55 protein-coding genes and 1 pseudogene (1 of these 56 running past the window's edge) are annotated in these 57,671 nt (G+C 31.5%); 34 read left to right on the top strand and 22 right to left on the bottom strand.

Translation table 11 applies throughout. The features are described 5' to 3' along the window. Positions 1-90: 90 nt before the first annotated feature. Positions 91-309: pseudogene (locus tag CVD18_RS02820) on the top strand (transposase); the annotation flags it as partial. Between the two features lie 68 nt (positions 310-377). Here CVD18_RS02820 and CVD18_RS02825 read toward each other — a convergent pair. Together CVD18_RS02825 and CVD18_RS02830 are read right to left on the bottom strand one after the other, a co-directional pair. After that, positions 378-1,268, bottom strand: a complete 891-nt coding sequence (locus tag CVD18_RS02825) for an ABC transporter ATP-binding protein (protein ID WP_103863928.1) — start codon at positions 1,266-1,268, stop codon at positions 378-380. Positions 1,269-1,323: 55 nt separating this feature from the next. Beyond that, the gene (locus CVD18_RS02830) at positions 1,324-3,720 is read right to left on the bottom strand and encodes a DUF5916 domain-containing protein (RefSeq protein WP_233194452.1); all 2,397 of its coding nucleotides are present in this window, start codon (positions 3,718-3,720) and stop codon (positions 1,324-1,326) included. 182 nt (positions 3,721-3,902) lie between these two features. Here CVD18_RS02830 and msrA point away from each other — a divergent pair, with 182 nt between their 5' ends. Genes msrA through CVD18_RS02845 form a run of 3 tightly spaced genes read left to right on the top strand, consistent with a single transcriptional unit; the run spans position 3,903 to position 5,422 of the window. Beyond that, a complete protein-coding gene (gene msrA / locus CVD18_RS02835; protein WP_103863929.1) occupies positions 3,903-4,460 on the top strand; it encodes a peptide-methionine (S)-S-oxide reductase MsrA in 558 nt (185 codons plus the stop codon). A gap of 5 nt (positions 4,461-4,465) precedes the next feature. Continuing rightward, positions 4,466-5,062, top strand: coding sequence for a GTP cyclohydrolase I FolE (gene folE / locus CVD18_RS02840; RefSeq protein ID WP_103863930.1), 597 nt, complete (start codon positions 4,466-4,468; stop codon positions 5,060-5,062). Between the two features lie 60 nt (positions 5,063-5,122). Beyond that, positions 5,123-5,422, top strand: a complete 300-nt coding sequence (locus tag CVD18_RS02845) for a hypothetical protein (protein WP_103863931.1) — start codon at positions 5,123-5,125, stop codon at positions 5,420-5,422. Here the strand turns inward: CVD18_RS02845 and CVD18_RS02850 are convergent. The 7 genes from CVD18_RS02850 to CVD18_RS02875 form a co-directional block, all read right to left on the bottom strand. Further along, the gene (locus CVD18_RS02850) at positions 5,419-5,832 is read right to left on the bottom strand and encodes a DUF6787 family protein (RefSeq protein WP_369858575.1); all 414 of its coding nucleotides are present in this window, start codon (positions 5,830-5,832) and stop codon (positions 5,419-5,421) included. The two genes, CVD18_RS02845 and CVD18_RS02850, sit on opposite strands and share 4 nt — an antisense overlap. Positions 5,833-5,961: 129 nt before the next feature. After that, on the bottom strand, positions 5,962-6,390 hold the full coding sequence (locus tag CVD18_RS02855) for a DUF6146 family protein (protein WP_103863933.1): 429 nt from the start codon (positions 6,388-6,390) through the stop codon (positions 5,962-5,964). Between the two features lie 226 nt (positions 6,391-6,616). Further along, positions 6,617-6,772, bottom strand: coding sequence for a hypothetical protein (locus tag CVD18_RS22480; protein ID WP_158250379.1), 156 nt, complete (start codon positions 6,770-6,772; stop codon positions 6,617-6,619). 553 nt (positions 6,773-7,325) lie between these two features. Further along, positions 7,326-7,964 carry a DUF937 domain-containing protein gene (locus CVD18_RS02860; RefSeq protein ID WP_103863934.1) on the bottom strand — a complete coding sequence of 213 codons (639 nt, stop codon included), beginning with the start codon at positions 7,962-7,964 and terminating at the stop codon, positions 7,326-7,328. 179 nt (positions 7,965-8,143) lie between these two features. Then, on the bottom strand, positions 8,144-9,094 hold the full coding sequence (locus CVD18_RS02865) for a D-2-hydroxyacid dehydrogenase (protein WP_103863935.1): 951 nt from the start codon (positions 9,092-9,094) through the stop codon (positions 8,144-8,146). A gap of 40 nt (positions 9,095-9,134) precedes the next feature. Further along, positions 9,135-10,199: a 3-phosphoserine/phosphohydroxythreonine transaminase gene (serC, locus tag CVD18_RS02870; protein WP_103863936.1), complete on the bottom strand. Its 1,065-nt coding sequence runs from the start codon at positions 10,197-10,199 to the stop codon at positions 9,135-9,137. 233 nt (positions 10,200-10,432) lie between these two features. Continuing rightward, on the bottom strand, positions 10,433-11,494 hold the full coding sequence (locus CVD18_RS02875; protein WP_103863937.1) for an acyl-CoA reductase: 1,062 nt from the start codon (positions 11,492-11,494) through the stop codon (positions 10,433-10,435). Positions 11,495-11,560: 66 nt separating this feature from the next. Here CVD18_RS02875 and CVD18_RS02880 point away from each other — a divergent pair, with 66 nt between their 5' ends. Continuing rightward, positions 11,561-11,908 carry a 4Fe-4S dicluster domain-containing protein gene (locus CVD18_RS02880; RefSeq protein ID WP_103863938.1) on the top strand — a complete coding sequence of 116 codons (348 nt, stop codon included), beginning with the start codon at positions 11,561-11,563 and terminating at the stop codon, positions 11,906-11,908. A 116-nt stretch (positions 11,909-12,024) separates the two neighbouring features. Next, positions 12,025-12,618, top strand: a complete 594-nt coding sequence (locus CVD18_RS02885; protein ID WP_103863939.1) for an outer membrane beta-barrel protein — start codon at positions 12,025-12,027, stop codon at positions 12,616-12,618. A 168-nt stretch (positions 12,619-12,786) separates the two neighbouring features. Here the strand turns inward: CVD18_RS02885 and CVD18_RS02890 are convergent, their stop codons facing one another. Then, positions 12,787-13,149 (bottom strand): hypothetical protein, encoded by a 363-nt coding sequence (locus tag CVD18_RS02890; protein WP_103863940.1) that lies wholly within the window; start codon positions 13,147-13,149, stop codon positions 12,787-12,789. 418 nt (positions 13,150-13,567) lie between these two features. After that, entirely contained in the window at positions 13,568-15,262 is a 1,695-nt protein-coding gene (locus tag CVD18_RS02895; protein WP_103863996.1) for an alpha-amylase family glycosyl hydrolase, read from the bottom strand. 207 nt (positions 15,263-15,469) lie between these two features. Between CVD18_RS02895 and menA the strand changes: the two genes are divergently transcribed. From menA to CVD18_RS02930, 7 genes are all read left to right on the top strand, one after another. After that, complete coding sequence (gene menA / locus CVD18_RS02900; protein WP_103863941.1) at positions 15,470-16,369, top strand: 1,4-dihydroxy-2-naphthoate octaprenyltransferase; 900 nt, start codon at positions 15,470-15,472, stop codon at positions 16,367-16,369. A gap of 99 nt (positions 16,370-16,468) precedes the next feature. Next, the gene (locus tag CVD18_RS02905) at positions 16,469-17,149 is read left to right on the top strand and encodes a metal-dependent hydrolase (protein ID WP_103863942.1); all 681 of its coding nucleotides are present in this window, start codon (positions 16,469-16,471) and stop codon (positions 17,147-17,149) included. Continuing rightward, positions 17,149-18,189: an o-succinylbenzoate synthase gene (locus CVD18_RS02910; RefSeq protein WP_103863943.1), complete on the top strand. Its 1,041-nt coding sequence runs from the start codon at positions 17,149-17,151 to the stop codon at positions 18,187-18,189. Before CVD18_RS02905 ends, CVD18_RS02910 begins: the two co-directional genes overlap by 1 nt. A 19-nt stretch (positions 18,190-18,208) precedes the next feature. Beyond that, entirely contained in the window at positions 18,209-19,132 is a 924-nt protein-coding gene (locus CVD18_RS02915) for a CPBP family intramembrane glutamic endopeptidase (RefSeq protein WP_103863944.1), read from the top strand. Positions 19,133-19,216: 84 nt separating this feature from the next. Beyond that, positions 19,217-20,302, top strand: a complete 1,086-nt coding sequence (locus CVD18_RS02920) for an AMP-binding protein (RefSeq protein ID WP_103863945.1) — start codon at positions 19,217-19,219, stop codon at positions 20,300-20,302. Positions 20,303-20,493: 191 nt separating this feature from the next. Continuing rightward, complete coding sequence (locus CVD18_RS02925) at positions 20,494-22,563, top strand: VWA domain-containing protein (protein WP_103863946.1); 2,070 nt, start codon at positions 20,494-20,496, stop codon at positions 22,561-22,563. A gap of 182 nt (positions 22,564-22,745) precedes the next feature. Next, the gene (locus CVD18_RS02930; RefSeq protein WP_103863947.1) at positions 22,746-24,173 is read left to right on the top strand and encodes a hypothetical protein; all 1,428 of its coding nucleotides are present in this window, start codon (positions 22,746-22,748) and stop codon (positions 24,171-24,173) included. A gap of 110 nt (positions 24,174-24,283) precedes the next feature. Here the strand turns inward: CVD18_RS02930 and CVD18_RS02935 are convergent, their stop codons facing one another. After that, entirely contained in the window at positions 24,284-25,912 is a 1,629-nt protein-coding gene (locus CVD18_RS02935) for an acyl-CoA carboxylase subunit beta (RefSeq protein WP_103863948.1), read from the bottom strand. A 504-nt stretch (positions 25,913-26,416) separates the two neighbouring features. On the opposite strand from CVD18_RS02935, the gene CVD18_RS02940 reads away from it, so the two are divergent. From CVD18_RS02940 to CVD18_RS02960, 5 genes are all read left to right on the top strand, one after another. After that, positions 26,417-26,878 (top strand): lipocalin family protein, encoded by a 462-nt coding sequence (locus tag CVD18_RS02940; protein WP_103863949.1) that lies wholly within the window; start codon positions 26,417-26,419, stop codon positions 26,876-26,878. A 308-nt stretch (positions 26,879-27,186) separates the two neighbouring features. Beyond that, positions 27,187-27,363 (top strand): CAL67264 family membrane protein, encoded by a 177-nt coding sequence (locus CVD18_RS02945; protein ID WP_199185033.1) that lies wholly within the window; start codon positions 27,187-27,189, stop codon positions 27,361-27,363. Positions 27,364-27,409: 46 nt separating this feature from the next. Further along, complete coding sequence (gene ettA / locus CVD18_RS02950) at positions 27,410-29,101, top strand: energy-dependent translational throttle protein EttA (protein ID WP_103863951.1); 1,692 nt, start codon at positions 27,410-27,412, stop codon at positions 29,099-29,101. Between the two features lie 66 nt (positions 29,102-29,167). Beyond that, the gene (locus tag CVD18_RS02955; protein WP_233194453.1) at positions 29,168-29,713 is read left to right on the top strand and encodes a hypothetical protein; all 546 of its coding nucleotides are present in this window, start codon (positions 29,168-29,170) and stop codon (positions 29,711-29,713) included. Between the two features lie 28 nt (positions 29,714-29,741). After that, positions 29,742-30,434 carry an HAD family hydrolase gene (locus CVD18_RS02960; RefSeq protein ID WP_103863953.1) on the top strand — a complete coding sequence of 231 codons (693 nt, stop codon included), beginning with the start codon at positions 29,742-29,744 and terminating at the stop codon, positions 30,432-30,434. Positions 30,435-30,463: 29 nt separating this feature from the next. On the opposite strand, the gene CVD18_RS02965 is transcribed toward CVD18_RS02960, so the two are convergent. The 4 genes from CVD18_RS02965 to CVD18_RS02980 all read right to left on the bottom strand — a co-directional run bounded on the left by CVD18_RS02965 (position 30,464) and on the right by CVD18_RS02980 (position 34,355). Next, positions 30,464-31,597 (bottom strand): histidine decarboxylase, encoded by a 1,134-nt coding sequence (locus CVD18_RS02965; RefSeq protein ID WP_103863954.1) that lies wholly within the window; start codon positions 31,595-31,597, stop codon positions 30,464-30,466. 243 nt (positions 31,598-31,840) lie between these two features. Next, positions 31,841-32,431: a pseudouridine synthase gene (locus CVD18_RS02970; protein ID WP_103863955.1), complete on the bottom strand. Its 591-nt coding sequence runs from the start codon at positions 32,429-32,431 to the stop codon at positions 31,841-31,843. A gap of 143 nt (positions 32,432-32,574) precedes the next feature. Beyond that, a complete protein-coding gene (locus CVD18_RS02975) occupies positions 32,575-33,381 on the bottom strand; it encodes an MBL fold metallo-hydrolase (RefSeq protein WP_103863956.1) in 807 nt (268 codons plus the stop codon). 218 nt (positions 33,382-33,599) lie between these two features. Continuing rightward, entirely contained in the window at positions 33,600-34,355 is a 756-nt protein-coding gene (locus CVD18_RS02980) for a sulfite exporter TauE/SafE family protein (protein ID WP_103863957.1), read from the bottom strand. 203 nt (positions 34,356-34,558) lie between these two features. On the opposite strand from CVD18_RS02980, the gene CVD18_RS02985 reads away from it, so the two are divergent. Continuing rightward, positions 34,559-36,289, top strand: coding sequence for a SulP family inorganic anion transporter (locus CVD18_RS02985; RefSeq protein ID WP_103863958.1), 1,731 nt, complete (start codon positions 34,559-34,561; stop codon positions 36,287-36,289). 49 nt (positions 36,290-36,338) lie between these two features. Here CVD18_RS02985 and CVD18_RS02990 read toward each other — a convergent pair whose 3' ends face one another. Then, entirely contained in the window at positions 36,339-37,304 is a 966-nt protein-coding gene (locus tag CVD18_RS02990) for a hypothetical protein (protein WP_103863959.1), read from the bottom strand. 366 nt (positions 37,305-37,670) lie between these two features. On the opposite strand from CVD18_RS02990, the gene CVD18_RS02995 reads away from it, so the two are divergent. The 3 genes from CVD18_RS02995 (at position 37,671) to CVD18_RS03005 (ending at position 40,220) form a co-directional block, all read left to right on the top strand. Further along, positions 37,671-38,000, top strand: coding sequence for a helix-turn-helix transcriptional regulator (locus tag CVD18_RS02995; RefSeq protein WP_103863960.1), 330 nt, complete (start codon positions 37,671-37,673; stop codon positions 37,998-38,000). Beyond that, a complete protein-coding gene (locus tag CVD18_RS03000; protein ID WP_103863961.1) occupies positions 37,994-39,277 on the top strand; it encodes a type II toxin-antitoxin system HipA family toxin in 1,284 nt (427 codons plus the stop codon). The genes CVD18_RS02995 and CVD18_RS03000 overlap by 7 nt, the downstream gene beginning before the upstream one ends. Positions 39,278-39,389: 112 nt before the next feature. After that, the gene (locus tag CVD18_RS03005) at positions 39,390-40,220 is read left to right on the top strand and encodes a DMT family transporter (protein WP_233194454.1); all 831 of its coding nucleotides are present in this window, start codon (positions 39,390-39,392) and stop codon (positions 40,218-40,220) included. A 153-nt stretch (positions 40,221-40,373) separates the two neighbouring features. Here CVD18_RS03005 and CVD18_RS03010 read toward each other — a convergent pair whose 3' ends face one another. Beyond that, a complete protein-coding gene (locus tag CVD18_RS03010) occupies positions 40,374-40,625 on the bottom strand; it encodes a hypothetical protein (protein ID WP_103863962.1) in 252 nt (83 codons plus the stop codon). Between the two features lie 515 nt (positions 40,626-41,140). Here CVD18_RS03010 and CVD18_RS03020 point away from each other — a divergent pair. Next, a complete protein-coding gene (locus tag CVD18_RS03020) occupies positions 41,141-41,539 on the top strand; it encodes a hypothetical protein (protein WP_103863964.1) in 399 nt (132 codons plus the stop codon). A gap of 71 nt (positions 41,540-41,610) precedes the next feature. On the opposite strand, the gene CVD18_RS03025 is transcribed toward CVD18_RS03020, so the two are convergent. The 4 genes from CVD18_RS03025 to CVD18_RS03040 form a co-directional block, all read right to left on the bottom strand. Next, positions 41,611-41,985 (bottom strand): DUF4258 domain-containing protein, encoded by a 375-nt coding sequence (locus CVD18_RS03025; protein ID WP_103863965.1) that lies wholly within the window; start codon positions 41,983-41,985, stop codon positions 41,611-41,613. A 93-nt stretch (positions 41,986-42,078) separates the two neighbouring features. Further along, a complete protein-coding gene (locus tag CVD18_RS03030; RefSeq protein WP_103863966.1) occupies positions 42,079-43,281 on the bottom strand; it encodes an alanine dehydrogenase in 1,203 nt (400 codons plus the stop codon). 92 nt (positions 43,282-43,373) lie between these two features. After that, complete coding sequence (gene tsaE, locus CVD18_RS03035) at positions 43,374-43,781, bottom strand: tRNA (adenosine(37)-N6)-threonylcarbamoyltransferase complex ATPase subunit type 1 TsaE (RefSeq protein ID WP_103863967.1); 408 nt, start codon at positions 43,779-43,781, stop codon at positions 43,374-43,376. A 45-nt stretch (positions 43,782-43,826) separates the two neighbouring features. After that, complete coding sequence (locus CVD18_RS03040; protein WP_103863968.1) at positions 43,827-45,377, bottom strand: PglZ domain-containing protein; 1,551 nt, start codon at positions 45,375-45,377, stop codon at positions 43,827-43,829. A gap of 130 nt (positions 45,378-45,507) precedes the next feature. On the opposite strand from CVD18_RS03040, the gene CVD18_RS03045 reads away from it, so the two are divergent. The 11 genes from CVD18_RS03045 to CVD18_RS03095 form a co-directional block, all read left to right on the top strand. Beyond that, positions 45,508-46,737, top strand: a complete 1,230-nt coding sequence (locus CVD18_RS03045; protein ID WP_103863969.1) for an HD domain-containing protein — start codon at positions 45,508-45,510, stop codon at positions 46,735-46,737. Positions 46,738-46,761: 24 nt separating this feature from the next. Then, the gene (gene lpxD / locus CVD18_RS03050; RefSeq protein WP_103863970.1) at positions 46,762-47,790 is read left to right on the top strand and encodes a UDP-3-O-(3-hydroxymyristoyl)glucosamine N-acyltransferase; all 1,029 of its coding nucleotides are present in this window, start codon (positions 46,762-46,764) and stop codon (positions 47,788-47,790) included. Next, a complete protein-coding gene (locus CVD18_RS03055; protein WP_103863971.1) occupies positions 47,783-49,186 on the top strand; it encodes a bifunctional UDP-3-O-[3-hydroxymyristoyl] N-acetylglucosamine deacetylase/3-hydroxyacyl-ACP dehydratase in 1,404 nt (467 codons plus the stop codon). The genes lpxD and CVD18_RS03055 overlap by 8 nt, the downstream gene beginning before the upstream one ends. Before the next feature lie 80 nt (positions 49,187-49,266). After that, positions 49,267-50,049 (top strand): acyl-ACP--UDP-N-acetylglucosamine O-acyltransferase, encoded by a 783-nt coding sequence (gene lpxA / locus CVD18_RS03060; protein WP_103863972.1) that lies wholly within the window; start codon positions 49,267-49,269, stop codon positions 50,047-50,049. Positions 50,050-50,090: 41 nt separating this feature from the next. After that, a complete protein-coding gene (gene efp / locus CVD18_RS03065; RefSeq protein ID WP_103863973.1) occupies positions 50,091-50,657 on the top strand; it encodes an elongation factor P in 567 nt (188 codons plus the stop codon). A 27-nt stretch (positions 50,658-50,684) separates the two neighbouring features. Then, complete coding sequence (locus tag CVD18_RS03070) at positions 50,685-51,623, top strand: UDP-3-O-(3-hydroxymyristoyl)glucosamine N-acyltransferase (protein ID WP_103863974.1); 939 nt, start codon at positions 50,685-50,687, stop codon at positions 51,621-51,623. Further along, a complete protein-coding gene (locus CVD18_RS03075; RefSeq protein WP_103863975.1) occupies positions 51,616-52,023 on the top strand; it encodes a nuclear transport factor 2 family protein in 408 nt (135 codons plus the stop codon). The genes CVD18_RS03070 and CVD18_RS03075 overlap by 8 nt, the downstream gene beginning before the upstream one ends. A 172-nt stretch (positions 52,024-52,195) precedes the next feature. Further along, positions 52,196-53,068, top strand: a complete 873-nt coding sequence (gene sucD / locus CVD18_RS03080; RefSeq protein ID WP_103863976.1) for a succinate--CoA ligase subunit alpha — start codon at positions 52,196-52,198, stop codon at positions 53,066-53,068. A 201-nt stretch (positions 53,069-53,269) separates the two neighbouring features. Then, the gene (locus CVD18_RS03085) at positions 53,270-56,248 is read left to right on the top strand and encodes a pitrilysin family protein (protein WP_103863977.1); all 2,979 of its coding nucleotides are present in this window, start codon (positions 53,270-53,272) and stop codon (positions 56,246-56,248) included. 139 nt (positions 56,249-56,387) lie between these two features. Then, the gene (gene fabG / locus CVD18_RS03090) at positions 56,388-57,134 is read left to right on the top strand and encodes a 3-oxoacyl-[acyl-carrier-protein] reductase (protein WP_103863978.1); all 747 of its coding nucleotides are present in this window, start codon (positions 56,388-56,390) and stop codon (positions 57,132-57,134) included. Between the two features lie 21 nt (positions 57,135-57,155). Then, positions 57,156-57,671, top strand: the beginning of a protein-coding gene (locus CVD18_RS03095) for a hypothetical protein (protein ID WP_103863979.1). 1,515 nt of this gene lie beyond the right edge of the window; 516 of the gene's 2,031 nt are visible here — the first part of the coding sequence; its start codon is at positions 57,156-57,158; its stop codon lies off the right edge, out of view.

Consider the following 57,671-nt stretch of genomic DNA (forward strand, 5'->3'; position numbering starts at 1 on the left):
AGAAAGTATGAGTAATGAACTTATAAAATCTATAGTAAGTAATCATCACTACTTAGACGCATTTATGCGAAGTTAATATCCGTAAATTGTATAAGTGATTTGGTTAAGAAATTAAAAGGAAGAAGTTCTCGCAAGCTTCAGCAAGAATTTCCTGAGCTAGAGAAGAAATATTGGGGTAGGCATTTTTGGGGTATAGGATATGGTTTTTGGAGTACAGGTAATATTACAGATGCAATGGTTAATGAGTATTTGGAACATCATGGCAGACCAGATGATGGTAATGCAACGAATTTTATAATTGAGAAATGACCATGGGGTAACTTTTAGTTACCAGCCCGAACCTATGGACTTTAAGTCCATAGTGGTTCAGTTTTAATTTATTTTTCTGACAATTTTGTTACAATTTTACCATCTACCATTACGAGTTTTCTATCTGCCATATCTGCAAGCTCACGATTATGAGTAACAATGACAAAAGTTTGCCCAAATTGATCTCTAAGTTTAAAAAATAACTGATGTAAATTTTCTGCAGCTTCACTATCTAAATTACCAGATGGTTCATCGGCAAAAATGACTTTTGGATTATTGATAAGTGCTCTAGCTACTGCAACTCGTTGCTGTTCTCCCCCAGAAAGTTCGTTGGGTTTATGATTATATCGATGAGATAACCCAAGAAAATCCAAAAGTTCTTTAGCTCGTTTTTCTGCTTTATCTTTTGGTGTTTTTTTTATAAATGCAGGAATGCATACATTCTCTAAGGCTGTAAACTCAGGTAATAATTGATGAAATTGAAATATGAACCCCAAATTTGTATTTCTAAAAGAAGAAAGGTTGACTCCTTTTTTCTTTTTTTTAAGAAAAAGTCGAGAAATACCAAAAATTAATAAAGGAACTATAATTAATGAAATTTTAATAGCATTTCTAAGATAGGTATCAACCATATCAGGAAAAAGGAATACACAAAAAATAACAAAGCCCAAATAAACTACTCTGAAGAAAGGTATAATAAGAGAAGAGCTTTTTAATTTATGAATTTTTGATTCTTCTTTTTGAAGCTCAAAAATATCTGATTCATTAATTGTTAATGATGAATCATTTTTGTCGTTATTAGGATTGTCTAATGTGCCAAGGATCTGTAAGAGTGTTGTTTTTCCCGCACCAGAAGCACCAACGATAGATACAATTTCTCCTTTTTTTATATGAAGATCTACACCTTTGAGGACGTGTAAATCTCCGTAGTTTTTATGAATATTTGTTGCTTTAATCATTTACTTTCTATACTTGATGCAGTGAAAGTAATCAATATCATCAGAATCCCCAAGATTATCCTTTAGAAGAACGTTTTAAATTATTCACATCCAAGAAATATACGATTCTTAATGAGAGTGTATGTTGTATTTGTTGCGTAAATAAATTGTCTAAACTTTGACCGTAATCTAGTGTGGACAACTTATCCTCATTAAAAATTTGATTGCGATAGAGTAGGGTAGCCTCACTACCAGGTGCAAACCTCCAATTGAAACTTAAATCAATATTCCAGATATTAAAATTTCTATTTGGATCGTCATCAGAAATATCATAATCAGTTTGAGATTTGGAACCATCTTCATTGAGAAGATAAAACACATTATCTGTATAATCTGCTGTACTCCAAAAGTTTCTGAATCGCAAGCTTATCGATTTATATGGATCAAAATTATAACTAGCATTTAAGGAATTTTCTAAAGAAACTACATCTCGTTTCCCTAGAAAAACATCGGTTCCATTATCATCAACATATCCAAAATTATCAGGGCGATAGAAGTATTCTGATCGCCATATAAGCAATAATTTATCAGAAAATCGATATCTGGGAGAAACCTCTATTCTATAGATTTTTTGAGGGTCATCAAACCATTGTCTTGTTCCAACACTAACATCATATGCAAATTTTTTTCTATAATCAGATGAAATAAACATTCTTCCACCAAGGCTGGGATTAAAAGTTACAAACCTTCCTTTTACTCTTGGTTCAAAATAATTTTTATTTTTTGAATTGTAAACAGTATTTCCTCCAAAAGCAAATCGATTTCTAGCCATAAAAAACCAATCAGCACCAAGGCTATTTTGTGTTTGAATGTTAGGACTATATAATCTACGGTGTCGTGTAAAAATATTAACTCTATAATTATTGAACCATCCTTTGGGTTCAAAAATTTGATATGAGGCATTTATTCTGAAATTATTAAAATTATTTCTAAAATTTACCCCAAGATCATTTATATCATAGGTTGTATTTGATAGATCATGCCCAAACCCATATCTAAATTTACCTTTGATGCGATCAAAATCTAGTTCAGAAGCAAAACCACCTATGTTATCTTTAGGTAAATTTACCTGACTCACCATTGATCTTCCTGTAAGTCGATAGGAATTAGATTTGTTGGTAAGATTCCAAACTAATCCAGTTACGTTTCCATTTCTAAAATCACTTCCTTCTCGAGTTACATTTGTATTTATCAATGATACAGAGGAGTTATTGTTAAATTGCTGATCTAGTACAAAAACGTTATAATTAGTTAGTGGTTCTACTGTTTCTTTTCGATGTGCTCCTGTAATAGTATCTGTAATCTGTATTTCTGTTTTTTCTGTAATAGCATTCAAGAATCCAATACCTAATTTACCACTAGTTCTTCCAGAAACTTTTAGTGCATTAAGCAAATTTATTTTAGAAGGAGCGTCTTCTGCCACCTCATGAGTAGCTAGATCATCATCTGATATTGATTTAGAAGGTTTCCCCCCGATTCTTCTTGAAAAGAATGCATTACCTTTATTAAATAATTCTGTACCTTCAGTAAAGAATTGTCTATTTTCTCTAAAAGTTTGTTCAAAAGGTCCAAGGTTAAGGCGAACTTCATCAAAAGCTGCTTGGCCAAAATCAGGGATAAGAGTAGCATCAAGCGTAAAACCATCACTCAATCCATACTTTACATCCATTCCTGCACTAAAATCAGCTTTATTTTTTTTATCAGTATGAGAAACAAGACCTTGTATAAAAGGAAAGAATGTAAGCCTTGTTGGGGGATCGATATTATGTACCCCTTTTACTAATCCATTATACTGTGTACGTTGCCCTTTGCTATTATCTATAAAATTCCAAGTATATGTTTGATTTCTACTCAAAGATCTTCTGAAAAAATTAATACTCCAATCTTGTATGTCTACTTCAGGAAATCGCAATGCATTATAAGGTATTTTGAATTCTGCGTACCATCCTTTATCATCAAAAGATACTTTAGCATCAAAAACAACATTATAACTAAAATCTTGATTAAATTGATCAGCTCTTGCATCACCTATAGTACCTGCACTAGTAATAAAAAACCTAGTTTCATTAACCCCATCATTATAGGTGTTAATTGCTATACTAAAAAAATCTGCCTGCACAAATATATCATCTCTTTGACTAAATTGACGTAGGATATTTTCAGGTTGTTTATCATGTAAATAAACACCAAAATAAACGGCTTTGTTGTCATAGGCCATTTTTACTTCGGTTTGTAAATCTTTAGGGATTTCACCTTCATTACCAGGTCTCCACATTTTAAATTCACCGTGAGCAGGTAATGTTTGCCATACAGTATCATCTAAGATACCATCAATTTTTGGAGGATTACTTATTCTTTTCGCAATAATTTCTTTTCTTTCTTGCGCAAAAGAGCATAGAGAAAGGAGTAGCAAAAATGTAACAAATTTTTTTTTGCGTAATTGTATAACCATAAACATGTAATAAAAAACTTACTTTTTTGTATTATTTGTAAAACTATGCTTGTAATGTAAGATGTCGTGCTAATAAAAAGTTAAAATAGGGAAAATACCTTATTCTTATGGGTATTTTTGTTAAAAAATGTTAATGTGTTGTTATGAAGGATACTAAGTTAGAGGTGGCTGTACTGGCTGGAGGGTGTTTCTGGTGTACAGAAGCTGTTTTTCAAAGAATAGAAGGAGTTGAAGTGGTCACTTCTGGATTTACTGGAGGAACTATTAAAAATCCAGCTTATAGAGAAGTTACTACAGAAAGAACTGGTCATGCAGAGGCCGTTAAAATAGAGTTTGATACTACTTGTATTAGTTATAAAGAATTATTAGAAATATTTTTTGCGACTCATGACCCTACGACACTCAATCGTCAAGGAGCGGATCGTGGAACTCACTACCGAAGTGCTATTTTTTATACAGATGAGCGGCAACAAAAAATAGCAGAGGAACTTATTGTAGTTTTGGAAGAAGAGAAAATTTTTGATCAACCTATTGTAACACAAATAGCTAGATTCGAGAATTTTTATAAGGCAGAAACACATCATCAAGATTACTATAATCAAAATAGTGATCAAGGGTATTGCCAATTTGTGATCAACCCAAAACTTAAGAAATTAAATAGTACCTTTAAAAATAAATTGAAAAAAGAAATACAGAATTAATTGCTATGCCGTATAAGAATTTTGAAGAGTATAATATAGAAGTAACTGAAGGAGTTAAAGAAAAATTTGAGTCAATTATAAAAGATTTAGGAGAAGATACAACACGAGAAGGTATTGTGAAAACCCCTGAACGTGCAGCAAAAGCGATGCAGTTTCTTACTCAAGGATACCATCAAGATCCTACCGAAATACTAAAAGGGGCAATGTTTAAAGAAGATTATGATGATATGGTTATTGTAAAAGATATAGAACTATATTCATTGTGTGAGCATCATATGTTACCATTTTTTGGAAAAGCCCATATAGCTTATATTCCTAATGGTTACATTGTAGGGCTTAGTAAATTACCAAGAATTGTAGATGTATTTGCCAGACGTTTACAGGTACAAGAAAGATTGACTCATGATATTCTTGAATGTATTAATACAACCCTAAAACCAAAAGGAGTTGCTGTTGTTATAGAAGCTTCTCATATGTGTATGATGATGCGAGGTGTACAAAAACAGAATTCTGTGACTACTACCTCAGGTTTTAGAGGGCAATTTGAAAAAATAGAAACTAGATCAGAATTTTTAAGATTAATTACTGCCGATTTAACATAATATATTTTTGGAATACTCTTTGCTCTAATCATAGTATATTAATCCCTTAACTATTTAACTATGGTAAAAGACAAATACAAAAAATTAGGACTGAGTATTCTTTTTGATGGACTCGGAATGGTAACTTATTTATTCCCAGGCATTGGTGAGTTTGGAGATGTAGTATGGGCACCATTGGCTGGTTGGCTGATGACTAGAATGTATAAAGGCAATGTAGGAAAAGCTGCTGGTGTATTTACACTTGTAGAAGAAGCATTACCTGGCTTAGATGTAATACCAACATTTACAATTATGTGGGTGTACACTTACGTTGTCAAAAAAGAAAAAGTAAAAGATATTATTGATATTGATGTGTCTTAATCTTTAAAAAAACGAGCAAGCCCCATTCTACTAAGCATTTTTTTCTCAAAACCCCAGAAGAACTTAAATTGACCAAAAAGCCATCCTACTATAAGTAATAATACTTGATATACAGGGAATATAAGTAATATTCTTAATGGCCAATAAATCCAACCATTTGTGGTTTCTTGTGCTAGCCCTATAAGAGTTAGTATCGGATCAGAAATACGCGCCGAGGTAGAACCTGTTATAGCAAAAGCTATAAAAATAGCAATAAGTTCCCATCGGTAAGTAATAGCCCATTTTTTTTCAAGAATTTTAAAAAGTTTTAATGTAATATAGAGAAGTAAAAAAAAAGCAAAAAGCATCAAGGCAGATAGTGTTCCGATATAGATACTATCTGTTTGGTTTATTGGAAGTGTGTTCAGCATATATTTGCTGATTAAATATGAAGAAAAGAATAGACTTATAATGCCTAATATAGGAAAAATGAGTTGCCAGTTATATTTTATTTCCCAACGTTTCTTAAATTTTCGCATAGTACAAAAATACGATTAAAATCAAAATGAACCTCTTCTGGAGACAATAAAGCGTTGCTTATATCGCTGCTCAAAATATAAGAAGTAATTATAGAGAAGATAATTTACTTCATATCCATAATGAGTAAAAGAATCATAGTTTATTTGCTGAACATATAGGTTAGGATCAAATCGTAAAGGTTGTAACACTCTTTGATTATATTGAGTAACATATAAATTATTTCTGGTTTCTAAAAACCGTTCAGAATAAAAGCCTCTTGGCCTTTGTGTGACTATCCAAGAATTAAACCCAGGTTCTATTATTAGAATTTCATATTCTAAGCTATCATTAGCAATTCTTATTGTATCAGATTTAGTATTTGTAGAAGTTGCATTTATATTTCTATTTTTTGTAGAGGTACAACTATAGAGTACTATGCCTATAAATAATATATATATTAAATTTTTCATTTGTTGTGATATATCGTTTTTGAAATCAGATCAGATAGAATACTGTTAAAAGTATTTCTTAGGTTTTAATGATTGATATTCGGATATATAGATGTCAAAAAAGGAAGCCAATACTTTGATTAGGAGCTTTTTTTAATCGATCTTATAAAGATATTCAAAAAAAGAATGCGATTATGTTGTAGAAATTATAAAATCTAGTGACGGAAGTAAATTATGTGGCAGGTGATTATAAATTCAAAAAATTGATTTGACTTTCTTCAATTTCATGAATCTCTGTGAGATTTATATCCATACGATACATAATTAATTCTGTAAATCGATTTGTAGCAAATTCTTGATTGTATCCATTTGAATAGAGAATTCCAGCACCATTGCAGTACAAAGGCCCAGCGTATAATTACCAGTTCTGAGTATAGTTCCTGATCGCCTTATCGTTTGGGTAATATTTGTACGAATAAATGAAAATTGTTGCCATTGATTATTAGTGTTAGATGCATGTCTTACAGGATTGCTACGGCAAATACCAGAGTCAAAATGGTCTAATTAATATGAATAGACTACTCCAGCTCGTCGGGTACCAAAAGAAAATTGATTATTAGAAGTAGAATATAGTACAGTACAGTAAGTATAGTACCATTAAATTCAAACACCTTTTTTTATCAGTATCAAATATCAATGCTCCTTCTTTTATTGTTATAGTTGATATACTATTAATATCTGCTGTAGTAGCTCTTGGTAGTACTAATAGTACATCTGCATCAATTTGTGAAATACCATGGATGTAACAAATGAATATTACAAAAAAACAACAATTTTCTCATAGCAATATTAATAGATAAGGGAATTCACAAAAAAAAGGCTTACCAAAGTTTTAATACTTCTGTAAGCCCTAATTTTTTACAATTTCTAATTATAAAAATTAGAAGAAGTTTAGATTATTTTCCAAAAAGCCCACCTAGGAGTCCACCTAATCCGCCTTTTTTGCCTCCACTATTACTCAACAACATACCAGCAACATCATCAAGGATACTTCCATCACCATCTGCATCTAGAAAAGATTCTATTAATGATTGTTGTTGTGATCCTTTAGCTCCACCAGAAAGATTTCCTAATAAACCAGTTAATCCGTTGGTATCTGTTACATTGTTTTGTTGCGCTTGTTTACCAAGAACTCCCATAAGGATTGGGGCAGCTACTTTTAGTATTTGAGCAACAGAACCTGCATCAATACCTGATTTTTGACTTAGTGCATTTTCTACGGCAGGTTGTTTACCTCCTAAGATATGGCCAAGGATACCAGCACCATCATTAGTAACACTTTGGTCAACACCACCTTCAAATAAACCTCCTAGGTTATCCAATATTCCTCCGCTATGTTTACCAGTAATAGCTCCTAATAAACCTGAAGCCCCTTCTGGAGTTGCTGCATTTTTTTGCATTGCTCCCATTAATACAGGCATAGCCATACTTAATAAACTTCCAGTTTTATCCTCAGATTGTCCTGTTTGTGAACTTACACCGTTGATAATTTGTTTACCTACTGGGCTATTCAAAAGTTCTAAAATTCCTGACATAGTAAAATATATTTTTTTTAATGAATTTAAATTTACATTTTTAATATTAAAATTCAGAATTTGAAGTCATTTTATTTTGATTAAAATAGGATGAAATGCAATTTTATAAGGTAAAAAGTATAAAAAAACGTCATTTCCGTAATGGAGATGACGTTTTACTATACAGTTAGTTTTTATAATTAATTCAGAATATCTATAATTTGATCTGCTAGTTCTTGACCAATACGATCTTGAGCTTCACCTGTGGCTGCACCAATATGTGGTGTCAAAGATATTTTGCTATTCATTAATACTTTGATTGCAGGATTAGGTTCATTTTCAAATACATCAAGTCCTGCAAAACCAAGTTTTCCTTTTTCTAAAGCATCTACCAATGCTACTTCATCAATTACGCCACCTCGTGCAGCATTAATGATTCCAGCACCATCTTTCATCTGCTCAATTTCAGGTTTTCCGATAACGTACTCTTTTTGTGCAGGTACATGCAGTGTAAAAAAGTCTGAATTTTTAAGTACTTCTTCTTTAGAAATCGTTTTAATTTTGAAATTCAAAGATTGTCCGTCAAAAAAGTCAATAGGGATTTCTATCTCATCAATAAACGGATCATATGCAATAACATTCATGCCTACTCCGATAGCTATTCTTGCAGTAGCTTGACCAATACGTCCGATGCCAATAACTCCAAGAGTTTTACCTCTAAGTTCTATACCAGAGCCATAGGCTTTTTTAAGATTTTTGAATTTGCTATCACCTTCTAGAGGCATATTACGATTAGAGTCATGTAAAAATCGTACACTTCCGTATAAATGAGCAAAAACTAACTCAGCTACAGAGCCAGAAGAAGCCGCAGGAGTATTTATTACATGTAGTCCTTTTTCGCGAGCATAAGCTACATCTATATTATCCATTCCTACACCTCCACGACCAATAATTTTGAGAGAAGGGCAATTGTCAATAATATCGGTTCTTACTTTGGTGGCACTACGAACCAGTAATACATTAATTTCGTTTTCGTTAATATAACTAACTAGTTGATCTTGAGCTACGGTTGTTGTCAAAACTTTGAATCCCTTATTTTCTAAAGCTTCAATACCACTTTGAGATACCCCGTCGTTTGCTAATACTTTCATTATAATAAATCTTAAGTTTTTAGTTTTACATCTATATTGGTTATGCTTTTCGTTCTAGATCACCCATTACATCAACAAGTGTGGCTACGCTTTCTAGAGTCATTGCGTTATACATACTGGCTCTATACCCTCCAATGCTTCTATGACCATTAATACCATTAATTTCTGCTTCTTTCCACATAGTATCAAAAGTTTCTTTGAGATCCTCATTTACCAGTGTAAAAGTTGCATTCATATTTGATCGGTCTTCTTTGGTAGCAAATCCTTGAAAAAGAGGATTGAGGTCGATTTCAGAATAAATTAATTTTGATTTTTTTTCATTTAATTCTTCTATAGCAGCAATACCACCTAATTTTTTAAGCCATCTCATGGTAAGCATAGAGACATATACAGAGTATACAGGAGGTGTATTAAACATGCTTCCTTTACTGATGTGTACTTGATAATCCAGAATTGATGGAATTTGTCTTTCTATTTTACCAAGAATGTCTTCTTTGATTATAACCAAAGTAGCTCCTGCAGGTCCCATATTTTTTTGTGCACCTGCGTAGATTATGCTAAATTTTGAAAAATCTAATTGCCTTGAGAATATATCACTACTCATATCACATACTAGAGGAGCATTAGCAGAAGGGAATTCTTTTAATTGTGTACCGTAGATAGTATTATTACTAGTAAGGTGTAAATAATCTAGATCATTAGGTATATCAAACCCTTTAGGAATAAAATTAAAATTAGAATCCTTTGATGAAGCTACTTCTACGATTTCTCCAAAAAACTTAGCTTCTTTAAGGGCTTTATCACTCCAAGCTCCAGTATTCAGGTAACCTGCTTTTGTTTGTAGTAAATTATAGGCCGTCATTAAAAACTGAGTGCTGGCTCCGCCTTGAAGAAACAAAGCTTTGTATCCTTTGCCTTCTAGGCCTAATAATTCTAGAGCAAGACTACGAGCTTCCTCCATAACATCAACAAAATCTTTGCTACGATGTGATATTTCTAGAATAGAAAGCCCCGAGTTATTAAAATCTAACACTGCTTGTGATGCTTCTTTAAATACTTCTTGTGGTAAAATACAAGGGCCAGCGCTAAAATTGTGCTTTTTCATGTGATAATGTTTGTTGTTTTTAATAACCACATGGAATCTTTGACAATTAAAATCATGTATCCAATATATTTTATACAATGATTAATTTAATTGTGTCAGTTTCATCAGTAGTTTTATTGTTGTTAATATAGAATGGTTTTATCGTCTTTTCTTTACTTTAAAACAGTCCTAGAAAAAACAAGACAAAGGTGCTAATAATATGATACATATTCGTTATCAAAATGATAAATTATTTAATTAATTTTTGCTAAAAATTGAATTATATCAATACCATCTGCATAATCTGAAAGGCTTGGTTGCTGAGTTTGTCCGAATTCAATATTTTCTGAAGACAAGGATGAACCTACAATACATTGTATCTTATCTTTATCACTTTGTATTTTTAGATTCAATACATCTATTGAATCATACGTTTCGTAAAACACTGTAGCTATTGGAGATGCGTAGTTAGTGTCTTCTTTTAGCATTAGAAAACCGTTTTCTAGTAACTTATAATTACTCATAAGATATACAGCTTTATTATAATCATAATTATTCGCATATTTTGCACCATTAATAATATCATGATAGGGGTATATAGCTTCAAAAAAGGAATCAAAATTATAGCTTGTAGGAACCATTAATTTAGATACACTTCTACAACCTAAACCATAATATCTAAAAATATCTTCTCCTAAAGCATTTAATTGTTCTTTACTTTCGGTTCCTGTAAGAATTGCAATAGAGTTTCTGTTTTTGCGAATAATATTAGGAACTTTACCAAAATAATACTCAAAATAGCGTGCAGTATTATTACTTCCTGTGGCAATAATAGCATCAAAATTTTTAAATTTTTCAGAAGAAAAGACTATTGATTTTTCAAACCTAGGTTCAATTGCAATTAGGTAAGAAGCAAGAAAAGGTAGTAATTGATTATCATTAGAAGATTGTTTTACAATTACATGATGTCCAGAAATCAATACACAAAGAAAATCATGGAAACCAACTAATGGTATATTTCCTGCCATGATAATACCTACTGTTTTTGGCTCGACTTCTTTTATAGTATAAGACGATAACCATTCTGTTAAGTTGTTTTGAGTAAGTGCATTACTCCATTGTTGAATAGAGAAAATAACATTTTCTTCTGTAAACCATCCATTATGATGTACTGCAGAAGTAATCTTATTTGTCATCTTGTCAAAAAAATCATCATTTGCAAGGATACGGCTAACTTTCTCATAACCAGTATTTTTGAATTGATTTAAGAACTTTCCTAATTCAGAAAAAGCTTTGATACGGTCATTTAATAACATCTCTTATTTGTTTATCACTAGTTTACGAGTTATTTTTGTGCTACAAATTTAGAATAAAAAAGAGCTATGGCAATTATAATAACAGATGAATGTATAAACTGTGGTGCTTGTGAGCCAGAATGCCCAAATACTGCAATTTATGAAGGTGCAGATGACTGGAGGTATGCTGATGGAACAGATCTTGAAGGAGATGTTGTCCTGCCTGGTGGAAAAAATGTGAACGCCGATGAGGCACAAGAGCCGGTAAGTGATGAGATATATTTTATCGTCGCTGATAAATGTACTGAATGTAAAGGTTTTCATGAAGAGCCACAATGTGCAGCTGTATGCCCTGTGGATTGTTGTGTTCCAGATGAAGATATAGAGGAAAGCGATGATTTCTTATTACAGAAACAAGCTTTTCTACATAAATAAGAAGGTTTAATATAACTTATAGTATAAAAACCTGCCTTAAAGCAGGTTTTTTTATGGTCATTTTTTAAATTTTAGTATTTTCGTTGCAAAACAACCTCAAATCAAAAAAATAAAAAATGACAAAAAAAATAGCAATCTTTGTTTTATTTACAGTAATCTCTATTACTTCTTATGGTCAGTATCGTTGGGAAGTTTCTGCTGGAGGTACTTTTTCTAAATTGAACCTTGATAATACAGAAACTACTGGAGGAACTGGCTTTTATGTTAATGCTGGATATGGATATGTAATGGGGGTGAGAGCCAGAACTAGTATTGTATTTTCTTTAGACCTTTTACAACGTAATAGTGAGATAGAAGGGCAAGGCGATGCAAAAACCCTTCAAGTTGGTTTTAACCCAAAATTTAGATATTTAACGGGGGATGGTAAAGATAGGTTTCGTGGTTTTATCAATGTAGGACCTTCTTTTAGAGTAAATACAAATTTTGAAATAAACGGAATCGAATTAGAAGACGAAACTTATGAGAAACTAATTATTGGAGGGGTATATGGTGTAGGGTTTTCTCAAATGATAGGAGAGATGTTTGATGTCATTGCAGAAGTTGGAGTAATGAATGATTTTGTAGATAATATTACTGATACTAATAGTAAGTTTTTTGATGTTTATGCAAGGGTAGGAGTCCGATTTAGAATCTATGATGCAAGACGATAAACTTATATAGGTAAGATAAATGATATAAAAAAAGTCTCGAAATTTCGGGACTTTTTTATATTTCCAATATTCTTTCTAATTGATTAGAGAAAGAAAATAATAAGGAAAAAAGTAAAGCGCAATTCCATTTGAGAATGCGCTTCTATAAAAATCGCATTAAGAATGAACTTAATACTCCATTAATGCATCTCTGTATTCTTTAAGATCAGATATATTCATTCTATTATTTAGACTTTTTGTAAGCGAAACCAAGTATTTAAGACTTTCTACAGGATCTATAGTTGTCTCATTGGCTACTTCTGTACCTTCTTCTATAGGTTCGTCATCTGGAATTGGTATAAGAAATGAATTGTTTTGTTCTATATGTTCATAGGTAAATCTAAGGACTTTTACTACGAGTGGAACTTGCTGTTCTAAAGCATACGTTCTTAAATTTTTGAGATCCTCAATAAGTGTATCTGTATTAATACCTGTTTTATCAAGATCTTCCAGAATCTTATCAATTAACTTGATTGCTTTTTTATTTTCCAAATGGGTAAAATTATGTGGATGATTAACTACTAACGATTGCAAATTTAAATTTTTCCTGCTTTATGGAGAATCAATTCAGAGAATTTATTTGCATAAATATTGGTTTTATTTTATTTAATACAATTTAACATTATTTTGATTTTTATCTTAAAATATTGATTATCAATTGTTTATAAGTATTTAGTAGCTTTTGTAAGATTATTCCAGCTAAAGTTTGAGGTAAAACCGTAACCTATTTTGAGACAAACCTCTTTATCTTTGACATGTATTCCAATTACAATTTTTCCCTTACTTTTTTTGTTTTCCCCAACACTTACCTCCTTAATACTAAGGAGGTAAGTTCTTCTTAGGTCATTTCTGAAAATAGATGTAACTTCATGTTTTTAGCTTATTTGTTTGATTTAATGTGTTTTGTGTTTTATTTTTTTTGTTCTAAAAGAGCAATTTCATAATTAGAATCAATTTTTACAGAGTTATTGATAACTTTGACTTTTTTGCCCGAATATTGATCAATTAGCATTGCTCCTTCAGGAAAAATAGAATCAATTTTAATTGTTTTCTCTCCTTTAGCAAGATCTAGTCCAATCACTACTTTATCTGAAACACCATTAATGTTATATTTCCTTGAAAATACATAAGGTTTTTTTGAAATTATTTTGTGTTTTCCTGCTCCTATAGAAGGATGATTTTTTCTGAAAACACCTAATTTCTGCCAATGACTCAATAATGCTTTTATATTTTCTTCTTTTATAGCTTCCCAGTTCATATTTGATCTGAGTGTTGCATCTCCTTCTGCTTCCTCAATCATAAGAGGTCTTGCCACTTCATCACCATAATATATTTGTGATACCCCAGGTGTTAGTAATAATTTGGTAGCAGATTCATAGGTGTTACTTCTATTTTTATCAAAAGGTTCCCCATCATCATGAGAGCTTATATAATTCATAATACTTTTACCAATGAGGCTAGTGTATAATGTTTTACTGTATTTACTGAAGAGTTCTTCATACGATAGTTTTGCGGCATCGTATTTAAACTGAAAATTGATCATATTATCAAATCCTCTGGCAAAATAATCAACTTTACGATCGCCAAAGTCATAATGTCTTTTGCCATCAATACTATATCCATATAATTCACCTAGAACATAGAATTCATTATCGTCAAGTACTTTTTCAGGATTATTTGATTTCCACTCTCTAAAAGCTAATTTAGCTTGTTCGGTAAGAATACTCCAAGCTTCTTCTTCTACATGTTTTACAGTATCTACTCTATATCCATCTATTCCTAATTCTCTAACATAGTCTGTTAGCCATTTTATGATATAGTTTTTTGGAGATCTTTTTAATTTTGTGTTATTAAAAAAAGCATCAATTTCTGCTAACTCTTTCTCTAATCTACCTTCAGCTTTCCATTTATCAATTAATAGTTGAGGAAGCTTTACATTTTCATTACTCTCTGTTTTGATATCAGGTAAATTCTTGACTAAAGTACAGTTAATAGTAGTTTCATAATCTTTATATGTACAATGAGGTGAAGTACGTACCCAACTATCTGGCCATACGGGATCTTCTTTTGTTACTGGGCCCGTATGATTCATTACAACATCCATGAGTATTCTTATACCATTATTGTGTGCAACGTCTACAAGTAGTTTTAAATCGTTATGAGTTCCATAATTAGGATCAATATTAGTCCAGTCTTTTGCCCAATATCCATGAAAACCATACGTATTTCCTGTTCCTTCATTTATGCTTCCATGTATTTGTTCTACCACAGGAGTGATCCAGATAGCATTAACACCTAGTTTTTTAAAATACCCATCTTCAATTTTTTGTGTAATTCCTTTTATATCACCTCCTTCAAACCCTCTTAACTTACTTGTTTTTTTTGTTCTACCTAATACTTTATCATTACTAGGGTCTACGTTGTTAAACCTATCAGTTAGTAAAAAATAAACATTGGCACCTTCCCACACAAAAGGGAGTTCTTTTGATAGCTGTTTATTGCTACTATTTATATCATTAGATTGGGTTGAATCGCTTTTTTGTTTTTCTGAATCACTTTTACACCCAATAATAAGGCTAAAAAGAAAAAAAAGAATTATTCGCATACTTGTGTTCATAGATATTTAGGGATTTAAAATGCTAAACTATAAAATCTCTCTCAGAAATAAGAGAAGTAATGTTTATGAAATTCAAAAAAAACCACAGTTTAATTAAGGAAGAACGATATACTGATTATATTATATGAAGAATTGATAGAATTAATTTTTATTTTTTTATAAAAATACTGTTCCTTTGAAGACAAAACTATAAAAATGATCAAAATTAAGGCTTGGATCTCTGCAGCTAGATTAAGAACATTACCGTTATCGATTTCAGGAATTATAGTTGGTTCGGCTTTGGGACTTCAAGATTTTTTAGGAAGCTCTATTTTTTGGTTGGCTATTGCTACTACATTAGGATTGCAAATTTTATCAAATTTTGCTAATGATTATGGAGATGGAGTGAAAGGAACAGATAATGAAGATAGGGTAGGACCAAAAAGAGCTTTACAGAGTGGTGCAATATCAAAGCAAGAAATGTATAAAGGAATTGTTTTTACAGCTGTTGTAACACTAGTTTTTGCGATTACACTTATATATGCATCCTTTGGGAAAGAGAACTTTTTTTATTCTGTATTATTTTTTGGATTAGGTATTACTGCAATAATAGCAGCAGTAAAATATACGATGGGTAGTTCTGCATATGGATATAGAGGACTAGGAGATGTTTTTGTATTTATTTTTTTTGGACTTGTAAGTGTTGTGGGATGTTACTTTTTGTTTACTAAAGAGTTGAATTTTTATGTGTTTTTACCAGCAATAACTATTGGGGTGTTAAGTACAGCTGTGCTTAACTTAAATAATATGCGGGATTATCAAGGAGATAAGAAAGCAGGAAAAAATACGCTAGTTGTAAAATTAGGGATTGCACATGCAAGAAAATACCATTATACTTTATTAGTGGTTGCTATGTTATCTATGTTAATTTACCTTTATTATACCTATCAAAACAATATAGATTTATTATTCTTAATAGCATTTATACCTTTATTGATTCATATAAAAAAGGTGGTAGGGACTAATGTACCTAAATTATTAGACCCAGAACTTAAAAAGATAGCTTTAACAACATTTTTATTATCTATTTTATTTAGTCTGGGGCAGATTTTTTAATTTAGTGCAAATCTGCTATCATAAGCTATGATAGTATTTTATTATTAAAATAACTAGTCTCATTATCTAATTAATGAAACTAACTTTTATAGAGAACACATGAAAATTACGTTTTACGGGCACAATACTTTATTAATAACAATTAATGAAACAAATGTTTTGATAGATCCATTTATTTCAGGAAATCCATTGTCAAAAGATAAAATAGATATAAATGATATAAAAGCGGATTATATCCTACTTACACATGCGCATCAAGATCACGTTCTTGATGCAGAAGCTATTGCAAAAAATAATAAAGCGATTATTGTTTCTAATCATGAGATAGCAACATATTACCAAAATCTTGGTATAGAAGTACACCCAATGAATCATGGGGGAGCATGGAATTTTAATTTTGGAAAAGTAAAATATGTAAATGCAATTCATACCAGTAGTTTTGCTGATGGTACTTATGGAGGGCAACCAGGAGGGTTTATTATAGAAAGCACAGAAAAATCTATTTATATAGCTGGTGATACTGCATTGACAATGGATATGAAGTTAATCCCATTAAGATATACGTTGGATTTAGCAATATTACCTATTGGAGATAATTTTACAATGGGAATTGAAGATGCTGTAATTGCAAGTGATTTTATCGAATGTGATAAAATATTAGGAGTGCATTATGATACTTTTGGTTATATAGAAATAGATCATAATGTAGCAAAACAAAGCTTTGCTGAAAAAAATAAAGAATTGATATTATTGAATATTGAAGAAAGTATAACGTTATAATGAATGCCAGATATTATAAATATATTCTTCAATTCAAAAGACCAAGCGGTACATCTAGAGGAGTACTAAAAACTAAAGAAACCTGGTTTATTGTAATTAATGATAAAGGGAAAGAAGGAATTGGTGAATGTGGAATTTTAAGAACATTAAGTATTGATGATCGACCCGATTATGAGGATAAATTAAAGTGGGTTTGTGAGAATATAGATTTAGGTGTTGATAGGTTATGGCGTGAGCTTATAGAGTTTCCTAGTATTCAGTTTGGTGTAGAGATGGCATTTAAGTCATTAGAAAGTGAATCTCCTTTTGTATTGTTTCCTTCAACATTTACTCAGGGAAAAGCCTCTATATTGATTAATGGACTTATATGGATGGGAGAAAAAGAATTCATGAAGCAACAAATTGAGGATAAACTAAAAGCTGGGTTTAATTGTATAAAAATGAAAATTGGGGCAATTGATTTTGATACAGAATTAGATTTGTTATCCTATATACGATCACAGTTTTCTTCTGATACAATTGAATTAAGAGTAGATGCAAATGGAGCATTTGCACCCAGTGAAGCATTAGATAAACTAAAACTGTTATCTAATTATCAATTGCATAGTATAGAACAACCAATACGACAACATCAGCATAATGAAATGAAATTGTTGTGTAAAAAGACATCACTACCAATTGCCTTGGATGAAGAATTGATAGGAGTTTTTGATCTAGAGGATAAGAAGAAACTTTTAGATACCATACGGCCACAATACATTATTTTAAAACCAAGCCTCATAGGAGGGCTTAAAGGAACCAAAGAATGGATAGATATTGCATCATCTATGAATATAGGTTGGTGGATTACCAGCGCGTTAGAGAGTAATATAGGTTTGAATGCGATAGCACAATTCACTTATACATTACAAAATAAAATACCGCAAGGATTGGGTACAGGAGCATTGTATACCAATAATTTTGAATCCCCATTAGTTGTTAGTCAAGGAACATTGACTTATGACTCACAAAAAGAATGGGAAGTAAACTACTTAACTTAATAAAAAAACTTACTTATACATGTATATTACTCAAGGAAGAAAAGGAAAATTAGGAATGTGGAAATATATTCCTATTCCTTTAGGATTTATAGGATTAATGGTTGTCAATTATTTAGCAACCAAAATGCTTAATATGGATACAGAAGAAGTGATGAGACAACAAATAGAATCTATTGGTAAGAATGGGTTGTTTCTTCAATTATTGCTACCGTTTGCATTTTTTCTGGGAGGTTTGCTTTTTTGGGTTCGATTTGTACATCAACAAAGTCTTGTATCATTGACAACTAGCAGAAAAAAGATAGACTGGAGTCGTGTGTTTTTTGTGTTTTTTCTAATGGGAGGTTTTATTGTGATTTCAACATTGATAACCTATTATGCAGATCCAGGTGCTTATCAATATAATTTTAACCCCATTCCATTTTTAATCCTTGCTATTATAGCAATATTACTCATACCATTACAAACAAGTTTTGAAGAATATTTGTTTAGAGGATACCTAATGCAAGGTTTAGGATTATCTTTAAAAAATAAGTGGGCTCCTCTAATTATCACTTCTGTTCTTTTTGGTGTAATGCATGCTGCTAATCCTGAAATAGAAAAATTAGGGCCAATTCTTATGGTTTATTACATCGGTACAGGGTTATTTTTAGGGATCATTACTTTGATGGATGAGGGTATGGAGTTAGCACTTGGTTTTCATGCAGCAAATAATTTAGTAACTGTACTCTTGGTTACTGCCGATTGGACTGCATTGCAAACGGATTCTATCTTAATAGATGTTTCTGACCCTAGTGGAGGATATGAAATATTAATACCAATGTTAATTATTTTTCCTGCTTTTATTTTTATTCTTGCAAAAAAGTATAAGTGGACAGATTGGAAAGGTAAACTTTTTGGAACTATAGCTCCTGAACCAGTTTCTATAGAAGTTACAAAAGAATAACATACTCTTTATGTATTCATAACCTGAGAATATTCCAGAAAATGGAAATTTGAATATGTAAACTAAAAATACGTTTCTATATCTATGATTCATAAAAATTTCTCTATAAATAAAAATACGTTGGATAAAGGCGGGCTAAAACATCTTGCGTCTGGTTTTATTAAAGAAGGAGAAGTATATGAGCAAGAAGTAGGAGTATTTCTATTGGATTGGTTAAGTGAAAAAGATCATATAGTTGTACAAACATCTGGTTCTACTGGGAAACCCAAAAAAATAAAAGTATTTAAGGAGCATATGATCAATAGTGCCATAGCAACTGGTAAATTTTTTAAATCAGAAGAAAAAACAACAGCATTGTTATGTTTGTCAGCAAACTATATAGCTGGTAAAATGATGTTGGTAAGAGCAATGGTTTTAGGATGGAAAATAGATTTGGTGCCGCCTAAAACCAATCCATTAGACACCGTGTATAAGCAATATGATTTTTGTGCTATGGTACCTTTGCAGTTAGACAATTCTTTGAATAGACTTCACTTAATCAAAAAACTAATTGTAGGAGGAGGGCCTGTTTCAGAAAATCTAAAGCAATTGGTTCAAGGTATTACAACCAAAATTTATGAAACTTACGGAATGACAGAAACCGTTTCTCATATTGCTGCTAGAAGAATTAATCCAAAGAAGGTGGATAAAAAAGATGCTCATTATTTTAAGGCATTACCCAATATCACATTAAATATTGATGATAGAAATTGCTTACTTATAAAAGCTCCTTTATTGAATGATGATACTATTATTACAAATGATGTTGTAGTGCTAAAAACATATAAAAAATTTTTGTGGAAAGGGCGGTATGATAATGTAATTAATAGCGGAGGTATAAAGTTGTTTCCAGAAGAAATAGAGACAAAACTTCAATTAGTAATCGGACATCGTTTTTTTATTACCAGTGTATCTGATAATGTTTTAGGAGATAAAGTAATATTGGTAGTAGAAAGAGAGTATGATAAAATTGCATATTTAACCTTACAAGAGAGTATTCATAACTTAAAAAACCTAAATAAGTATGAAGTTCCCAAAGAGATGTACTTTATTCCTCGATTTGTAAGTACCGAAAATGGGAAAGTACAACGTACAAAAACTCTGGAATTAGCGTTGGATTCTAAATTGTAAATTTTTTTTGATAAAAATATGGATTGTATTTGTCAATAAAACCTGATGATAAGCTCTTAATTTTTACATTTTCTTGAAACATAAAAAGCAATATTTCCTTTTTACTCAATAAAAAGACTACTTCACTCATTCTTGATTGTTATCTCTTATATGAACACATAGTTTTAGTTTAGAATTAAAAACTATCAACTATGAGACTATTACAATATATTTTATTTGTTTTTTTTATCACAGGAATTTCAAATGCGCAACAAGTAAAAATTACAGGAAAAGTAACAGATGACGAAAGTCTACCATTACCAGGTGTAAATATTAGTATAAAAGGCAACACTAATGGAACACAATCAGATTTTGATGGAAATTACACTATCCTAACAAATATTGGAGATACATTGGTGTTTTCTTATGTAGGATTCGAAATCGCAGAAGAAAAAGTAACCGCGGCCTCTTCTTTGATGCATATTAAATTGATTCCTGATTCATCACAACTAGAAGAAGTTGTAGTTACGGCATATGGATCAAAAAGAGTAAGGAAATCGACAAGTTATGCTGTGTCTAGTAATAAGTCAAAAAGAAGAGGGAGAAAACACAGGCAAAGACGTATAAAGAAGTCGTCGGGGGTACAGGTTGCATTAGAAATCAGAGGAGCTAATCCAGCTTCACGTACAAAACAACCTTTGTATGTAGTAGATGGAGTTCCTGTAGATAATAAAGATATAGCAGTGGTAAACGCAATAGATCCTTCTAAAATAGCAAAGGTAGAAATGCTTAAGAGCAAAAAAGAAACTTCGATTTATGGAACCAAAGCTAAACATGGATGCATTGTAATTACAACGCATTCGGGTAATTACAAAGTACAAAATGATGAGTCATATAGAGAAATTGTCGAGAATGATTTTAAAAGAGTTCATATGGCTCCTCTCTCTACTTTCTCTATTGATGTAGATAAAGCATCTTATAGTAATATTCGACGAATGATCAATACTGGGGTAAAAATTCCTGCTGATGCTGTTAAAATAGAAGAAATGATCAATTATTTTAATTATCAATATGCACAACCCAAAGATGAACACTCTTTTGCAATTCATACAGAATATGCCTTAACTCCTTGGAATATGAAGACGCAATTGGTTAAGATTGGATTAAAAGGAAAAGAGATTCCTCAACATGAAATTCCTGCGTCAAATCTTGTATTCTTAATTGATGTATCGGGATCAATGGGTAATAGTAACAAGTTACCACTACTTAAGAAGGCTTTTAAACTTTTGGTGAATCAATTACGAGAAAAAGACAAAGTTTCTATTGTAGTATATGCAGGAGCAGCAGGAATGGTTCTAAAACCTACATCTGGTGCTAATAAGTATGAGATTAATCAAGCATTACAAAATCTTGAAGCTGGAGGGTCAACAGCTGGAGGAGAAGGAATAAGATTAGCCTATAAAATTGCTAAAGAGAATTTTATAAAGAATGGTAATAATAGAGTTATCCTGGCAACAGATGGAGATTTCAATGTTGGAATTAGTAGTAATAAAGACATGAAAAAACTGATTGAAGAAAAACGTAAATCTGATGTATTTCTAACATGTCTGGGATTTGGGATGGGAAACTATAAAGATAGTAAGTTAGAAACGTTGGCAGATACAGGTAATGGTAACCATGCATATATTGATACTATGCAAGAAGCACAGAGAGTATTGGGAAAAGAATTTGGAGGGACTATGTATACAATAGCTAAAGATGTCAAGATTCAAGTAGAATTTAATCCTAGTAAGGTACAAGCATATCGATTGATAGGGTATGAAAACAGACTTTTGGCAAATGAGGACTTTATCGATGATACCAAAGATGCTGGAGAACTGGGAAGTGGTCATACAGTGACTGCATTGTATGAGGTAATCCCTGTAGGGGTAACAAACAAATACCTGAAAGGGATTGCTGATCTAAAATATACTAATTCAACGATTAATAAAGAGTATGGAGATGAATTATTGACTGTTAAGTTTAGATATAAAAAACCACAAGAGAAAAAAAGTATTGAAATGGTTCATGTTTTACATACAGATACAAAAACTTCTGTATCACAAGATTTTAATTTTGCAGCTTCAATTGCTTGGTTTGGGATGAAATTAAGGGGCTCAAAATATATTGAAAACCAAAATATTAAAGATATAATTGTTTTAGCCGAAACGAATAAAGAAAAAGATAATCAAGGATATAAAGCAGAGTTCATTAGACTTATGAATAGTTATCAGGGATTGTAAGGAGTTAAAAGGTGTTGTAATGGTTATACCAGTTATACTCATGTTTTGGAGTTTGCTTTTTTTAAAATATTTTAAAAAAAGCAAGCAAAATTGATTCTATGTACGAGAATTCCTAATAGAGAATAGTTATATTCGTTGACTGAATTTTTAAATAGTTTAAATTTATAATTAATTAGAATTTTATGAATCGATTATTTGTTTTTTTATTGGTAAGTATTTTGTTATCTGGGTGTAGTTCTGATAATGATGTAGTTGATAATGAAGGAGGTGTTGGTGATAAAGAAAATGCACTATTAACTATTTCTAGAGGTTCAAATCTAGAGTTCTATACAGATGAAATCAAGGATTTTACAGTTGAAGCAGTTATCACAGGTGATGATGGTTCAGTTTTAGCAAGAAACTTTATAGCAACAAGTAAAGAAATAACGTTTAAAGCGGATTACGATACAAATAAAACCTATGATCTACATTTTGTTTGGAGATATATAAAAACTGCGAATGATATAAACCCCAACGATGTAATCAATTATTCTGTGCAAACTTTTTTAGATGTTTCAAACCGAACCTATTTTTATGACTTAAATTCTAAGGGAGAAAGTAGTAATGATTTTACAGGAGTTGCTAAACTAAATTTTAATAATATCCCTAACGATTTAATAAATACAACTTATAGTACAGGGTTTGGTAGTGGTAATTTTGGAGGGGCTTTTACTTCAAATAACTACACTTTTGATTTAGATGTTACGTCAGACAGGTCATTATTGGTGTATGCGTATGGAGAAACAGCAAATAAGGAAAGACGATATGTAAAGAGAGAATTTAGTAATGGGGAGATTGTAACAGAAGATTATAATACTTTGCCAAAAACGATACCAGTACCTATTAGTTATCCAGATTTAAATGATACAGCAGGCTTAAGTACAATAAGAAAATCTCTTTTTGTTTATGGTTTTGATTCATCTACATATTCTCTCAAAGTAGATTCAGATATACAGCTAAACCAAGAAGATCAATTAAAACAGCAATATCATATCCCTAATAATGTTTTTGAGAATTATTCAATAGTTGGAGTGACTAGGTTAGATGATTTTCTAATTAGAACGCATAGATCTTATGGCGATATTAATGAAATTCCAGAAGTGTATACCCCTACAGATTTAAGAGCAACTATTACCAGTTATGACTTTTTGAATTTTGAAGCGAATACTGCAAATAATTATGATTATTTTAAGGTGAGAACTTCGTATTCTAATACAAGTGATGGAATAGCTGCTACAAAAACATTTGTTTGGAATGTATACGGAAAAGCTACCCCAAATATTTCTATTAAATTAATTGATTTAGTTAACAAATTTACCAAAGAAGGAGATGAGTTTGACATTACAGCTTCTGATTTATCAAAGGGGCAGTTGAGCATATATAATACTTCTGTAATAACTGATCAAGATGATTTTGTAGACATGATTATTGACAATAACTCTTCTCTGAACTCAAATAATTTTTCATTTGAGTCATGGATTTCAACTTCTAGAGCTAAAACTAGATCATTTAAATTACCTGAAATGAGTAAATCAGAATTAGAAGATAGATACATCAATTTAAAATACTAATACATCAAACGTATAATTCATTAATTTTTTGTAAAATTATTAAGATAAATATCATTAATAGTCTACGATTATTAAAGTTTAAAATCCTTAATATTACGTAAGCTGCTTTTTTACACTTGTATTACCCCTAAATTAAATTTCTTTTCAATAGGAGCGTGGTCGGCAGCTTCTATTCCCATAGAAATCCATTTTCTGGAATCTAATGGATCAATGATAGCATCGGTCCAGATTCTTGCTGCTGCGTAATAAGGAGAAGTTTGCTTGTCATATCTGGATTTAATTTTATCAAATAACGCTTTTTCATCTTCTTTAGATAATTCTTCTCCTTTCTTTTTTAAGGAAGCAGTTTCAATTTGAGATAATACTTTTGCTGCTTGTGCACCTCCCATTACTGCTAATTCTGCACTTGGCCATGCAGCAATTAATCTTGGATCGTATGCCTTGCCACACATCGCATAATTACCTGCACCATAAGAATTACCAATTATAATAGTAAATTTTGGCACTATGCTGTTACTTACGGCATTTACCATTTTTGCACCATCTTTGATAATTCCTCCATGTTCACTTTTGCTACCGACCATAAATCCAGTTACATCCTGTAGAAATACCAATGGTATTTTCTTTTGATTACAATTGGCAATAAATCGTGTTGCTTTATCTGCCGAGTCAGAATAGATAACGCCTCCAAACTGCATTTCTCCTTTCTTAGTCTTTACAATTTTACGTTGATTTGCTACAATGCCTACAGCCCAACCATCTATTCGTGCATATCCCGTAATAATAGTTTGTCCATATCCAGCTTTATATTCTTCAAAATCAGAATCATCAACAAGTTTATTAATGATTTCCATCATATCATATTGCTCATTTCTGGCTTTTGGTAGTATCCCATAAATATCTTCCTGATTTCCTTTGGGAACAATAGGTTTCGTGCGATTGAATCCTGCTTTATCAAAATCTCCAATTTTAGACATGATATTTTTGATGGTATCAAGAGCATCAGCATCATCCTTGGATTTATAATCGGTAACTCCAGAAATTTCACAATGAGTAGTGGCACCACCTAATGTTTCATTATCAATGGTTTCTCCAATAGCAGCTTTTACCAAATAACTTCCTGCCAAGAATATACTTCCTGTTTTATCAACAATAAGCGCTTCATCGCTCATAATAGGTAAATACGCTCCTCCTGCAACGCAGCTACCCATAACTGCAGAGATCTGAACAATCCCCATACTACTCATCACAGCATTATTACGAAAGATTCTTCCGAAATGCTCTTTATCAGGAAAAATTTCATCTTGCATTGGCAGATAAACCCCCGCACTATCTACAAGATAAATAATAGGTAATTTATTCTCAATAGATAGTTCCTGAGCTCTAAGATTTTTTTTCCCTGTAATAGGAAACCAAGCTCCTGCTTTTACGGTTGCATCATTGGCTACAACGATACATTGCTTACCACTTACATATCCAATCTTTACAACAACTCCACCACTAGGACACCCCCCATGTTCTGCATACATATCCTCTCCAGCAAAAGCTCCAATCTCTATAGACTTAGCATCAGCATCCAAAAGGTAATCAATTCGCTCTCTGGCAGTCATTTTTCCCTTAGAATGAAGTTTTGCTATACGTTTTTCGCCACCACCTAATTTTACTTTGGTCAATCGTCTACGTAATTCTGATACTAAAAGTTTATTGTGATCTTCGTTTTTATTGAAGTTTATATCCATTGTGCCTATTGTTTGCAACGAAAATACAAAAAACGTAGAGTTTATAAAGGACAACCAGATATTTTAAAGAGAGAGAGATGAGATATTAATTATCAAATGTAGTATATAGGAATATTAATAAGTATAGATGTTCTCTTGGTAAATTTAAGTGAGCGCAGGTAAATAGAGGAATGGTTAAATGTTTGTTAATTAGAATAAGACTAATTTATGGGTTGATATAATTATAACATATCAGTAAGTTTGATAAAAGTCTTAATAGCAGATGATTGTATTTTTTAGTAACAAGATAGTATTATTTTGTGTTGTATATACACTTGATTTGTATGATTTCAATACCAATTTCAATACTTATATAATATGTCTTTTTTAGTACCTTGCCCACCGCGGAAAACAAAAAATGTTTGATTATTTCGAGGTATTAAAAACATTACTTGATTCAAAAAAATATAAAAAGAAAAATAATAAATCATAATGAAAGTGATAATAAAGATTTGCATTATTGTAATGATAATAATAATAATAGGTGGTTGTTCTAATGATGATGACACGAATGTTTCTGTTGACCCTCTAGTAGGAACATGGCATATTGTCTATGATATAACAGAGGATGGAAACGGGAAATTTTTTCGGTATGATTCTTCAGAGTGTGAACAAAAATCACACTATATATTTAATGAAGATATGAGTTTTCAGTTTGTAACCTATGATGAAGAAAGAAATAATTTAGGCTGTATGAAAATTAATGAATCTAAAACCGCATTTTGGGAGAAGGTTGCAGATACTAGTTATGTTACACGTGGTAGTATGTATGATTATAGAGACGAAGATCAATTAGAAAAAGAATACACTGAGTACCCCGATAAATATACAATTCATAACGATACTTTGATTTTATTTTACCATAAAATAGAAGGTACAAGTAATAAGTATTATAATCAATTTATCTATAAGCGAGTAGAAAAATAGAGTTGAATACGCTAAATAAATAGATAAATCAAAATGTATATTGTTTTGTTTTTGTAAATTTAAATAACTCATTTTTAGATTTATATGTTTTTGATCTGTAATAGTAAGCTATTCTGATAAAAAACTTTATTACCTGAAAAAGGCACCAAAATATCGTTTGTTAATATATTGTAATAGAGCGGTTAAGGTGTTTTTTTATCTTAACAACTCTATAAAAAACTATGTTTTGACGATAAAATACCGATATTTGCGTCGGTTTATTTGAAAATGTAACTAACCATACTAAACTAAAAAAATAATTTATGGGAATGAATAAAAATACAGTGTTAGCTTGGGCTACTTTTATAATGATATTAGTAGGACTCTCTCTTATTGCACTAGGAGCTTTTAGATACAGAGATGTGTCAGGATACGGTTTTGCAGCTGTTGGAGTAGGCTTTTTTGCAATAGCTTGGGTTTTTAATGCATTAAAAGGAAGAGTATAACACTTTATAAATAATCATCTTATAATATAAATAATAAAAGGGGCTTATGTCAGACGATAAAAAAGTAATTTTCTCAATGTCGGGAGTGAGTAAGACGTTTAAAAGCGCAAATACTCCTGTACTTAAAAATATATATTTAAGCTTTTTTTATGGAGCTAAAATTGGAATTCTGGGTCTCAATGGTTCAGGTAAATCTACATTATTAAAGATTATTGCAGGTGTAGATAAGAACTATCAAGGAGATGTTGTATTTGCTTCGGGATATACTGTTGGTTTATTAGAACAGGAACCACAATTAGATCCAGATAAAACCGTATTAGAAGTTGTAAAAGAAGGAGTTGCAGAAACTGTTGCGGTTCTAGATGAGTACAACAAAATAAATGACATGTTTGGTTTGCCAGAGGTATATGAAAATCCTGATAAAATGCAGGAGCTTATGGACAAGCAGGCAAATCTACAAGATCAGATAGATGCCAGCAATGCATGGGAGCTAGATACCAAGTTAGAAATAGCAATGGATGCACTTCGTACTCCTGATCCTGATAAAAAAATAAGTGTATTATCAGGAGGAGAACGTAGAAGAGTAGCACTTTGCCGCCTTTTATTAAAAGAACCAGATGTGTTATTATTGGATGAACCGACCAACCATTTAGATGCAGAATCTGTACATTGGCTAGAGCATCATTTGCAACAGTATAAAGGAACAGTAATTGCTGTAACTCACGATAGATACTTTTTGGATAATGTTGCTGGATGGATACTAGAGTTGGATAGAGGAGAAGGGATTCCTTGGAAAGGAAATTACTCTTCATGGTTAGATCAAAAATCAAAACGACTTGCAAAAGAACAAAAACAGGCTTCTAAACGTCAGAAAACATTAGAACGTGAGTTAGAATGGGTTCGTATGGCTCCAAAAGGAAGACAAGCGAAACAAAAAGCACGTTTGAGCAATTATGATAAATTATTAAGTCAGGATCAGAAACAGGTTGACGAAAAAGTAGAAATTTATATTCCTAACGGTCCAAGATTAGGAACCAATGTTATTGAAGCTAGTGGTGTAAGTAAAGCTTTTGGAGATAAATTGCTTTATGAAGATTTAAATTTTAATCTTCCTCAAGCTGGTATTGTTGGGATCATAGGACCCAATGGTGCTGGTAAAACTACCATTTTTAAAATGATTATGGGAGAGGAACAACCCGATAAAGGTAACTTTACTGTAGGTGATACCGCTAAGATTGCGTATGTTGATCAAAGTCATAGTAATATTGATTCTGAAAAAACCATTTGGCAGAATTTTAGTGATGAGCAAGAGTTAGTAACGATGGGCGGTAGGCAAGTGAATTCTAGAGCATATCTAAGTCGTTTTAATTTTAGTGGAAGCGAACAAAATAAAAAAGTATCTGCACTCTCAGGAGGAGAACGTAACAGATTACATTTGGCAATGACGCTAAAAGAAGAAGGAAATGTATTGCTTCTTGATGAACCTACCAATGATTTGGATGTAAATACCCTGAGAGCATTAGAAGAAGGATTAGAAAATTTTGCAGGATGTGCTGTGGTTATTTCTCACGATCGATGGTTTCTAGATAGAATATGTACCCATATTTTGGCTTTTGAAGGAGATTCACAAGTTTATTTCTTTGAAGGTAGTTTCTCTGATTATGAAGAAAATAAAAAGAAACGTTTGGGTGGTGACTTGATGCCAAAGCGTATTAAGTATAAGAAGTTAGTAAGATAAGTTTTAAACTATTTGTTTTCTGTGATTACTAAAAATATAAAAAGAGTATGTTATTTCATCATATTCTTGATACCAATACTTGTCTTTTCTCAAAAAAGAAAGGCTGTTTTAACACTAAATGATAATTCTGTTCATAATGGTTTAGCGATGATTAAACATAATGATAAAATTGTGTTTTGGCATAGTAATGAAGGAGGAAAAGTAAAGTATAACTATGATCAAGTAAAGCAAATTATAATTTTTGATAAAAAAGGAGAGTCAACAAAATATACTTACAAAAAACAACGAGGAAAGAAAAAGTACTTGTTGTTAAGAATTTTAGTTGATGGAGGTTTATTGTTTTATGAGTTTGATGAAAATATATATTTAAATAGTTATTCATCTTCAATCCATATGCATACTAAAGAATATTATATTTCAAAAAAAGATCAAGACTTTGTAGATCGTATTCGGGTGGGAATAAAATTTAAAAAATTTGAAAAAATAAGTAATGTTTATTTTAAGGATTGTTCTGATTTAATTTCTAAAATTGAATCTAAGTATTTTGAAAGAGATGATCATAAAGGTGTAAAAGATCTTGTGATCTATTATAACGAGAATTGTTCTAATTAGATTATATAAAACTTTAAATACTATTAAAATGTCATTTACAGATATAAAAGTAATTGCTTTTGATGCAGACGATACCCTATGGGTAAATGAAACTTTTTTTAGAAAAGCAGAAGAAGAGTTTTGTGAGTTATTGGTAAAGTATATGCCTGTAGAAAAAGCAAATAAATTACTTTTTGAGGTAGAAATGCAGAATTTGCCTATATATGGATATGGTATTAAACCTTTTACTTTATCCTTGATCGAAGCTGCAATCAAAATATCTAATGGTAATATGACCATAGATTTGGTGCAGAAGCTTATTGAAAAAGGTAAGCAGATGCTTGAGGAGCCTATAGAGTTGATCGATGGAATTGATAAAACGTTACATACCTTATCAAAAAAATATCGATTGGTAATGGCTACCAAAGGAGATTTATTAGATCAAGAACGCAAATTAATAAAGTCTGGATTAGAGAATTATTTTCATCACATAGAAATTGTATCTGATAAGACTGAGATGCATTATCAAAAATTGGTAAAACATCTAGATATTTCAGAAAATGAATTTTTAATGGTTGGTAACTCTTTAAAATCAGATGTGTTACCTGTTTTAAATATCGGAGCACATGCATTTCATATCCCGTTTCATACTACATGGGTACATGAAATGGTGGATGAAAAAATAGAGCATCCCAATTTTAGGAGCCTTGCCAAAGCTACCGATCTACTAGAGATATTATAAAGATTTAACTTTCACATGAAATTACCATTTTATACGGTAATTTCATGTGAAAAATTATATCGTTCCATATCTGCAATAAAATTATCGATCTGTTCATAAGAAACATTAGGCATACAAATAATATGTGACTGTCCTTTTTCTGTTGCCAATTGCCATTTATTTATAATTTTTGAATTGGGTGCAGGAAAAACGATAGTAATAGCATTAGGATTTCTCCAAGCTTCTATCCCCAGTTTTTTTAATTTATCTTCTGTATACGATGCTACTGCAAGACTGTGCTCTGTGCGCTTTGTAAAACCTTCTATCCCTAATTTTTTTATAGCATACCATAAAAATAATGGAGTGTGCCCATTTCTAGACCCTGTAATTGTAGCATCAGAACTACCGATATATGCTATTCTTCTTGCAATTCTATCTCTATTATCTTTTCTTACAATCACTACTCCTGATGGCATAGGTGACCCTATAAATTTATGACCACTTATAGAAATACTATCAACACCATCTTCAAAATCAAATTCTGGTCTAGGAGAAACAAATGGAGCAAAACCACCAGCTAAAGCTGCATCGGCATGAATATAATGCTTTTTGACTGCCATATTTTCTATAATTGTTTTGATTTTTCTAGTATTATCCTTGGCTTCAGTCATGGTAGTACCAATATTTGCAACCACAATAACAGGTCTGTGTCTGTGATATCCAATAGCTTCTTGTAGGTCATTATAATCCATCTCACCATTTGGAAGCGATTTTATAATAACGTAGTCTATATTGAGTAAGGTTACGTTTTTTTGAATACTATAATGTGTAGCTTCAGAGAAATAAACCATTCCTTTTGGATGTAGTTCTCTTGCAACGTATAGTCCATAAAGATTCCCTTCTGAACCCCCATTAGTTACATATCCCCAAATATCATCTTCATGCGCTCTAAACAAATTGGCGAAAAAATTTACAACTTCACGTTCCATAGCTCTTGAATCGACCCGATAGGTAGATTCTCCAAAAGGATCTCCTAAATTATTTAGTGGAAATTGTAAAAAAGGTGTTAATTCTGAATAATCAAAATCTTTTGAGACTGGATATCCCAAAAAGTTCTGAGTGGTATTTTTTATGTTGTTGTATAACTGTTCTAGTTGCTCTTGCTCTTGGCTATGTAATTTCATGACTGAATTTATAATTCGCCCAAAATTACAGGTTTGTTATTTATTTTCCTTTAAATGGTATTATTTTAGAATATAATTCTTTAAATATTGCTTTTTGTTGTTTTTTATTCTTCATAGGGATAGTGTGTTGTTTATTTTTAGAATAAGATTCTTAGGTCTAGTGTAGGAGGGTAAAGAGTATTTTTTACTAAGTGAAAAATCATGAAACGAATGATTTAATAGGTGTAATTTTTATGTAGTTGATTATGTGATGTTTATTTTTATAACTTCTCCTGTTTGCATTGACCCTAGATGAATATCTCCTACTCGTATTCTTACCAATCGCAATGTAGGAAAACCAACAGCAGATGTCATTTTTCTAACCTGACGAAATTTTCCTTCACGTAGTGTAATAGAAACCCAACTAGTAGGGCCATGTCTATCATCTCTTATTTTTTTTGCTCTTTCAGGAAAATTTGGTACACTATCTAATTTGATTGCTTTGCATGGAGAAGTCATGTGTTTTTTTCCGTCAAATCCAATTTCTAGACCTTCTTGTAGTGATGCAATAGCTTCTTTGGTAATGTCTCCATTTACCTGTGCATAATATTCTTTTTCTATAGAGTTACTACATATACGATTACTGGTTTTTCCATCAGTTGTTAGTAATAATAAACCTTCAGATTTTTCGTCAAGCCTTCCAATCGCCATTATTCTTTCAGGGAAATCATGTAATTCGCCCAACAACTTTTTTTTATTTTGCTTTTGCCCATTATTTACAAATTGACTTAAATAACCATAAGGCTTGTAAATTTTGTAATGATCATGTTTTTTGTCTTCAGCGGTAGCACTCATTCCTAAATATATATAGAAGCTCCTTAAAAAAAAGCCTTTTGCGGTTGTAAAATTACATCTTTAGTTGTATTATTTATATAGATAGGATCAAAAAAGGTTTATGTATGGCAAACCCTTTTTTGATTGTTATTATGTTATAATTGTTATTTTGCTTTTGTATTAGGGTACCAATCTAGTTGTATAACCTCTATATTAGGGTCTATGGATACTAGTTTCTCAAACTTCTTAACATCACTTAAACCTTGTGGCCCTCGAAAATGATACGGGTACACCTGTTTTGGTTTAAACTCAAGAACAGCACTGGCAGCACTTTCTACAGTCATAGTATAAGGTAGGTTCATGCATATAAACGCCATATCTATATATTGTAAAGCTCTCATTTCTGGGATATCTTCTGTGTCTCCAGAAAAGTAAACACGCTTTTTACCTAGGGTAAGGATATAACCATTACCTCTTCCTTTTTTATGAAATTTTAAAGCTTCTTCTCGTAAATTATACATGGGGATGGCTTCTATAGGGATGTCTTGTATTTCTTTTACATCACCGTTATTCAAGATGATCAGATGGTCTGTATATTTTGCAGGAAGTTTTTCGGCTACAGCTTGTGGCGCTATTATTTCAGCATGTGATAAATCTAGACTATCTAATGTTTCTATATCCATATGATCACCATGTACATCAGTAATAAGAACTAAATTGGCAGGTTTTTTATCTTTAAAAGGGGCGAAACCTCCTGTAGGGTCTATGTAGATTGTTTTTTCTTTCCATTCAAGGATAGTAGTTGCATGTTGTATTGCATGAATAGAGATGTCACTTTTAGGTTTTTCGGGTGTTTTTTGAGGTGCTTGTAAGGTAGTTTCATTTGTACTCTTAGGAGCTTCTTGTTTTTCTGATTTACAATTCAAAAAAACAAGACCAACTAATGCAATGTAAAGGGGGTAAAACTTCATGACAAATTGATTTTTGTGTTTAATTTGGATTTAAAAGATAAGAATAATGAATGATATATAAGTGGGGAGGTCAGGTATATTAAGGGAGGAGATACTATTTTGAAATTATTTTATTGGTACTCCACTGTAAATATGAGGAATACAAGAAGGTTTTGTTGTACGTGTAATTATGCGTTAATTTTGTTTTTTTAAGTCAAATGCTTTCAAAAGGGAGAGATTTAATTACTTAACCATAATTTAATAGCCATTGTAATTACCATTATGATTAAAAATTTTTTGACCAATCCTTCTCCTTTTTTTACAGACCACCGACTGGCAATCCATCCGCCTGAAGCATTTCCTATAGCGAGTACAAAACCATAGATATAATCGATTTGATTATTATATATAAAAACAGCCAGGGCTCCAATGGTGTATATAAAAACTACAAGTGCTTTGATGGCATTTGATTTTACAAGATTTAAATGATTTATAGAAGTTAGTCCCAGCAAAATAAATATTCCAACACCAGCTTGTATAAATCCCCCGTAGATACCAATGAGAAAAAACACAAATATTGATATCCAAAGATGCTTCCCTTGTGTCCTATCTGCTAAATCCTGAACATTTATTTTTGGTTTGAATACCATAAAAAGAACAACGATAATCATTACAATGGCAAGAATTTTATTGAATGTATCCCCTTTGATATCTACCGCAATTCTAGCACCTATTAAAGAGCCAATAAGTGCAGATATACCTAGATATATTCCAAAAGAACTAGGTTTAATGCCTTTGCTTTTGAAACCAGCAATAGAAAAAATAGATTGAATGAAAATTCCGATACGATTTGTGCCATTTGCTACAGTAGGAGGTAACCCCATAAAAATCAATAAAGGTAATGTGAGTAAAGATCCTCCTCCTGCAATGGTATTAATAACTCCTGCAATAAACCCAATACATGCTAGGATAAGAAGGAGTAAATATTCGTTCATTGAGTTTTATAAATGATAAGTTGTGTACTATCTACTCAAAAATAAGTATTTCTTTAAACTATAAATATAAATCCTATTGAAAAATAAGAAATTAACTTTTGAGAAAACAGAATTGTAAATTCTTTTGGTATAACTTCTCAAACTATTGTAGATTTACCTAATTAATCAAAACCATATATAACGTTAAAGCACTACATAAAATAATCCCGTTCCTTCAGGTTTTTAAAGAAAAAAAATACAATCGTTCTGTTTTTAAGGCCGATAGTATTGCTGGTGTTACAGTTGGTGTAATTCTTATACCACAGGCTATTGCTTATGCATTGCTTATGGGGGTATCACCTATCTATGGGCTATATGCTTGTTTGGTCCCTTTATTGTTATATGCTTTTTTTGGTACTTCTAGGCAATTAAGTATAGGCCCCGTAGCAGTTACAGCAATTTTGGTCATGAGTGGTGTAAGTCAGCTTGCAGAACCATTTACAGAAGAATTTATAGAATTGGTAGTGTTTTCTGGCTTTTTGATAGGAGTATTACAGCTTATGATGAGTGCCTTGCGAATGGGGTTCTTGGTAAATCTTATTTCTCAACCTGTTATCTCAGGGTTTATCTCTGCAGCAGCAATTATTATCATAGTCTCTCAGCTAGAACAAGGGTTAGGGCTTGATATCCCTGATTTTAAGCACACCTATGAAACTATAGGTTATGCGATTTATCACTTGTCAGAAGTTAATTTAATCACACTAGGTATTTGCTTATTTTCTATTGTAGGAATTACTGTGTTAAAAAAATGGAAAAACTCTTTTCCTGGTGCCTTGATGGTACTTGTTGTGACAACTTTGATAACCTATTTCTTTGATCTTGAAAATAAAGGGGTTGCTCTTATTAAAGAGGTACCAAGTGGATTACCCTCTTTTGCTATTCCGGAAATGAGTTACGATACTATGGTTGCTCTTACTCCTTCTGTACTTACTGTTACTTTTATTGGATATGTAGGAAGTATTGGAATTGCAAAATCTATGGAAATGAAAAAAAGAGATCATACCATACGACCAAATCAGGAGTTATTTGCTTTAGGTATAGCCAAGGTTATTGGAGCTTTCTTTCAGGCAGTACCTTCTTCAGGAAGTTATAGTAGAACAGCAATTAACGATAAGGCAGGAGCTAAAACAACAGTATCTTCTTTTGTTGCAGCGCTCATGGTAATATTTTCATTACTATTTTTAACATCATTCTTTTATTATATTCCAAAAGCAGTGCTAGCTGCAATTATATTGGTATCTGTATTGAGTTTAATTAATTTTAGTGAAGCCAATTACTTATTTCGCCTTAGAAGGCGAGATTTTATAGTAATGATTATCACTTTTGTTGGAACATTAGTTTTTGGGGTAGAGAATGGTATTTTTATAGGAGTTGTATTATCATTTGTATTTCTTCAGTATTATAGTGCGCGCCCTCATATTGCAGAGTTGGTAAATATACCTCAAACTACATATTATAGAAATATTAATAGATTTCCTGATGCAGTACAGTCTGAAGTGTATTTAATTATACGCTTTGATAATCAGTTGTATTTTGGTAATTCAAGTTATTTTAAAGATGCTATTTTAGAATTTATCTCTAATCGAAATCCTCTACCTAGTTTTTTGATTCTAGATAATACAAATATGCATGATATAGACAGTACTGGTTTGCATGTGCTAGAAGATATTCAGCAATACCTAGACGGATTAGATATTCAGTTATTGATGGTGGGAACAATTGGCCCTGTAAGAGATTTCTTGAAACGATCAGGTTTTACAGATGAGTTAGGAGAAAATCGGTATTACTTAACAATTTCTGATGCTGTAGACTATGCTGAGAATCGTACTCAACACAAAGAAAAACATAAAGCAGCTGTGCAATTTAATGAGAAAAGAAGGTCTTTTCTGGATTGATATGATGCTTGTTGATAGTAATAAGCAATACAATTTAAGAGATTTAGGATCAATCTTCTTCGTATAAATGTAATTTCAAACCCATTCCGTAATTGGTATTATTGTTTTTGATAAGGTTGTTGTTTTGACTATACTTACGATCAAAACGTTGCCAAGTTCTATTCTTAAAAAATACTCTTCGTGTAAATGTCTTATAGGTATTTATTTTATCTGTAAAAGGAAGCAGAGGTCTAAATGTTGTAGACACCTTTACTGTACCTTTACGGGTTTGAATTTCACTATATTTTTTGGTTTGTTGTAGCTTTCCATTTTTATCTGCATACCCCATTACTTGTATAGAAATGAAGATGCCTTCTTTGGGGATAAAAACTTTGTACTCAGAAATATCAAGCTCAAAATTAGATTTATCTTTATCAGAAACATTAAATATAATGTCCTCATAAGGTAATCTTTTATCAGGATACCCTTTATTATTTTTATAAAATTGCATTTTGAATAGTGTCGAAAACGATTGGTCTTTTCCAGAGTTGCGATTTGATGATTCTGTTTTAATAGGAAGGTATATAGATGCAATTTTGGTAGATTTATCAGAATTTTTAGGAAAAAAAACTGCGATTTCAGATTCTACTGTAGGTAACCAACTCTTGAAATAATCATTATGTACAATAGAAGCTAATTTACGAGTCTTATATTTTCTTTTCTTTTCTGCTATGATATATACCTCTTTGAGCTCTGCTATATTTTGAGGTAACATTATTTTTTGAGGTAATGAGGCTGTTGACAAGGCTATTTCTTTGTGCCCTACAGCAGATATATATAATGAGTCTATATCGGGATACCATTTTTTTGAAAACCGAAAATTACCATCACCATCTGCAAATGTACCATTTCCATTTCCAAAAGAAATTGTAGCATAAGATATAGGCGTTTTTTGCACTGAGTCAAGTACAACGTAAGTCTGGGTATAGACAATTTGAGCTAAAAAAAGCAAGAATATTGGGGGTAGCTTTTTCATTTAAAATTGGGGGATTAAAGAAACTAAAATAATAAAATATATTCAAAATAATACGATTATCATGCCAAAGAGTTTTGGTAAGCCATACTCTTTTTATAATAATTTGTTTTTTATAAGAATAGAATTTAAGGAAGATCGTTTTCTTGTATAATAGATAAAATAATTAATTAGCCATTTATTACTTTATAATAAATTATATTTATGGTATATTTTAATATACTATAAATATTTTTAAGCTTTTTAAAGTATAATTAATTATTCTTAATAAGTAATACTATTATTTTTTTTATTAAAGTATATAAAGATATACTTTATTTGTTTTTTAATGTTTTAATGTATATTTTTATATACTTTAATAAGTAATAAATGAAATTGAATAATCTTTCAGACGAACAAGTATTAATAGAACTTACTCGCAGAGTAAAACAAAAGCGTTTAAACCGTAATGTGACACAAGATGAACTATCCAAGAAAGCAGGGGTGCATGTGCAAACGATTAAGAATTTTGAATCAGGAAAAACAACAACCTTATTAACTTTTATTCAGGTATTACGCGCATTAGGGGATTTAGATGTGTTTGATTCTTTTTTTCCTGATCCAGGGGTTAGTCCAATTGAGTTGTTGAAGCTAAAAGGAAAAGAGAGAGAAAGAGCATCACGTAGTTATAAAAATAAAAATGAAGACCCGTCATGGTAGATGTAATAAAAATTACTCTGTGGGGAGAAGAATTGGGAGCATTGAGCTGGGATAGTGATAAGAAATTCGCGTCTTTTGAATTTTTTTCTTCGTTTTTAAGTAAAAACCTAGATGTGTCCCCAGTACATATGCCGATACGATCATCAGCAAAAAAGATATATAGTTTTCCTAGAATAAATGAAGACACTTACAAAGGGTTACCAGGGATGTTATCTGATGTTTTGCCTGATGATTTTGGGAATAGATTGATAGATCAATGGTTGGTACTGAATAATATTCCAAAATCTCAATTTACACCTCTTGATCGATTGTGTTATATAGGTACTCGCGGTATGGGAGCCTTAGAGTTTCAGCCAGCCAAACGAATAGGGCAGGTGCAGGTCAATACGTTAGAGGTTGATAAATTAGCCAAATTAGCAGAGAAAATACTTAATACAAGAGAAAAACTTACGCTTAATCTTTCTGATACAGAACACCTTAATGAGTTAATTAAGGTAGGAACTTCTGCAGGAGGACAACGTGCAAAAGCTATTATAGCGTATAACTCAAAGACGCATGAAATACGATCGGGACAAGCTATAGCTCCAGAAGGGTTTGAGCATTATATGTTTAAATTTGACGGGGTGAATGATGCTACGCTCGGAGACCCAAAAGGGTATGGGAGAATAGAATATGCATATTACTTGATGGCATTAGATAGTGGTATTGATATGGAACACTCTTTATTGTTTGAGGAACATGATAGAGCGCATTTTATGACAAAGCGTTTTGATCGTTACCATAATCAAAAAATCCATATGCAAACATTATGTTCGATAGCGCATTTTGACTATAAATCCCCAGGTTCATATTCTTATGAAAATGCTTTTGAAATAATGCGTCAAATGAGGTTGTCTCATATTGATGCTATACGGTTGTATAAAAGGATGGTGTTTAATGTTATTGCTCGTAACCAAGATGATCATACAAAAAATATCTCTTTTTTAATGAATAAGAAAGGGGAGTGGAAATTATCTCCTGCTTATGATGTAACATATTCATATAACCCAGAAGGGATTTGGACAAGTATGCATCAGATGTCTGTAAATGGTAAGAGAGATAATTTTGTTATGAAAGATTTGATTACTATAGGAGAAAAAATAAGTTATAAAAACTGTAAAGAAGCAATAGAACAAGTTATAGAGGTAGTGTCTAACTGGGGAATGTATGCTCAAAAAGCTGGAATTCCAAAATCACAAGCAGATGTATTAGCTAAAGCATTTCGATTGAGCTTATAATGGCTTTAGTTTTTAAATTACATTTGCTGCTATTATAAATTATGCTGTAAAGACTGATAGTTATGATTAATGACAAAATTTGTCTGAAATAGCCTAAAAAAATATAAGGCAGATGAAAAAAGCAATCTATTTTATGCTTCTCAGTGCTGTGTTTTTTACAACATTGAATTTGTTTGTTAAGTATTTGGCAAAGTTTGGTGGAGCACAATTAGTTTTTTTTAGAGCCTTAGGCTCTTTATTTTTTACAATGAGTTATTTGCTGTGGAATAAAATTCCTATGTTAGGGAATCAAAAGAAGTTATTAATATGGCGTGGATTGGTAGGGTTAACTTCTATGGGGTTGTTTTTTATGTCTGTAAATTATCTTCCTATTGGCTCAGCAGTATCATTGCGATATTTGTCACCAATTTTTGCTACAATTCTGGCAATATTTTTTCTTAGAGAACGAGTGAAACCAATACAATGGCTGTTTTTTTTGATGGCATTTGGGGGGGTGTTAATGATAAAAGGATTTGATCCAAATATTGACTCTTTTGGTTTGTTACTAATATTGGGGTCTGCTCTGTTTAGTGGAGTGGTGTTTGTGTTGATTAATAAAATAGGTAGAGATGATCATCCTGTAGTGATTGTTAATTATTTTATGTGGATTTCTGTAATAATAGGAGGTATTCTTTCTGTTTTTAATTGGACAACTCCTGTTGGAGTAGAATATTTACTGTTACTGTGTTTAGGGGTCTTTGGATATTTTGGTCAATTATTTATGACCAAAGCATTCCAATTACAAGCTACAAGTAAAGTAGTGTCTCTTAAATATGTTGAAGTTCTTTTTACGATGGTTTTTGGAGTCTTTTGGTTTGGTGATGTATATCCAATATTGAGTATTCTGGGAACATTTTTGGTGATCGCAGGCTTGGTGTTAAATATCATGTATCGCAAAAAATAATACTAATGTAAATAGAGAAAAAGTCTATGGTTGATAATTGATCACTATCGTCATAAAGATCAAAAGAACTTTAGGGATTTGAATAAAATTATAATTTTGTAATTAAATATGAACCTAAAAATGTCAATAAAATTATCAACCATAGAGCCTTAACTAAGAAAAATCTTCCCTGAGATAGTACATTAGCTTACCTTTATCAGTAAAGCTTTTTATTGCTAAAATCTCATCTGTAAGTTTGTTATAAATTACTTCAACAAACAATAAATCTACATAGAAAATAGAGTAATAAAAATCTCGATTTCTATCGTTAATTGTAAAAAGGTGAATACCTCTATTCCAAAGGTCTTTGTATTTGTTATCTAAATGTTGAGCATTAAACTCTTGCTCTAGGGTAGTTTTACGCATAAGTTATTCAATTTTTAATTTGAGGGATTATAAAACTACGGAAAAACCGTAACAAAAACAAATTATTTTAATGTAATAAATTGAAAAACAATGCTTTTGAGCTAAATAATTGTTAAGGTTGTATTGTTGTGATGATGTTTTTTAATGGTGTATTTCAGAAAAGTAAATTTCTCTGTGACATAATTATAATTAACGAAGGTTTTGGTATTTTATACCTATTTATCACTTTTGATTAGGTTTTTGAAATTTATAGCAGGGATACGAATAAAAAAAATAACGAAATATGGATGATTTTTTGTCATTATTTTGGAAAAAGGGAAATTTGTCGTACACCCAGAAATAGTCAACCAATAGATAGTGTCATTGTTTTAGGTGTTAAAAATCAAGAGTTTGTAACATCAATAAAAATCCCCTTTAAAAAATTTCTAAAGACAGATGTTATTTTAATGGTGATAAATGATAATTTATAATATTATATTTCTGGGTTTCATCATAAAGTTAATGCTTTGTATGAGATGTTTGGCCCAGTTGCTACTACTGACTGTTTTCTGATTGATTCATATACGATCAATGATAATCAACATACTCGTAAGGTGTTTAAGTTCTATGGAAGATTAATAGCTGAAAGAAATGATAGTGTCTATAGAATTTCAAGCACAAATGACATGTATAAAATAGAAATAGAAAAATATAGGATCAGTAAAGAACAAGCTGATAGTATCTGCTACGAAATAAATAAAAAATATAATAATACAGGCTATGGAGTAGATTATGGATTAGAAATAATTAAAAATAAAAGCTATTATCTGAAAGGAATTTTTAATGAAAACGGAGAAATAGAAATAGTGAAAATCAACACAGAAACTGGAGAGTTTACAAAAGGATTAAAAAACTATCCTTATAAAAACGAATAAATATTAAAGAACTTACAATAAATAACAATAATTATTTTGGTATAAACAAGAAGATTGATGTGTGAAATACCTTATTGTATGATGTTTAATGTATTTACTTTGGCGATAGAGTCACAATTCTCTACGAGCATTGTAAAGCTTTTTTCTTTGGTAAAACCTTCTATAAAATAAGTTCGACAAGAATCTAGGTTTGTATTACTCTTTCCAAAATCTACACTACCAGAAGTAAGAATCTCTCTTAAGTTAGAGGTATCTATTTTGTGTATTTTCATAGTTGTTAGTGCTTGTTGAGAAAAAGATTTTTTCTTCATTCTTATGTTTTTTAAGACTCTTGCTGTTGGGCTATAGTCACAAGAAGCTTTTTTTCCTCCTAGAAAGAAAAATAAAAGAATAAGACCGATAACAAAGCCTCCTGAATAGTAAAATAATCGATGTGCCAGTTTCATAAACTTAATGAAATATTATGGTGCCAAAAGTAAGTAAATTTTCGAATTTAAAGTAAGAAACCATACAAAGTTAATAGAGGGATTGGTGTTGTTTTATAAAATCAATAAATTGATATCTCTATAAGAAAGATCAAACCAATCGGCAATTGGTTTACTGGTTAGAATTCCACGATAAAAATACAACCCATTTTTAAGACCTCTATCAAAGCGAACGGCATTTTCTATTCCTCCTTCTTCACCAATCTGTAAAAGATAAGGAGTAAAGATATTACTTATAGATAGAGAAGATGTTCTTGCATAACGAGATGGTATGTTAGGAACACAGTAATGTAATACTCCATGTTTATCAAATGTAGGGTGGTCATGAGAGGTAACTTCACTAGTTTCAATACATCCTCCCATATCGATACTTACATCAATAATTACAGCTCCTGTTTTCATACGTTCAACCATGGTCTCACTAACTATAATAGGAGCTCTGTTTTTTCCTCTGATTGCCCCAATTACCACATCACAACGACGTAATGCTTTTAATAGGTTTTTGGGTTGAATGGTTGAAGTGTATAAAGGTCTACCAACATTTGTTTGTATGCAACGAAGTTTGGTAATAGAATTATCAAATACTTTTACATTTGCTCCTAGACCAATTGCGGATCGTGCAGCAAATTCACCAACAGTACCAGCGCCAAGGATTACAACCTCTACAGGAGGTACTCCGCTTATGTTACCCATCATCAATCCAGAACCATCGGTGGTTGCGCTACTCATCAATTCAGAGGCGATAAGAACAGCTGCTGTTCCTGCGATTTCGCTTAAAGCTCTTACGGCAGGATATGCTCCATCAGTATCACGAATGAATTCAAAACCTAATGCGGTAATTCTTTTTTTGGCAAGTTCTTGAAAATATTCTTTGGATTGGGTTTTTAGTTGCAGAGCAGATATTAATACAGTTTGCGGGTTTATATGTTCAAGCTCTTCAGTAGAAGGTGGTTCTACTTTGAGTATAATTGGACATCCAAAAACTTTAGTTTTATCATTTGTGATTTCTGCACCAGCTTCACTGTAATCTTGATCGGTAAAGCTTGCTCCAGTTCCAGCATTGGATTCTAGTAATACTCTATGGCCATGAGTGGTTAGTGCCACAACAGCATCGGGGGTAAGGCATACTCGCTTTTCCTGATAGTGGGTTTCTTTGGGTATACCAATAAAGAGTTTTCCTTTTTTGCGAGCTACTTCAATCATTTCTTCCTGAGGAAGTAGCTGTTCTTTTGTAAAAGGAGATTTTGATGTGCTCATTTGTGTGAAATTCTGTAACTCAAATTACGAATAAAAAACTCAAGAAAACAAATAGGATTTCTATTAGAGCGTATAATTTTATAAACCACTCTTTATTTTTGTAAAGAAAGAACCCTTTTGTTGTCTTCTAGAATGCTTATTTCCAAAGTTGTACTATTTTCTGGTAACAACTTAGATATTTTTTCTGACCATTCTATAAAAACCCAAGCCCCAGAGTCAATATATTCTTCAAAACCAATTTGATGTGCCTCTTCTTCATTTTGAATTCTATAAAAATCAAAATGATAGATTAGCCCATCGTTGCCCATGTATTCATTTACTAAAGAGTAGGTAGGGCTAGAGATTACATCTTTCACTCCGAGGTGTTTACAAATTTCTTTTATTAAAGTAGTTTTACCCATTCCCATTTCGGCATTAAAAAGTATAATTTTATTTGTTGTATTTAAAATTACTTTTTCTGCCACTTCAGGTAGATCTTGTAAGGTGTATTCTATTGTCATTTCTATATTTCTATTTGCTTGAATCTAGAATACTGTGAGATTACATTATCTAGGGTTCATTACTATAAAAGGGATCACCATTTCTTCTAAAGAAACACCACCGTGTTGATATGTGTTTCTGTAATAACTAACATAATGATTGTAGTTATTAGGATAAGCAAAGAAATAATCTCCTTTGGCAAAAATAAAAGAACTACTCATATTTATAGAAGGTAAATGCACAGTTTTTGGGTTGGTGGCTTCTAAAACTTCTTTTCTTTCATAAGTAAGGCTTTTTCCTGTTTTATAACGTAAATTAAGACTGGTGTTTTTATCACCTATTACTCGTGATGGATTTTTTACATTTATAGTTCCATGATCAGTAGTGATCAATAGCTTAAAACCTAATTGTTGTGCTTGTTGAATCATTTCTAATAACGGTGAGTTTCTAAACCAACTCTGTGTTAAAGATCTATAAGACTTGTCGTTTGAAGCTAACTCTTTGATAACTTCCATTTCGGTTTTGCTATGAGAAAGCATATCAACAAAATTATACACAACTACAGTAAGATCATTGTTTTTTAACCCTTTAAAATTTGCAGCTAACGTTTTACCTGATTTTTCATTAGTTATCTTATAATATTCATGTTTGATATCAAGGCCTAGTCGTTCTAATTGAGCGGTTAAGAATTCGTTTTCATTCATGTTTTTCCCACCTTCATCAATATCATCAAGCCATAGGTCAGGGTGTCTTTTTTTCATTTCAGCAGGCATTAATCCTGAGAAAATCGAGTTCCGAGCGTATTGAGTAGCTGTAGGTAGAATACTGCAATATGCAATTTCTTGTTCCTTTTTATAATAATTATTAATGGTAGGTTCAAAAGCTTTCCATTGATCGTAGCGTAAATTATCTATAACTACTAGGAGGGTAGGTTGTTCTTTACTTATTTCTGGAATTACTTTTTCTCTAAATAATGTATGGGACATTACAGGAGCATCGCTTTTTCCATCAAACCAATCAGGATAGTTTTTATCTATAAATTTGCAAAACTGTGTATTGGCTTCTACTTTTTGAGATTCTAAAATCTCGAACATGCCTGTGTCTTCGATGTTTTCAAGCTGTAGTTCCCAGTAAATTAGTCTTTGGTATAGATCAATCCATTCGTCATAAGAATTTACCATTGCCATATCCATGGCTATCTTTCTAAATTCTTGTTGATAATTTGAGGTAGTCTTTTCTGAAACTAATCTAGAGTTATCCAGATTCTTTTTTAAACTAAGAAGAATTTGATTAGGGTTAACAGGTTTTATAAGATAATCAGCAATTTTACTACCAATAGCTTCTTCCATTATGTATTCCTCTTCACTTTTGGTAATCATTACCACAGGAATGCCATCTTCTTTTTCTTTTATTTCTGATAAGGTTTCGATTCCAGAAAGACCTGGCATATTTTCGTCTAGAAAAATGATGTCAAAATTATCATCATCTATGATGTCTAATGCCTCTGTACCACTTTGGCATTTAGTTACCTCATAATTTTTCTTTTCCAAAAATAGAATATGTGGCTTAAGTAAATCAATCTCATCATCCACCCACAGTATCTTTATTTTACTCATTAAGTCTTATTTTTATCGTTTAATTACTTATTTTATTTATAGTAAAACTATAATAGTTTAAATTCATTTTTGAAAAGTTCAATTATGCCAGGCATATATGTATATTTGTTTCCGTAAATATGAAAGGAACTTGAAAAAAAGGAATAAGCTCAAAATATTAAACGATCCAATTTACGGTTTTATTACGATACCTAACGAACTAATTTTTGATCTGCTAGAACATAAGTACTTTCAGAGGTTACGTAGGATTTCTCAAATGGGATTATCTTACCTCGTATATCCAGGAGCACATCACACTCGTTTTCATCACGCTTTGGGATGTATGCATCTTATGCAAAAAGCAGTGAGAGTTCTTCGTTTTAAAGGGATTGATATTTCTGAAGAAGAAGAAGAAGCACTTTATGTAGCGATATTATTGCATGATATAGGTCACGGACCTTTTTCTCATGCTATGGAGCATAGTATTGTAGATGAGGTTAATCATGAGAAGATTTCTCTCATGTTTATGGAAAAAATTAATGCAGAATTTAACGGTAGTTTAACGCTTGCAATTCAAGTTTTTAAAGGTGAGTATCATCGTAATTTTTTACATCAGATGATTTCAGGGCAACTAGACATGGATAGATTAGACTATCTAAAAAGAGATAGTTTTTATACAGGAGTTGCAGAAGGAAATGTAAATAGTGAACGCCTGATTACAATGCTTACTGTCATTAATGATGAATTAGTGGTAGAAGAAAAAGGGATATATTCTGTAGAAAAATTTTTGTTAGCCAGACGATTAATGTATTGGCAAGTATATTTACATAAGACAAGTTTGGTTGCAGAGAACTTATTGATTAGAGTGTTGCAGAGAGCAAAAGAGTTAGTTGATAATGGAGTAGAATTACCAGCAAGTAATGCGCTATCTTTTTTCTTAAAAAATAAAATTACCGCAGAGAATTTTACTACAGACGTTTTAGAAACATTCGCTAGGCTTGATGACTACGATATTGTTTGTGCAATGAAAGAATGGGTTTATGCAGAAGACTTTGTTTTAAGTAAACTATCTACTATGATTATTGACCGTGATCTTCTCAAAGTAAAAGTAAAAAAGAAGGCATTTGGAAATAATAAGAAAGAAAGCCATATTGAAAAATTTAAAAATAAATATAAAATTTCTGAAGAAGAAGCTCGTTATTTTATTTTTGATGGGATAATTTCGAATCAAGCTTATCACCTTAACAAACAGAATATAAATATTTTATATAAGTCAAGGAAAATAGTTGATATTGTCAAAGCTACAGATCAGTTTAATCTAGAAGCATTGTCAAAACCAGTAACTAAATATTTTATGTGCTATCCAAAGCATAAACATTAATACATTTTTTATACTTTTGCTAGAATGATTTTTACAGCCACACAAATTGCGGGTATTTTAAACGGAGAAATCGAGGGAGATGAGACTGTTGAAGTGTCCAAACTAGCTAAAATAGAAGAAGGAACAAAAGGGTCACTAACCTTTTTGTCAAATCCTAAGTATACACAATACATATATTCTACAGATGCCTCGATCACTATTGTAGATAAAACCTTTGAAGCAGAAACAAAGATTAAAACTACCTTGATAAGAGTAGATGATGCATATAAGGCTTTTTCTCAATTATTGGAGTATTATAATATGGTCAAGATGAATAAAGCGGGTATAGAACAACCTAGTTTTATATCAGAAACAGCATCATTTGGAGAAAATATTTATTTTGGAGCATTTTCTTATATAGGCGATAATGTTAAAATTGGCGAAAATGCCAAGATTTTTCCTAATGTATATATAGGAGATAATGTCACAATTGGTGATAATATTATTGTATTTGCTGGAGCCAAAATTTATTCAGAAACCATAATAGGCGATAATTGCGTAATTCATAGCGGTGCTATAGTAGGAGCAGATGGCTTTGGTTTTACTCCTAATGAAAAAGGAGAATATAGCAAAGTGCCTCAAACAGGTAATGTAATTATAGAAGATAATGTAGATGTAGGAGCAGGAACTACTATAGATAGAGCTACTCTTGGATCTACAGTCATACATAGAGGTGTAAAACTGGATAATCAAATACAAATTGCTCATAATGTAGAAATAGGAGAGCATACTGCAATTGCAGCACAAACAGGTATTGCTGGATCAACCAAGATCGGTAGACATTGTTTGATAGGTGGGCAAGTAGGTATTGCTGGACATCTTGTTATTGGTAATAATGTTAGAATTCAAGCTCAATCAGGTATAGGAAGAAACATAAAAGATGGAGAAGCAATACAGGGATCTCCTGCCCTTGGTTATTCTGATTATAATAAATCCTATGTACATTTTAAGAATTTACCTAAAATTGTAGATAGAATATACAAACTAGAGAAAAAAGAAAATAATAATGATTGACGTTGTGGTAAGCAAACAAAGAACCATTAAACAGGAAATAAAACTTACAGGTGTAGGCTTACATACTGGAAAAGAAGTGACCTTAATATTCAAACCTGCACCAGAGAATCATGGATACGCATTTTGTAGAATTGATTTAGAAGGTAATCCTATTATTGAAGCAGATGCTAATTATGTAATAAATACACAAAGAGGTACAAATCTGGAAAAAAATGGAGTTAGCATACAAACATCAGAGCACGTATTGGCTGCTTGTGTTGGGTTAGAGATTGATAATCTTTTGATAGAGCTAGATGCTTCTGAACCCCCTATAATGGATGGTTCAAGTAAGTTTTTTGTGAAAGCATTAGAGGAAGCAGGTATTGTAGAACAAGAAGCAGAAAGAGAAGAGTATATTGTAAAGGATGTAATCTCTTATACCGATGAAGAGTCAGGTAGCGAAATTATTGTAATGCCATCTGATGAATATCAAATTACTACAATGGTAGATTTTGGTACAAAAGTTTTAGGTACTCAAAATGCATCATTAAAACATCTATCGGATTTTAAAAAGGATATTGCAGATGCAAGAACTTTTAGCTTTTTGCATGAACTAGAGATGTTATTAGAACATGGGTTGATTAAAGGAGGAGATCTTAATAATGCTATAGTGTATGTAGATAAAGAGTTAAGTCCAAGTACAATGGAGAAACTAAAAGTTGCTTTTGGTAAAGAATCAATTGCGATTAAACCCAATGGTATTTTAGATAATTTGACATTACACTATCCTAATGAAGCTGCTAGGCATAAATTATTAGACGTAGTAGGAGATTTAGCATTAATAGGAACCAGAATTAGAGGGAAGATAATAGCAAATAAACCTGGGCATTATGTAAATACTCAATTTGCTAAAAAGCTTTCTAAAATTATAAAAATTGAGAAACGAAATAAGGTTCCTCAGTTTGATCTTTCCAAGGCACCACTTATGGATATTAATAAGATCATGAATATGCTGCCGCATAGACCACCGTTCTTATTGATAGACAGAATACTGGAAATGTCTGATAATCATGTTGTTGGAATGAAGAATGTAACGATGAATGAACCGTTTTTTGTAGGCCATTTTCCAGGAGCACCAGTGATGCCAGGAGTATTACAGATAGAGGCAATGGCTCAAACAGGAGGTATCCTAGCATTGAGTACAGTACCAGACCCTGAGAATTACCTTACCTATTTTATGAAAATAGATAAAGTGAAATTTAAACAACAAGTGTTGCCGGGAGATACCTTAATTTTTAAATTAGAATTGATAACGCCAATTCGTAGAGGTATATGTCACATGCAAGCTTTTGCTTATGCTAATGGAAAATTAGTAACAGAAGCAGAACTTATGGCACAAATCGTAAAATCAAAATAATCATAAAAAAAGAAACTATAAAACTATTAAGAGTTTAGTAGTTATGTAGATTTACTATTTTTTATTAAACAAATTAATTGATGAATCAACCGTTAGCATACGTTCATCCAGGAGCAAAAATCGCAAAAAATGTTGTAATAGAACCTTTTACAACCATTCATAATAATGTAGTGATAGGAGAAGGAACTTGGATAGGCTCTAATGTTACTATTATGGAAGGGGCACGTATTGGAAAAAATTGCAGTATTTTCCCTGGAGCTGTTATTTCTGCAACACCTCAGGATAAAAAATTTAATGATGAAGATACAATAACCGAAATAGGAGATAATACTACAATTCGTGAGTGTGTTACCATTAATAGAGGTACAACAGATCGAATGAAAACCAAAATAGGAAAGAATTGTTGGATTATGGCATATTGCCATATTGCACATGATTGTATTGTTGGGGACAACTGTATATTTTCTAATAATAGTACGTTAGCTGGCCATATTAATGTAGGAGATTATGTAGTTTTAGCAGGAATGGCTGCAGTACAACAATTTTGTAGTATTGGTAATCATGCATTTGTTACAGGAGGATCTTTGGTTCGTAAAGATGTCCCTCCTTATGTAAAAGCTGCTCGTGAACCTTTATCGTATGTTGGAATTAATTCTATAGGCCTAAGAAGGAGAGGATTTACTACAGAAAAAATAAGAGAAGTACAGAATATATATCGAATTTTATATCAACAGAATTATAACAATTCTCAAGCAGTACAAATTATTGAAGCTGAGATGGAGGCAACTCCAGAAAGAGATGAAGTTTTAGAATTCATTAAGAATTCTCAAAGAGGAATTATGAAAGGATATTTCTCTAATTAGAGAGTTTGATATAAATAATAATCATAAGAAATTAAAGAATAATGGCAAGTACTAGTGATATCAGAAATGGATTGTGTATAAAATACAATCACGACATTTTTAAAGTTATTGAATTTTTACACGTAAAGCCTGGTAAAGGACCTGCTTTTGTACGTACAAAGTTAAAAAGTGTAACTACAGGAAAGGTAATAGATAATACTTTTTCTGCAGGACATAAAATAGATGATGTGCGTGTAGAAACTCATAAATTTCAGTATTTATATGCAGAAGGAGATACTTTTCATTTTATGAATACAGAGGATTATAATCAAATTACATTAGAAAAATCTACGTTGGATGCTCCTGGTTTATTAAAAGAAGGAGAAGTAGTAACTATAATTATCAATTCTGAAGACCAAATGCCTCTTTCTGTAGAAATGCCTGCAAGTGTAATTCTAGAAGTTACTTCAACAGAACCAGGAGTTAAAGGAAATACAGCTACCAATGCAACGAAACCTGCAACTGTAGAAACTGGAGCAGAAGTAATGGTTCCTCTTTTTATTAATGAAGGAGATAAAATTAAAGTAGAAACAGAGAAAGGTACTTATAAAGAAAGAATAAAAGAATAATCCTGTATCCCTCTTAATTCTTAATAAATGAAATTCCCACAGACACATACTTTACAACAAATAGCTACTATTATATCTTCAGAATTTGTTGGAGAACCTGATTTCCCAGTTTTAGGAATGAATGAAATTCATGTCGTTTCTTCTGGAGATATTGTCTTTGTGGACCATCCTAAATATTATGATAAAGCGCTACAAAGCGCTGCTACCGTAATTTTAATCAATAAGAATGTAGATTGCCCAGAAGGTAAAGCATTGCTTATTTCTGATGACCCTTTTCGGGATTTTAACAAACTTACTCAGTATTTTAAACCTTTTGAGAAGACTAATTCTTTAATTTCTGAAACAGCAACAATTGGTCAAAATACAATTATACAACCAGGTAGTTGTGTGGGTAATAATGTAAGTATTGGCGATAATTGTTTGATACATGCTAATGTAAGTATTTATGATAATACAGTAATAGGTAACAATGTAACAATACATGCTGGTACAGTATTAGGCTCAGATGCATTCTATTATAAAAAACGACCAGAAGGTTTTGATAAATTAATTTCAGGAGGAAGAGTTGTTATTAAAGACAATGTTGATTTAGGAGCCTCATGTACTATTGATAAAGGAGTTACAGGAGATACGATTGTTCAGGAAGGAACCAAGATAGATAACCAAGTGCATATAGGACACGATACCGTAATAGGGGAAAAGTGTTTAATAGCCTCTCAAGTAGGTATTGCAGGTTGTGTAGTGATAGAGGATGAAGTTACAATTTGGGGTCAGGTAGGTATAACAAGTGCTATAACTATTGGAACCAAAGCGATTATTTCTGCACAATCAGGAGTAAGTAAGTCACTAGATGCAAATAAAAGTTATTTTGGAACGCCAGCAGATGATTTTAGAAAAAAATACAAAGAAATAGCTTCTATACGGCAGATTCCAGATTTAATAGATAAACTGAATAAAAATGAGTGAAACAGTAAAAAATATTGTAAGGTCTTTTTATGAGACCGATCTTATTCATATTACCGAAGTTTTTTCTAAATATTTACACCCCGAAATAGAGTTATATTGGAATAGTAGTTTTGGATTCAATAAAAAAGATTTCAAAGATATTATAAATATGTTTAATGAGATGTCTTCATCTTTTGACTCATTACGATGTGAAATCAGCCATCTTATAGCAGAAAATCAAACCGTCACTGTTCGGTATACTTATTTTGTGAGGACTATAGAAAGACCAGATAAAGAAGAGGCCGTAGCGCACGTTATTACCATCTGGGAATTAAAAGATAATAAATTATATAGAGGATATCAAATAAGTCAACAAGGAGATCATACTTCTGAGAACATGATGTCATTTATGTCAAAATAATTAGATTAAATAACTTATAGACTTTGTTTTATAGTATTTATAATATTTTGATATTCATAGAAAAGTAAAAGCTTGAAAAATAAAAAAAATATTTTTTTATTTTTCACTTTAACTATAATGTTCAAAAGCTTACTTTTGAAACTCTTTAAAAAAAATAAAAAATCATAACGCAATGAGTGTTTTAGTTAATAAAGATTCGAAAATTATCGTACAAGGATTTACTGGTAGCGAAGGTACTTTTCATGCAGGTCAGATGATAGAATATGGTACTAATGTTGTTGGTGGAGTTACTCCAGGTAAAGGAGGGCAAACTCATTTAGATAAACCTGTATTTAATACTGTAGAAGATGCAGTGAAGGAAGTAGAAGCAGATACTACAATTATTTTTGTACCGCCAGCTTTTGCTGCAGACGCAATTATGGAAGCAGCAGATGCCGGAATAAAAGTGATTATTACTATTACAGAAGGTATTCCAGTTGCAGATATGATTAAAGCATCAGATTATATCAAAGGAAAAGATTGTAGGCTTATTGGGCCAAACTGTCCAGGGATCATTACTCCAGGAGAGGCTAAAGTTGGTATCATGCCAGGATTTGTCTTTAAGAAAGGAAATGTAGGTATTGTTTCAAAATCAGGAACACTTACATATGAAGCGGCAGATCAAGTAGTAAAACAAGGATTAGGTATTACTACTGCAATTGGTATTGGAGGAGATCCTATAATTGGTACTACAACCAAAGAAGCTGTAGAGTTATTGATTAATGACCCAGAGACATCTTGTGTTGTAATGATTGGTGAAATTGGTGGACAATTAGAGGCAGATGCAGCTAAATGGGTTAAAGAGAGTGGAACAACAAAACCTGTAGTAGGTTTCATCGCTGGAGAAACTGCTCCTGCTGGTCGTACTATGGGACATGCTGGTGCTATTGTTGGTGGTAGTGAAGATACTGCAGCAGCCAAAAAAGCAATTATGAGAGAATGTGGAATACACGTTGTTGATTCTCCTGCTGAAATTGGTAAAAAAGTAGCAGAAGTATTAGGATAAAAAAGAAATAACAGATACATAAAAAAAGCCTCTTGATTTAATTCAAGAGGCTTTTTTGTTTGGAGTAATTATTTGTTAAAAAAATATTAAATATTGTAACATTACTCCAAACTACACGTATTATAGTGAATTAATAGTTAACTAACTCGTTAATACTAACTCAGGTGACAACAACACCACAAAAACAACAAAAAAATAAATATGAAATTTATTAAATTAACTTTACTACTACTACTTACTATTATTAGTCTAGGTAGTTGTAAAAAATCATCAGACGACACCAAAACTTTACAAGGGATTAAAGTTGAGAAACACACTGATGGATTTGGTTTTAATTATGAAACCATTACTAATGATCCAACAGGATTACGATTATACACTTTAGATAATGGACTAAAGGTATATTTGTCTAAAAATGAAGAAGAACCAAAAATTCAAACATTTATTGCAGTACGTGCTGGTTCAAATTATGATCCTAAAGAAGCTACTGGGCTTGCACACTATTTAGAACATATGGTTTTTAAAGGTACTGATGAAATAGGTACCCAGGATTTTGAAAAAGAAAAAGTGTTGCTACAACAAATATCTGATTTATACGAGCAACATAAATCAGAAACAGATGAAGAAAAGAAGAAAGAAATCTATAAAAAAATAGATAAAATTTCTCTTGAAGCATCAAAAATTTCAATATCCAATGAATATGATAAAATGATTAGCTCCTTGGGTGCAGAAGGAACAAATGCACACACTTGGTTTGAAGAAACGGTATACAAAAATAAAATACCAGCAAACGAACTTGATAAATGGCTCAAAGTAGAAAGCGAACGTTTTAGTCAATTGGTACTACGTTTGTTTCATACAGAATTAGAAGCCGTTTATGAGGAATTTAATAGAGGACAGGATAATGATGGAAGAAAAATGTATGCAGCAATGCTAGAAGGATTATTTCCTAACCATCCTTATGGGCAACAAAAAACAATAGGGACTTCTGAGCATTTGAAAAACCCCTCTATGGTTGCTATTCATAACTATTTTAATAAATACTATGTGCCTAACAATATGGCAGTAGTATTAGTTGGAGATTTAGATTTTGACCAAACCATTCAAAAGGTAAACAAGTCTTTTGGTAGCTTCGAGAAAAAAGAGGTAGTACATCCAGAATTACCAAAAGAAGAACCAATAACAAGCTCAATAACCAAAGAAGTATTCGGGCCAACAGCAGAATCAATTTCTGTCTCATTTCGTTCAGATGCTATAGGAACAAAAGAAGAGAAACTTCTTACGCTTGCTGATATGTTATTGACAAATGGGAAAGCAGGTTTGATTGATTTAAACTTGAATCAAAAACAAGCAGTTCAGAATGCAGGATGTTTTCCTACTTTTTTGAATGATTATGGATATCATCAATTTTCTGGACAGCCCAAGGCTGGTCAAACGCTTGATGAAGTAAAAGACTTGTTGCTTTCTCAAATAGAAAAATTAAAAAAAGGAGAGTTTGATGAGTGGATGTTAGATGCTGTAATTAATGATTTAAAACTAAGTCAAACAAAAGAGTATGAGAATAACACAGCTTTGGCTTCTGCATATTATAATGCATTTATTCATAGAGAAGATTGGAAAGACAAAGTAGAATTCTTGAATGAACTTAAAAAAGTTTCAAAACAAGAATTAGTAGATTTTGCTAATAGATTTTATAAAGACAATTATGTTGTTGTTTATAAGCGAAAAGGAGAAGATAAAAATATTGTCAAAGTAGAAAATCCAGGAATAACTCCTGTAGAGTTAAACAGAGATAAAGAGTCTAAGTTTGTACAAGACTTCAAAAAAATAGAATCTTCGTCTTTACAACCAAAATTTATAGATTATAAAACGGCTATAAAATCTACGCAAACTCAGAGTGGAATTTCAGTTTCTTATATAGAAAACAAAAACAATGATTTGTTTGACCTTAACATCATTTTTGATTTAGGATCTGATCATGATAAAAAATTATTAATAGCTTCAGGATATTTTGATTATTTAGGAACTGATAAATATTCTCCAGAAGAACTTAAAAAAGAATTTTATAAATTAGGAATTAGTTATAGTATTAATTCTTCTGCTGATAAAACTATTGTTGGTGTTTCTGGATTAAAAGAAAATTTGGATAAAGGATTGATTTTATTAGAGGATTTATGGAGAAATGCAGTTCCTGATCAAGAAACATATGACAAATATGTAGATCAAATATTAAAAGAAAGGGAAGATAGTAAAACTCAGAAAGGAAATATTTTATGGAGTGGTCTTCTTAATTATGGTAAATATGGTAAAAACTCAAGATTACGTAATATATACACATATAAGGAACTGAAAAAGATTAACCCTAAGGAGTTGATTGATAAAATAAAGAACCTTACTACGCTAAAACAACGTGTATTTTATTATGGTAAAGATGTAGATGCAGCAATTGCATCTTTAGATAAAAATCATATTATTGAAGGAGGTTTAAATGACTACCCAGAAAAAATAACTTATACAGAAAACGAAACAGGGGGTAATGTTTATTTTGTAGATTATGATATGGTGCAGAGTGAAATGTTGTTTTTGGCAAAAGGAAAAGAATTTGACCCTAAAAAAATGGCAGCTTCTAGTTTGTTTAATACATATTTTGGGAGTGGACTTTCTTCTATTGTTTTTCAGGAAATAAGAGAATCAAAATCGTTGGCATATTCTGCGTTCTCTCAATATAGTAACGCGAGTCAACAGGAGGATTCTAATTATTTGTATGCATATGTAGGTACTCAGGCTAATAAAATGCCAGAAGCAGTAGATGCTATGATGGAGTTATTGACTAATATGCCAGAAGTAGAGGCACAGTTTAATCAAGCTAAAAAAGCAACATTAAAGAAAATTGCTGCTAAGCGAATTACAAAATCAAATATATTTTGGTCATATGAAAATCTTAAAAAAAGAGGGATCGATCATGACAATAGAAAAGAAATGTATGAAACTATAGAAAAGATGACATTGGCAGATCTTAAATCATTCTTTAACGAGAATATAAAAGGAGAATCTTATAATATCCTTGTTATTGGTAATAAGAAAGATATCGATATGAAAGCATTATCAAAATTAGGAGCTGTAAAAGAAATGGATGTTGATTACCTTTTTAATTATGAAAAAGAAATAATAAAGCAATAGTATAAAGTATTAAATAAAGATGTTTATAAACCCTGTGAGAAATCACAGGGTTTATTGTTGATGACCTATTTGTAATTCTTATATTTGAATTCATATTTATAAATTGATATACACAACCAAAAACATAGAAATATAAAGAATGAATCTTTTACAAGGTAAAACGGCAATTATCACGGGAGCTACTCGCGGTATTGGCAAAGGAATAGCAGAAGTTTTTGCACAACAAGGTGCTAATATAGCTTTTACATATAGTTCTTCTGTTGAAGCAGCAAAAACTCTAGAAACTGAATTAAACAGTTTAGGAATCAAAGCCAAAGGATACCAAAGTAATGCTGCAAGTTATGAGCAAGCTCAGGAATTAGCAGCAGATGTTTTAGAAACATTTGGTAGTATTGATATTTTAGTAAATAATGCTGGGATCACAAAAGATAATCTTTTGATGCGAATGAGCGAAGAAGACTTTGATAAGGTGATTGAAGTGAATTTGAAGAGTGTATTTAATATGACAAAAGCCGTTCAAAGAACGATGCTAAAACAACGTAAAGGAAGTATTGTAAATATGAGTTCTGTTGTTGGAGTAAAAGGAAATGCAGGGCAGGCTAATTATGCAGCATCAAAATCTGGGATTATTGGGTTTTCTAAATCTGTAGCACTAGAACTTGGATCAAGAAATATTAGAAGTAATGTTGTTGCACCAGGATTTATTGAGACAGAAATGACAGGTAAACTAGATGAAAAAGTAGTAGAAGGTTGGAGAAATGCGATCCCATTAAAAAGAGGAGGTACCCCAGAAGATATTGCAAATACATGCCTCTTTCTAGCTAGTGATTTGAGTGCATATATTACGGGGCAGGTGTTGAATGTTGATGGAGGTATGCTTACCTAATACTTTATAGTACTATAAAGAATGCAAACAGAAACAATTTTATTGATCATAGCAGCTGGTATAATCGCATTGATTATTGCGCTATATCAATATTTATATAGAGCAAAAAACAGGAAAAAAAAGCTCCTGTTTTTTGCTTTTTTACGTTTTCTAAGTGTTTTTTCACTATTAGTATTATTAATTAATCCTACATTCAAACAATATATATATATTGAAGAAAAACCTGCGCTGGTTGTTGCAGTAGACAATTCTTCTTCTATAAAATATTTAAAAAAAGACAAAGAGATAAAACAATTTGTTAATGAAATTTCTTTGCATAAAGAATTGAATAACAGGTTTAATGTTGTCTATTATTCATTTTCTGATAAATTAAAAGATTCCCTGCTTCTTTCTTTTGATCAAAAGCAAACCAATATTTCAAAAGCTTTAGGTGAATTAAATCAGGTTTATAAAAATACAATTGCTCCTACACTCTTATTAACTGATGGAAACCAAACTTATGGAACAGATTATCAGTTTAGTACAAAAGGCTATAAA

This window comes from Aquimarina sp. I32.4, from assembly GCF_002924285.1.
Lineage (GTDB): Bacteria > Bacteroidota > Bacteroidia > Flavobacteriales > Flavobacteriaceae > Aquimarina.

Coding starts and splice junctions, on each gene's coding strand:
- CVD18_RS03020 (WP_103863964.1), top strand. CDS start 41,141: ATGTTTGGCCCAGTTGCTACTACTGACTGTTTTCTGATTGATTCATAT.
- serC (WP_103863936.1), bottom strand. CDS start 10,199: ATGAAAAAGCACAATTTTAGCGCTGGCCCTTGTATTTTACCACAAGAA.
- CVD18_RS03085 (WP_103863977.1), top strand. CDS start 53,270: ATGAAATTTATTAAATTAACTTTACTACTACTACTTACTATTATTAGT.
- CVD18_RS03055 (WP_103863971.1), top strand. CDS start 47,783: ATGATTGACGTTGTGGTAAGCAAACAAAGAACCATTAAACAGGAAATA.
- CVD18_RS02980 (WP_103863957.1), bottom strand. CDS start 34,355: ATGAACGAATATTTACTCCTTCTTATCCTAGCATGTATTGGGTTTATT.
- msrA (WP_103863929.1), top strand. CDS start 3,903: ATGAAGGATACTAAGTTAGAGGTGGCTGTACTGGCTGGAGGGTGTTTC.
- CVD18_RS02990 (WP_103863959.1), bottom strand. CDS start 37,304: ATGAAAAAGCTACCCCCAATATTCTTGCTTTTTTTAGCTCAAATTGTC.
- sucD (WP_103863976.1), top strand. CDS start 52,196: ATGAGTGTTTTAGTTAATAAAGATTCGAAAATTATCGTACAAGGATTT.
- CVD18_RS02860 (WP_103863934.1), bottom strand. CDS start 7,964: ATGTCAGGAATTTTAGAACTTTTGAATAGCCCAGTAGGTAAACAAATT.
- CVD18_RS03070 (WP_103863974.1), top strand. CDS start 50,685: ATGAAATTCCCACAGACACATACTTTACAACAAATAGCTACTATTATA.
- CVD18_RS02845 (WP_103863931.1), top strand. CDS start 5,123: ATGGTAAAAGACAAATACAAAAAATTAGGACTGAGTATTCTTTTTGAT.
- CVD18_RS02925 (WP_103863946.1), top strand. CDS start 20,494: ATGAGACTATTACAATATATTTTATTTGTTTTTTTTATCACAGGAATT.
- menA (WP_103863941.1), top strand. CDS start 15,470: ATGATCAAAATTAAGGCTTGGATCTCTGCAGCTAGATTAAGAACATTA.
- CVD18_RS02910 (WP_103863943.1), top strand. CDS start 17,149: ATGAATGCCAGATATTATAAATATATTCTTCAATTCAAAAGACCAAGC.
- CVD18_RS03010 (WP_103863962.1), bottom strand. CDS start 40,625: ATGCGTAAAACTACCCTAGAGCAAGAGTTTAATGCTCAACATTTAGAT.
- CVD18_RS02825 (WP_103863928.1), bottom strand. CDS start 1,268: ATGATTAAAGCAACAAATATTCATAAAAACTACGGAGATTTACACGTC.
- CVD18_RS02915 (WP_103863944.1), top strand. CDS start 18,209: ATGTATATTACTCAAGGAAGAAAAGGAAAATTAGGAATGTGGAAATAT.
- CVD18_RS02960 (WP_103863953.1), top strand. CDS start 29,742: ATGTCATTTACAGATATAAAAGTAATTGCTTTTGATGCAGACGATACC.
- CVD18_RS02850 (WP_369858575.1), bottom strand. CDS start 5,832: ATGCTGAACACACTTCCAATAAACCAAACAGATAGTATCTATATCGGA.
- CVD18_RS02975 (WP_103863956.1), bottom strand. CDS start 33,381: ATGAAGTTTTACCCCCTTTACATTGCATTAGTTGGTCTTGTTTTTTTG.
- CVD18_RS02970 (WP_103863955.1), bottom strand. CDS start 32,431: ATGAGTGCTACCGCTGAAGACAAAAAACATGATCATTACAAAATTTAC.
- CVD18_RS02880 (WP_103863938.1), top strand. CDS start 11,561: ATGGCAATTATAATAACAGATGAATGTATAAACTGTGGTGCTTGTGAG.
- CVD18_RS02965 (WP_103863954.1), bottom strand. CDS start 31,597: ATGAAATTACATAGCCAAGAGCAAGAGCAACTAGAACAGTTATACAAC.
- ettA (WP_103863951.1), top strand. CDS start 27,410: ATGTCAGACGATAAAAAAGTAATTTTCTCAATGTCGGGAGTGAGTAAG.
- CVD18_RS02895 (WP_103863996.1), bottom strand. CDS start 15,262: ATGCGAATAATTCTTTTTTTTCTTTTTAGCCTTATTATTGGGTGTAAA.
- CVD18_RS03005 (WP_233194454.1), top strand. CDS start 39,390: ATGAAAAAAGCAATCTATTTTATGCTTCTCAGTGCTGTGTTTTTTACA.
- CVD18_RS03075 (WP_103863975.1), top strand. CDS start 51,616: ATGAGTGAAACAGTAAAAAATATTGTAAGGTCTTTTTATGAGACCGAT.
- CVD18_RS02875 (WP_103863937.1), bottom strand. CDS start 11,494: ATGTTATTAAATGACCGTATCAAAGCTTTTTCTGAATTAGGAAAGTTC.
- lpxD (WP_103863970.1), top strand. CDS start 46,762: ATGATTTTTACAGCCACACAAATTGCGGGTATTTTAAACGGAGAAATC.
- CVD18_RS02920 (WP_103863945.1), top strand. CDS start 19,217: ATGATTCATAAAAATTTCTCTATAAATAAAAATACGTTGGATAAAGGC.
- CVD18_RS02940 (WP_103863949.1), top strand. CDS start 26,417: ATGATAATAATAATAATAGGTGGTTGTTCTAATGATGATGACACGAAT.
- folE (WP_103863930.1), top strand. CDS start 4,466: ATGCCGTATAAGAATTTTGAAGAGTATAATATAGAAGTAACTGAAGGA.
- tsaE (WP_103863967.1), bottom strand. CDS start 43,781: ATGACAATAGAATACACCTTACAAGATCTACCTGAAGTGGCAGAAAAA.
- CVD18_RS03030 (WP_103863966.1), bottom strand. CDS start 43,281: ATGAGCACATCAAAATCTCCTTTTACAAAAGAACAGCTACTTCCTCAG.
- CVD18_RS02885 (WP_103863939.1), top strand. CDS start 12,025: ATGACAAAAAAAATAGCAATCTTTGTTTTATTTACAGTAATCTCTATT.
- CVD18_RS02865 (WP_103863935.1), bottom strand. CDS start 9,094: ATGAAAGTATTAGCAAACGACGGGGTATCTCAAAGTGGTATTGAAGCT.
- CVD18_RS02855 (WP_103863933.1), bottom strand. CDS start 6,390: ATGAAAAATTTAATATATATATTATTTATAGGCATAGTACTCTATAGT.
- CVD18_RS02905 (WP_103863942.1), top strand. CDS start 16,469: ATGAAAATTACGTTTTACGGGCACAATACTTTATTAATAACAATTAAT.
- CVD18_RS03025 (WP_103863965.1), bottom strand. CDS start 41,985: ATGAAACTGGCACATCGATTATTTTACTATTCAGGAGGCTTTGTTATC.
- fabG (WP_103863978.1), top strand. CDS start 56,388: ATGAATCTTTTACAAGGTAAAACGGCAATTATCACGGGAGCTACTCGC.
- efp (WP_103863973.1), top strand. CDS start 50,091: ATGGCAAGTACTAGTGATATCAGAAATGGATTGTGTATAAAATACAAT.
- CVD18_RS02995 (WP_103863960.1), top strand. CDS start 37,671: ATGAAATTGAATAATCTTTCAGACGAACAAGTATTAATAGAACTTACT.
- CVD18_RS03040 (WP_103863968.1), bottom strand. CDS start 45,377: ATGAGTAAAATAAAGATACTGTGGGTGGATGATGAGATTGATTTACTT.
- CVD18_RS03000 (WP_103863961.1), top strand. CDS start 37,994: ATGGTAGATGTAATAAAAATTACTCTGTGGGGAGAAGAATTGGGAGCA.
- CVD18_RS02930 (WP_103863947.1), top strand. CDS start 22,746: ATGAATCGATTATTTGTTTTTTTATTGGTAAGTATTTTGTTATCTGGG.
- CVD18_RS02935 (WP_103863948.1), bottom strand. CDS start 25,912: ATGGATATAAACTTCAATAAAAACGAAGATCACAATAAACTTTTAGTA.
- lpxA (WP_103863972.1), top strand. CDS start 49,267: ATGAATCAACCGTTAGCATACGTTCATCCAGGAGCAAAAATCGCAAAA.
- CVD18_RS02945 (WP_199185033.1), top strand. CDS start 27,187: ATGAATAAAAATACAGTGTTAGCTTGGGCTACTTTTATAATGATATTA.